Source organism: Olivibacter sp. XZL3, from assembly GCF_004368405.1.
Taxonomy (GTDB): domain Bacteria; phylum Bacteroidota; class Bacteroidia; order Sphingobacteriales; family Sphingobacteriaceae; genus Olivibacter.
This window is the reverse complement of the sequence record NZ_SBJH01000025.1, coordinates 1-57,671: the sequence shown is the minus strand read 5'-3', so window position 1 is coordinate 57,671 and position 57,671 is coordinate 1. Positions and strand designations below refer to the sequence as shown.

Sequence of the window (57,671 nt, the reverse complement as noted above, 5' to 3'; positions counted from 1 at the left end):
CTAACGGATGGTATGGACCCGGACAAACACAGATCAGTTCAAAGAAAAAAGGTTTACGCCTTAATATACATAGCCCATGGGGAGATCAGCAATTCAAGGGAAATTTCACCTACGGTGTGGATGTCTTGGGCGACATCACCAATCAGCCATTATTAGATGGAAGGATTTATATACCGGACATGAATATGACGAACTTCGCTCCTTTCCTGCAAGTCAAAGCAGATCTGTTTGATCACTTCATTTTTAAAGGAGGTCTACGCTATGAGAATGCCCGTGTGAAGGTAGCCGATTACCACACCTTACCAAAGGGGCCGGACGGTGAAGGTAGCATTGCTGTTGCCGGCGGTAACATTCATTACCGAAGCACGATGTTCAATGCCGGATTGCGATACACCAAATACGACGTATTTAATCCATTTGTGAGCTTTTCTCAGGCTTTCGGACTAAATGAACTGGGACGCATTTTGCGCTCAGCCAGTGAAAACACCATATCCTTGTTGCAGACAGACCCCATCATTACCAATAATTATGAAGCCGGTTTCAGCAGTCGGTTTTCTATATTTCATCTGACGGGTTCTTATTTCATCAGCACTTCTGAACTAGGAGCTAATCTCGTTGCTAATGAATACGGCACCTTAATACCTCAACGCGCACCTGAGCGAATTCATGGATATGAAGTAACTGCCGATGCCAGGTTAAACGACAAGCTATCTGTTGGCGGGACATATGCCTATGTGGAAGGAAAGGCAGAGCAAGAGGATGGCAGCAAGACATATCTGGGTTATTCGCGGATTTCTCCGGCTAAAGCAACAGGTTATATACATTATAATCCAACCCAAGCTTTAGAACTGCATCTCTTCTGGATATATACCGGTAATCGTGATCGTTTCGATGTACAGGAAAACGGCAGTTACCTGAGCGGACAAGGACCTGTAAAATCTGTTCACCTCTTTAATTTCAGCAGTGCCTACCAAGTAAGTCGGGCAATTAAACTTGGTTTAGGTGTAGAAAACTTATTTAACAAAGCGTATTACCCGTTTTACAGCCAGTACAGTGCTACAGACGACCAATACGTTATGGGAAATGGTGCGAAAGCTAGTCTGAACATCATTTATACTTTTTAACCTATAATGAAAAAGTGGATCGGCTGGATACACCGTTGGCTGGGATTATTTAGCGGAATAGTGATAATCATTATTAGCTTAAGCGGCGCCGTTTACGTTTTTGTAGATGAGCTTAAAGCTTTATGTTACCCCGAAAGGCTGTTTGTGCCTGTATCTGATCTTCCGGCACAACCGCTCGCTGTTTTAAAAAACACAGCCCAAAAGGCTGTAGGGAATAATATCCGTATCAGCCGATGCGATATCTATCCGTCGCCGAACCGCAGTTGGGTTTTCCGTGCGATGAAAACAAATCCCAATGGCATTGGCCATTGGGAGTATTATACGTATTATTATCGAATCTATGTGAACCCTTACAATGGAAAAGTCATCTATGTGGAGGACACGAGAAAAGAGTTTTTTCAACTTATCCTGAACCTCCATACCGATTTGCTGCTCGGACATAAAATAGGTAAGCCGCTAGTTGGTTTCAGTGTATTGATCTTTATCCTGCTCCTTTTAAGCGGCATGGTATTGTGGTGGCCGCGGAAAAACAAGAAGCATCTCTGGAAACAAGCATTAACCCTTAAATGGAATGCCCGATTTAAACGCCTCATTTATGACCTGCATAATGTGCTAGGCTTTTATATATTCCTCCCGGCACTTGTTATTGCGCTTACCGGAACGGTATTTGCCTTCAGCTGGATGGATAAGTCCGTATATGCTCTTTTCAGTGGAGGGCATGCCAGAACAGAACGGCGTCCGCCGTCGGATATTCGGCCTTTGCCATCGACAGATCAAGCGCTCAACAGGGCTTTTCAGGATGTAAAATGTCGGTTTCCAGATGCAGACATGCTCTCCATACGATTCGGAGACGGCCATGGTAATCCCTATGATTTCCAGATCCGCCTATGCCCCGGCCGAACCTACCATTTCCATTGGTTTTTCTATGATTCCTTTTATGGAACCTTACTTTACAGCTATAGTACAAATGATCTTAATCGGGCCGAGAAAGTCCGTGCGATTAATTTTGATCTGCATGTTGGTTCCTTTGCCGGACTTCCCGGCAAAATTCTGGCGCTTTGCATTTGCCTGGTGTGCGCTTCGCTGCCCATCACCGGTTTTATTCTCTGGCGTAAACGTAAATAGGCCAGAACAGGCTAAGGGTCTTTGCCGGACCGAATGGATCCGGTAATTCTACGTTGTTCGAGGATATAAGCCACCAGTTTGATACGGGTTATTTTGTCAACTCAGCTATTATTGAAAAGGAAATCGGTTCTACCACTTCCTTCATTCGAAAACACCTTTTGAGAAAGGGATTATCATACTCTTTTGAGACTGTAATGAGCCATCTGTCGAAATTAGATAAAATTAGAGATGCTAAGACCTTGGGATATAAAAGGTATACACGAACATTAGAAAAGAGAAACTTCCTAATTGGTTTATAGGAGAGTGCATTGTGAACCCCTACTCCTGAGGCAAGCTTTTTAAGAGCTCTTTTGCAGGGACTTTTTTAATTTCACCCTCTACTTCTACAACCAAACTTTTATCTTTAGCTGCTCTATCTTCCACTAATTGACGTACCGCTTTACGCATTCCCATGAGGATACGGTCGCTTAAGGGCATACCTTTTAATGTAGAAGGATCAATGTTTATCATAACGCTGCTTTTCTATCTTGTCCCAAAGTTCGCTATTATATACCTTTTTTCCAAATTCACCAGATTCGGCAATTAATTCAAAACGTACATCGATACAATTAAAAACCAGCCATTCATCACATTTTGGAATGTACAGATCTAGCAGATTAGCAATTCCTCGATAATACCTCCTAATAACCACGTCGTCAGGTATGTGATGTCCTCCTTCTTCGACCCTATTCTTTACTCGTTCAATAGCATGATTTGGCGATTTAAGCCAAAAAAACAAAAGGACAATGTTATACCCCCGTTGCTTGGCACCGTTGATTAGGGAAATATAACTACGGGTTGCTAACGTAGTCTCAAAAGCAAAATCTGCCTTTTCCTCTATCAATTCCCTAATGCGATTAAGCATAATTCGACCGGCCTCTAAAGCAACATTTTCCGGATTGAACGGTGAAATCCCCGCTGCTATCATATCGGCATTTACGAACTCCTTGCAGTTTAAAATCTCAGGTAAAACTGTGTAACTTGCCGTTGTTTTTCCTGCACCATTGCAACCTGCTATTATATAAAGATTCGGCATAAATCTATTCTATTTCTTCAATTTTCTTCTTACAGATCCTCTCCATTATGGCTTGCATTCTCGTTACCTTCGCGATGAGCTATTGTAACTCCTCGACAGTAGGTCTGGGTATCCCATTTCGCCTTTAGGCTTGTTTCATAAGTATATGATTTTACTTTTGTGATGATACAAAAGTAACAAAACCGAGGAGTTTTACTCCGAGCGCATGAACCTTTTTGAAAATGAACACAAGTGGGAGTGTCCATCGTCATGATCATGACTATCATTTTCGACGTGATCTTTCAAAATTCCTCTGGCGCCGGCCTTGGTATACACTTTTTCTGTCTGGTTGCAGCAAAGCTGTCTGCCCTGTGCACCGTATGTATGCTTGTGTTTCATTTGTCGTAATTTGTTTTAAACTTGTCCTACCGTTATCACAATATTGCTTAGAGCGGAATCGTGACAATTTACACTTAAATAAAAATCTATTGAACCGCTTGATGGGCTTTTTCATTAGCCCGTCATTAATGACTATGCGCATTACCTCCATCGAGTTTAGCCTGTAGAAATACGGCACCAGCCGTTGCAATCAGTTCTTTCTCATCGATGGCATCAATCGGGATTATCGCTGTGAAGCCCATGGAGCTGATACCTTTTTTGATTTTTTTCCGTTCGAAGCGGTAACGCATTTTCTGTGTACCGCCATGACCTACTTTACCAGTTTCGGCCAAAGTAAAAATATAAGTACTGCCTTCTTTATCAACGATGGAAGCATCAGGCACGGCCTTTACCTGGTTGGCACCGGTCTTCAACAGACCGGATACCCCCATCCCATCAAAGAAGCCTTCCCGGCTTCCGATAATGCGCGCATGCACCGCAATTGCCTTATTTTCTCCCTCAAAAGAACTGCCTACTCGATCCACGATGGCCCTCCCTTTCTTTGCGGCATCATTGGATAGGGCAAACTCAATTTCCTGACCTATTTTCACATTGCTGAGATCTTTTTCGTAAATGTATAAATCCAGGTCTACCTGCCTATTGTTCACAATATTGGCCAATGTAACTCCCGCGTCAGCGTTAGCGCCCAGCTCCGTATGAATGTGGGATATTGTGCCTGATACAGGAGCGGTAACAGCTATAGCCTCTTTTATACTTTCTGGAGTTAGACGCTCAGCATTAATGCCCGCCAAGGTGAGCTGCCGCTTTAAGGCTGCGATCTTTACCTGTTGCTGCTTGAACTGCGTCTGTACCGTTTGTAAGTTTTTTAAGGCTCCCGCATTTCCTTCGACCAATTCCCGCTGGCGGTCAAGATCAAGCTTTGTTAAAGCTATGGCGTTGATAAGGACCAGATACGCTTCCTGCATGGTGATAATCTGTGGATTGACGAGACTTACCAATACCTGACCTTTCTTTACGATATCTCCCGGCGCAACAAAAATATGCTGTACTCGGCCACCAAAAAGAGAAGTTACGGTAGCTTTGTCCTGATTGTGCACACGGATAAAACCGATGGCCTGTATACCATCTGACAGGCTTTTTTGCTCGATAGGGCCTAGCGCTGCTCCCAGAGCCTTAAACTGGCTCTGAAAGATCTCCAATGCATTCTCTTGTTTTCTGTAGTCAGCGCGTTCCTCTTCTCCCTTTTCTTCGGTTTGCTTCGGAGAGCCGGATGGATTGAATTGACAGGCTACGGCTAACAGAAAAAATAGCCAGTAGCCGAAGATTCGAACGATTTTCATGTTTTCTTTTTTATTTAATTTCCTATGTAGTAGTTAATTTCTGAAATTGCCTGATTAAGGCGTCTAAGCGTCTCTAGGTACTGTAGCCGCGTATTAAAGCCCTGCTCTACATTTTGGGTATAGGCTACATAATCCAACGCTCCCTTTCGATAGCCGAGCTGGGCAGACGCGATCAATTCGTTGGCCTCTCTGATACCTTCCGATTCATAAAAAGAGATGGCATCTGCAAGTTGCTGATAATAGCCTAGCTGCTGGCTAAAAGCTGTTTTGAGGTCATTGGAGACTCTCTCATAGGCGTAATCGGCGGCTGTTCTGTTTAAAACAGCCGCTTTAACCTGCGCCTTCCTGGCGGGCAGGTTGAGAATAGGAAAGGCAAGTCCTACTGAAACACCCGCTATGTGTGTGCTACTCCCATAACTTTTGTTGATAGCTTCCGGGTTCCACCTCTTAAGGATCATCTGCTGCTGATAGCCCAAGGTTATCTCCGGCAAAAAGCCCGACCGCTCCTTCTTGACCGAAGCCTCGGCTACTTCCTGCTGCTGGCGGGCCAAGGCGAGGAGCGGGTTATCCTGTAGGTAAGCGGAATCAGGTACTTTTATCAGTGGAAGCCTGAACCAGGGCTCCGATATGATCTTGAAAGTACCCCTCACGTTTAACAGACGTTTTAGTTCCTGTTCAGCTGCCGCCTCGGTAGCTTTCGCCTGCTGTCTCATCAATTGCAACTGGCGGTAACGGTTGGAGGCTGCCAACAACTCGGTTTTAGCGGTCTCCCCGGTTTTATACCGTAACTCCGCAATCTTTAAAAACTCGTTGAGGAGGCTGTCCTGCCATGCCCAGTGCCCCACCAACGCCATGGCATATTGCAGATTTGCATAGGCTGTACGTACATCTCTTATCAGATCGTTTCTAGTGAGATCGAGCTGCCTGCTTGCTACTCCCGTCTGTGATCTCAGAAGCCGTTTATTGGCTCTATAAACGCCCGGTAAGCTGAAGCTTTGCGAAATGCCTAGATTATTGTCGGGACTTGCTCCCTCAAGTGGCGACTGATCCGCCGTGATATTGATGTTGGCTGGATCAAATGCAGTACGCTCAAGGGCCCGCTGGCTAAGGACATTTACATTTGCCTCTTTCAAATTGGGATTGTTTTTCAATGCAATGGCAATGGCTTCGCTGACCGTAGAGAGTGGTGTATCAACCGTTTGACAATAAGACTTTGGTGAGTATACGGCTCCAAGTGCAATGACCGCAAGCACAGCTGTAAGTCTTCTCAATGAAGTCGAAGAGCCAGATCGCTTAAGACGGTTGAACATAAGATACAGTATGGGTAGAACAAAAAGGGTCAAAAAGGTAGCGGATACCAATCCCCCGATTACGACCGTAGCTAAAGGTTTCTGGACTTCTGCTCCAGAGCCTGTAGAAAGGGCCATGGGAAGAAATCCGAGCGAGGCTACAGTTGCGGTCATCAACACGGGACGTAGCCGCATCTCCGCACCCATAAGAATGCGACGGAGCAGATTTATATGCCCGGTTTTCTTCAATTGGTTAAAGGTACTGATCAACACGATCCCGTTCAGCACGGCCACACCGAACAGTGCGATGAAACCTACACCCGCTGAAATACTGAAAGGCATGCCACGCAATTCCAAGGCGAGCATACCGCCGACTGCAGACATTGGAATTGCAGTAAAGATCAATAGCGCCTCCTTCACTGATCCGAATGTGAAGAAAAGCAGGGCAAAAATGGATGCGAGCGCTACCGGCACGGCTATCAATAACCTAGAGCTTGCTTCTTGAAGGTTTTCAAACTGGCCGCCAAAAATATAAAAGTAGCCTTCAGGCAATTTGAGCTCACTATCCAAGCGACTTTTGATATCATCTACAACGTGCTGTACATCCCTTCCTGACACGTTAAATCCAACCACAATGCGCCTTTTGGCATCATCGCGACTAATCTGCGCCGGACCCTCCTTGAACTCGATGGTTGCAACTTGGGAAAGGGCAACCTGACCTCCTCCCGCAATAGGTACATAGAGATTCCGGACATCGTTTATGCTTTGTTTTGCAGCACTGTCCAAACGTACTACCAAATCAAACCTTCGTTCGTTTTCATATATCAACCCGGCAGACGTGCCACCAAAGGCTGTACTCAGTGTTGCGTTCAGGTCTTTGATTGTCGCCCCGTACCGTGCAATCCGGCCATAGTCGTAAGTAACGGTAATCTGCGGCAATCCCGAAGTACGCTCCGGAAGGACACCAGAGGTCCCATTTACAGCGCCTACGATCTGAGCGACCTGCTTTGAATAGGCTTCCAGCGAATCCAAATCTTCACCGAATATTTTCACAGCGACGTCCTGACGGATTCCGGTCATAAGTTCGTTAAAGCGCATTTGTATAGGTTGATTCACTTCAATGTACACTCCCGGGAGCGCTTCAAGTGCCTTTTCCATATCTGCGGCAAGCTGCTCATAACTTCGCCCACTGGTCCATTCGTCTGGATCTTTTAGAATAACCATCATATCGGAGGCTTCGGGTGGCATAGGGTCGGTGGGCACTTCTGCTGAACCCGTTTTTCCCACGACCATTTTAACCTCATCAAACTTCCGAATGATCTTGGCTGCTATCATGGATGTTTCAATACTCTGCGATAAAGATGCGCCCTGGGGGAGCACACACTGAAATGCAAAATCACCTTCCTTTAATTGTGGGATGAACTCAGCGCCCATCTTTGAAAACATATAGGCGCTCGTAACAGAAATCAATATTGTTACGCCAAGCACGCAATAACGTAAACGAAGGGCTTTTTTTAGCAACGGCATATAGATATGCTGTATTTTCTCCATCATACGATCCGAAAAGGACTTTTTCGAGATCGGCTTTTTCGATAGGAAAAATGCACACATCATAGGGATATAGGTCATCGAGAGGATCAGCGCTCCGAGAATAGCAAAGCTTACAGTCTGCGCCATTGGGCGAAACATTTTGCCTTCAATCCCGCTGAGCGTCAGGATCGGAATATATACCATCATAATTATAATTTCTCCAAAGGCTGCGCTGTTTCGGATTTTGGCAGCAGATTCATAAACCTCCTTGTCCATTTCATCCTGCGTCATGCGCAGCACCGATCGTCTGAGACCTAAGTGATGCATGGTAGCTTCCACGACAATAACGGCTCCATCGACAATTAGACCGAAATCGATCGCACCGAGGCTCATCAGGTTTGCACTTACGCCAAAGACGCGCATTAAAGACAGTGCGAAGAGCATAGAGAGGGGAATAGCCGAGGCAACGATCAGCCCTGCTCTTAAATTCCCCAGAAATAGCACCAGTACGAAAATCACAATTACCGCACCCTCTATCAAATTGGTCTTAACGGTGTTGATCGCGCGTCCGATAAGGTCTGTACGGTCTAGGTACGCTTCGATCAGCACATCTTCTGGCAGTGCTTTCTGGATCATGGCCATCTTTTCTTTCACGGATTTAACAACTTCTGCACTGTTCGATCCCTTGAGCATCATCACCACGCCTCCCACTACTTCTCTTTCGCCATTATAGGTAAGGGCTCCATAACGCACAGCGCCTCCGAATTGTGGGGTTGCCACGTTCTTAATAAGAATGGGTATTCCTTGAGCATCTTTACGAATGACGATATTACCCACATCTTCTAAGCTTGTAGCCAGTCCCAGCGAACGTATATAGTAGGCATTCGGCTTTTTGTCGATATAGGCGCCGCCTGCATTTTCATTGTTCTGCTCCAGCGCTTTCATAATATCACTGATCGTGATGTTGTAGGATTGTAAACGATCAGGTCGAACGGCAACCTCATACTGCTTCAATATTCCACCAAACCCATTCACTTCTGCCACACCGGGTGTACCATAAAGCTGTCGTGCTACAATCCAGTCCTGCATAGTACGCAGTTCGGCGAGCGTATATTTGTTTTCAGCTCCCGGTTTGGGGCGTAGGATATACTGATAGATCTCACCCAGACCGGTACTGATAGGTCCCATCGTCGGTTCGCCTATGCCAGGAGGAATTTGGCTTACAGCTTCCTGTAAACGTTCGAAAACCTGCTGCCTAGCCCAGTAAATGTTCGTATTCTCTTCAAAAACTACTGTGATGACCGACAGGCCAAACCTGCTGATACTTCGGATTTCGACAAGTTCGGGAACCGTAGCTACCGCCAGTTCTATAGGAAAGGTAACTAAACGTTCAACCTCTGGAGCTGCCAAACTTGGTGATGTGGTGATGATCTGTACCTGATTGTTGGTAATATCAGGCAGGGCATCGATGGGAAGTTTACTAGTTGACCACACACCCCATACGATGATGGCAATGGTGAATACACCAATTACCAATTTATTCTTTATACTAAAAAATATGATACGATTTAACATAATGCTACACTTAATCCAAGAAAAAACATGGATAGCGTAGTTATATTACCTATAGATAAGCAGCTACACTATCCGCTCAATGACGATAGTGTAATAAGTTGAGGGGGCTGCCATATGCCGGAGGCAGCAGATTGAGGCTGTCCTACTTGAAAAGGAACGGCCTGCAATTCGGTATCTGCAGGATATATTATTAGGCGCAACCGGCTTGTAAGTATCTTAACATGTGTGTTTGGAGCACATTGCGAGGAGTGAGAATGATCACATGGAAAGCTATGATGCTCCTCTTCCCGAGAGGAGTCATGTTTTTCGTTCCCCGTTACATGTTCAATAAAGAAATTTACAGGAGAGATGTCGCCATGGCGCTCCAGATGGTGTTGGTAATGCAGGCTAAAAGACGCGGCAAATAGAATCATGTCCTTGGGGACTAACATCCATATGAGCATGTAAATAAGACAAAGCCGCGCTAGCATATTATTTTATCCAATTGAATACAAAGATAAATTGAATTAAATAGAAAAACAAGAAATACGGGACCGGAACACTCTCCCCCAGCTTGCGACGAAATACCCAAAACAGGGAACAAAGGGTATAGAAAGGGTAAACGATGGGTAAAACAAGGCTAAACCTTACTGGCATCATCTACTTTTTCAGCCACCATATTGACCGTATTCTGATTCGGTGTGAGCTTTTTCCGCAACCATTTGCGAACCGGCTCGTCATACGATTTCAATGCGGCATAGGCCAAAACGATGCTACCTATTAAAATGAGTAATGTATAAGGCCAGGCCTGTACAATGGTTACGCCTTTATGATCGCTGATCCAAGCAACGTAAAAATAAACCAGCGGGTAATGTACGAGGTAAAGCGGATAGGATATATCACCTAGGAATTTGCATATTTTCCTCTCCCTTTCAGTTTGTACCACGCCACTGGCGCCAAGGTATACGATAAGCGGGAAAACGATGATAATGCAAACAGATTCATAGATCCCGTTCATCCAAACATGCGCAGCGCCGCCAATGCGCGGCATATAAAGTACGATAGCTACTAAAAGGCTGCACCATAAAAAGGCATTTTTGATTCGAGTGGGCTTCGCTATACGCGAAAGTAACAGACCGGCAAAGAAAGGGTACATGGTACGCGTTAGCCCAACGCGTACTTGTTCTACATTCAGTGTCCAGCCGCCGCTGACGTCACCCTTTGTAATTGCCATATGTGCAAGTGCAATAGCAGCAACGCCTACTAAGATACCCAGCGCCGTTCGGGAAAATTTCCTGATCCAGATAGCATACAGGATGTTGGCAAGGTATTCAAAGAACAATGACCATCCGACGCTGTTCAGCGGATGCATCTCTTCCCAGCCGCGTATATCAAGCGATAGTGGGACGGGCAGGATCGTATAACCGATCAGCATTACCAACAGCATTTTCCAGACAGGAACGGTATGAATGAGCGGCCATATCGTAGAATCCGTAAAATAAAAGCCTATAGCGCCGAGGGTCATCCCCAAAATCACCATCGGTTGAAGCCGTTCGATACGGCGTTTTAAAAAATTGCCAGCCGTCATTTTTTTCCAACGGTTGTCGTAAGCATAGCCAATCACGAAACCTGATAATAAAAAGAAAAAGTCGACAGCAAGGTAACCGTGATTGACGAGGTTATCTAAATTACCGGTTGATAATGGCTCGGCCAGGTGAAATGTGACAACGATTATAGCTGCTACACCCCGAAGGCCGTCTAATATAAGGTAGTGTGGCTTGGTAGCCGGCTCACTATTGGGAACAGTTCTCATGTAATGGCTTGCAAAAAATGCAATTTGCAAAAAATAGCTAACATTCGATATTCGATTGTATTTTAATTCCGGGTTAACAAAATCCCAAAACTCGAATTTTCATCCCTGAAAAACGCATGTGATCAACCCTTTTCTGACAAGCCGATGTGAAAGACCTTGTTTTTTTGTACTTTAGCTCTGGCTAAAATTTCACAACAGACCAAAAACACATAAACCTATCATACCAGAAAGGTGGCATTCAAGGCAAGCGAATTAGAGTATAATAGAAAAAATAAAAAATATGAACACAAAATTTGAAGCTGGAATTAACATCGCAATAAAAATACCCAAAAACAAGTACGAAAAAACGGTATCTTTTTACAAAGACATACTGAAATTGCAAGTGGAAGAAAAGCCTATCGATCATCCAACCGTTTCCAGAACACATGAAGTCAAATTCGGTAATAATGTTATATGGCTTGATTGTGTAGACAACTACACGCATTCAGAAACCTGGTTACAGCTAACCGTACCAAATGTTGAGGAAGCGACGGACTATTTACGATCAAAAGGCGTGGAACCCTGCGATGAAATAGAGGAACTTCCGAATAATATGCATTGGATTCAAGACCCGGCAGGAACGGTTTTCAATCTTCAAGAGAGAGAAACGACATAAGTTTCAATTTGCGGCTTTTGTTCTCTGTTTTAGCGGCTATTAATCGCACAAACCGTCGGTACTGCATGAAGGACCTTCGGAGACATCGAGCTTAACCACGGGATGTTCGGCCCGCCATTCGGCGAAGGATTTATCCAGTATCTCACGGAAGGCAGTGACCGGCTGGGCCCCTGATATAGCGTACTTGCGGTCGAACACAAAAAACGGAACACCGCGAACACCAAGCTGCCGCGCTTCCTGAATATCCCGTTCCACCTCGGCTGTATACTCCTCGCTGTGAAGCATAGCTGTCACCTCCGTGTTGTCCAGGCCTGCTTCCACACCGATCTGTGTGAGTACAGTCGGATCAGCGATATCTTTCCCCTCATTGAAATGTGCCTGAAACAGTTTTTCTTTAACAATTTGTCCCAATTGATGCGCTTGTGCCAGATGGATCAATCGGTGTGCGTCAAAGGAATTGGCTACAACTGCCTGGTCAAAATTCAATTGTAAACCGGCCTGTGATGCCATATCGGCCACATTGCCGGTCATTTCCCGAGCTTGGTCCTCGCTGAGCCCCTTGCTGGCAGCCAGGTATTGGTAAACCGTACCAAGCTTAGCTCCCTTTGGAATAGTGGGATCTAGCTGGAAACTTTTCCATACCAATTTTATATCTGCTGCATGAGCGAAATCCTTGAGGGCCATCTCAAAATGGCGTTTGCCAATATAACAGAAAGGGCACATGATGTCTGACCAAACTTCTACTTTCATAACTACAAAGATAAACGAAATATCAAGTGATTTCCATAAGATTTCATATTGTGACTTTTGGCTCTTCGCAGGAAAAAGCTCATTCAGAAAAATTTACAGGAGAAATACTTTGAGGCACAAAGATTTATTATTTATCTTTACAATCAAGATAATTAACAATCAAGACACATGCTGGATATAGAAGAAATCAGAAAAATAAGGAAGCTAAGCCAGCAATTCGCCTATACTTCTATTCAGCTGCATGAAGCGATTGGCAGAAAAGCAGGCATATCTGGGACCGACCATAAATACTTGGGATTTTTACTTCAGCGCGGGCAAATGACAGCCGGCGAATTTGCTAATATAACGGGTTTGACCACCGGTGCCGTCACAAGCTTAATAGACCGTTTTGAGCAGAAGAAATTGGTAAAACGGAAGCCTGATAAAACCGACCGTAGAAAAGTGATCATCGTGCCGGATACAGAAAAAATAATGATACTGTTAAAACCTCTTTACGAAGATTTTCAAGGCAACACCGAACAACTGTTTGCTACATTTTCATCAGAAGAATTAAAAGTTTTAGAAAGGTATTTTTTAAATGCAATGGAAATAATGGGCAATAAAATAAAAACGATAAATCAAAAACAGTAAGGCAATGCGCACAACGGACATAGTAAACGAAACCAAAGCACCTGTTCAGCATGCTTTTTCCCAAACATTCTTTCACGGAACCAAGGAGGATTTAAAAATTGGGGATTTTATAGAAACCGGTTTTAATTCAAATTTTGTAAACAGGAAACTAAAACATATTTACCTTTCCGCCACCTTAAACGCGGCTATCTGGGGAGCCGAACTTGCCTCAGGCGATGGACGTGAAAGAATATACTTGGTAGAAGCCACAGGTCCACTAGAAGACGACCCCAATGTAACCGATAAAAGATTCCCGGGTAATCCCACCATGTCCTATCGCTCCGAGCATCCATTCAAAGTTGTTGGGGAGGTCACCGTATGGCAAAGGCACTCATCAGAAGAGATCAAAGCAATGAAAGACGGGTTGGAAAGGTTGAAACAGCAAGGGATTATGGTGATAGAGGAGTAATTAAGTAACGCAGTGGAACTACAGATACAACTTTAAAATAATTGGGAGCGGATTTACTATAATTCTTAGTATATTCGTGATAAATAAGAATAGCCCAACTTAAGAAAACAGCTCTAAACCATGTTTGAAGGTAGTCTCCCGTTTCAATTAGTACAGATCAGAAAAAACAAATACGGTTATAACGAAAGCCATTTGAGGGAATTTATCTTTAAATTCCACAGGCATAATAATAGGTGTTGTATAAAATATGTGGTATCAATTAAGGAATATGAATATTCTTTGCTTACGCTCGATTATTATCCGAAAATTAACTTAACCCCTAAAAGGCATTCAAGGGACGACATCCAAGACCTTCGGTACCGACTGCTGACAAGGCAAAATTCATTTGGGTACATCGGTGGAACAATTATGGACATTATGATCCGAGCACAAAAGATTACCGGTTCCCATACTTGGGGATTGCTAGCAGCCAATCTTGTTTATGAAACTCAAAATGACAACAATAGAAGGTATCAGGTCTATACAAAAGTGTTAAGCCGATCATTTTTAAAAGATTATACCATATTCGGTAACAGAAAAAATAGTGTTATATTTGTATTACCTAGAAACAGGGAAAACGAAAGGACTTTTATCGTTAAACAGTATGAAAACATCTTTGCTGAAACGAATTGATTGGAGAAAGACCAAAAAGACAGGAACGCAGAGTAAATCGCTTTCGACTTCTAATAAAACGGTTAACCGAAACACGGATAGTAGCCGTTTCGTTGATATGCACCAGCATCTAGAAAAAATTGAACCTGTTTTTATCCCAGGCTATAAGCTAAGGGGGTAATACTATTTATGATTGAAGATCATTATCTAGTCGTTCATATCCTCGGTTTTCATTTACGAAAGCCTCCTAAGTCATTAACGAGAATAACGAACGTATTGAATTTTCTTTTTATACCGTCAGGTCTCTTCCTTTTTTAAAGAAGAAAACCGCATGACTTTCTCCGTTTCAACTTCCATTCAAAACACCTGATCAACTATAAATAATGGCTGGTGTGAAAATAGCCTATTCAGCAACGTAGCTTTTACTGCAACTATTATACACTTGCTTGATATCACTCACTTCCCGGAAATCTTCAAAAACAACCTTTTTGCCGTCGCAAGTATAACCATCAGCTGGTGCTAAAACACTGCAATGGGGACACATGATCATGGGAAAATAAACGACTTCACTTTTATATACACCCTTGTACAGGTTAACCTCCATAAAGTCCTCTTGTGTGCATTTCAGTTCTTCTTCATACAATTCTTTCATACGTACTGCACAGTCGGCCGCCTCTGTCTGCCTGTCATCTTTGTCGCAGCTGTTGAGCACAGCGGTGAGCACGAAAAGTATAAGTAATTTTCTCATAATGATTTTTAGGTTTTCAACTTAAAACGTATGAAGACTTCTATCCGCTACAGTGAAATGGCCGATCTTAGCCATTTCGTCGACCTTCCCTCCTCTCTTTCTAACTGAATTTCTTAACGCTCACCCTGAATGATCTGAATTTGATGGAGGTTAGCGCTTGGCAGCTATCCGTTTGCGGATACGGCTTAGCGAAGGTGCCTTAACGCCAACGTAAGAAGCAATGTAGTATTGAGGAATTCGCTGAACTAAATCGGGATAATTGGAAAGAAATTTCAAGTAACGATTATCAGGCGTGTCAGTGTAAAGTGAAACGATCTGCTTCATCACATTCACAAACACCTGTTCTATTGCGGTGCGACCGAATTTCTCGCCACCAGCTACTTCACGATAGAATTGCTGAATGCCTTCCGCGCTGATCCGGTAAACGACGGTATCTTCAAGTGCCTGTATATTCACATTAGATGGCGTTTGGGGCAAAAAGCTCATGTAATCGCAAACAAATTCACCATTTTTATTGAAATAATGCGTTTGCTCAGTTCCGTCATTATTGATATAATACCGCACTAAACCGCTCTCAATAAATATAATATAACGGCAAATTTCCCCTTCAGACAAAAGCCGCTCCCCTTTTTTAAAAGTCTTCCTGTGAAATAAGCTTTCAATGATGGCAATATCCCTTTCTGAAATTGAAATCTGTTCTTTTATCGTGTGAATCAGCAGGTCCATGACGACAAAGTTAACCTTTTAGCAGGTTAATTTTGCGTCATTTCATAAAGGTACATTTAAATTGACGATGGCTTACAAGGCCTTATTTACCACATACGATTGCTGCAACACTGAGTAAAAACATAGCGGCGGTTAAAAGCGCAGCCCGATAATTGATCACACTCTCCCAGCGGTTTTGTAGCGCCCGGATATCGGAAGGCACGATTTTACCAACAGCAGCATCCGACATCTTTTTATTTATAGGTTTTGCAATGGAGATATATAAATAAAGATGGGCTAACTGCATTAACAGAGCTGCGCCCGACAAATAGGCCGTATAGCCGTGCCTAAAGTTTAAAAGTAAACAAAAGGCGGTAGCCAATACGCTCGCCATGCCGATAACCGGCATGCGTTTGTCTGCAACCAAATGCGTATGCCCCATTAGGTCGGCAATAGAGCCGTCTTTGCTCAGAGCGGTGGCTTTCCTGACAATTAATGCATGAAACACATCTGTACCGTATATAACACCCGCAGTTAAAACCGCCGTAACAAGCAGCGCCTGACTAATTACTATCATATTCATATCGTTTGGTATTTACCTGGATTAGTAAGTCCATAAAACAATAAAACACTGGTGATGATCATTACAGCAGCGGTTATACCGTGAATCAATAGATGAGAAATATCGCTGCTACCATTGTAAGACAGGATAACCAGGAAATCAAAAACCGGAACGACGATTGTAGCGGTAAACACCCAGGCTGCTGCCTTACGCATCTTCATCCAAAGCAAGGGTAAAAGGACAAGGCCGGAAAAAATGTCTCGAATGCCTTTGATTTTTCCATAAGCCGCATCATGCGCATTTTTAAAGGGAATGCCATATCCTGATGCGCCGACCTCCGGGTAGATAATAAAACGGATTCCAATGTAAATAATACCTAAGGCTAACATCAGCACGCTCCAAAATGATATCGATCTTATTCCCCAAGAGTTCTGTTCGATTTGTGTTTTCATATTTTCTTTCTTTGATATGGCAAAGGTCTGATGTAAAAAACAGCGAATCATTAACCTCGGTTAATAAATGAGCTGATAATAACGTGGTTTACATTCGGAGATTGAAGTGCGATAGCTATGGAGCTTTAAAAATATATACACAGTTAACGAAAATAGCCATGGACTTGCCTGGAGTGCAGTTTCGGATAATTGAAAATATTTTATACCATTGTATATTCATTATAAACCAATGCATGAAAAAGATCTTATCACTGTTCGTTTTACTTATCTCATCGGCTCAGCTATTAAATGCGCAAGCTAAGACTGATAAACTGATCATTAAGGGTGATAGCGTATGGATGTTGACTTACTTCCGTCAACGTTATCCAACTCGCATCGAAATCAACGCGAAAGGAGAAACAATAGAGGTGCCCCTACCCAATCCCATGCTGGATGCAAAGCTTCATATTGCCTTGTCAAATGATGGGCGCCACTGGACGGCCATCAACGACAATAAACCGATCTGGGATCAGTTTATGCGCGATCAATACATTCACCGCGGTGCCGACGGTCTATGGCGATTAATTGCAACGGGTGGCGGTGGAGGTTCTGAAAGGCGAAAACAATTTGGACCGAGCGTGACTTACGCTACCTCTAAAGATTTAATTACCTGGAAGCTGGAAAAGTACATACACCTTATGAAAGATGTGAAAGATGAATCGGGCCAATTGGTGAGAAACATCTGGGCTCCTGAATTCTACTACGATGAAACCACAAAGGAATACACCATTTTCTGGTCGTCGTCGTTTAAAGATGCGGGATGGAAGGAAAGCAGACTTTGGTACTGCAAAACGAAAGACTGGGAAAATTTCAGCGCAGCAAAGGTGATGTTTACGCCACCGTATTCCGTGATTGACGGCACCTTAACCAAACACAATGGAACGTACTATCTTTTCCATAAGGAAGAGGAATTTGGTGCAAAAACAGGCGAACGAAGAGGTATTCGTGTTGCTCTATCCAAAAACATCGAAGGGCCTTATGAAATTTTCGAAGGCCCCTTGAACAAAGGGCAAATTGCGCCCACCATTACTGAAGGGCCAAGCGTAATGAGGGATCCTATCCGTAAGGGATGGTTGCTGTTGTATGATTATCCCATGGTAGATCAATATGGAATATCATCTTCTTCTGATCTGTTACACTGGAACATAGAGAAGAACGTTTCCATGCCGGACGATGCAAGACACGGTAGCCTATCAAAACTGTCGGCCGCCGAAGCGAAGGCCTTACTGGCCGCTTTTCCTAATGCACATTAAGTCAGTTGGCTTAAGATACTATTTATTAAAAGATCGTATAATCAGGGTTCGAATAAGCGTGCCCAAAATTGAAACGATTTGAAAACCTAATACAACTTGGCTAAAGGACTTTATGACAGTTCCAAAGACTGTAATTCATCAGCCAGCTTATGCATACCCTCTTCGATTTTCTTAAGCTGCGGCAGCCTTGGCTTTTTAAGGCCCGAGGAATAATGTTGTAATTGTTTTTGATTGATACCCGTAATCTTTTCCAGCGCCGCATTAGTAAAAATGCCTTTATAATAATTCAAAAAGCTTTCCGCATCGAAATGATAAACAATATTGTATTCACCCTTGAGAATACTAGGGACGTTTTTCGGCTCGTTATATAGCTTTAACAGCCGAATACTCTCTAATATAGATTGTTTGGCTTCTTCAACGGTATTTCCCCCTCCATAAATTCCCTTCACGTTCTCCGCATAGGCACTGAACATATCTGCACTTTTTTCTATGGTAATCTTAAGCGTTTTCATGTGCTTCTTCCTTTAATCTCCAGTTAACTGCAAAAATCTGGGAACTATTTCAGCCCCAGATCTTTGATGATTTTCTTGCGAAGGCCTTCTCCCATTTCCTTGGACCCATGAAAAGGGACGGGATATCTTCTACCGTCCTTCTCATAAATATAGTGACTTCCGTCAGTCCGGATATGCTTCCAACCATTACGCTTTAGAAACCGATGGAATTCACTAGACTTTATACATTCAAGCATTATGGTGCAACAAATTTCAGCCTACAATATGTTAGCACCACACATCCCGAATCCATCAACACAAAAGTAGCAATTTTACTACTATTTTGAAAGAGGAATAGGTAAAAAGATGTAAAAAGAAAACTGTTTTAACCAGGTTGCGAACGATCCGTTTGAAACAAATAAACCCTTCCCGAAACGCTTGCCCTATTGTTTTAACACAAATAATGCGGGATATTACGGTTTCGGAAAAGCTTTTGAAGTTTCTCACACCGCAGGATAAGTCAAACACATTGGAAAATGAAAGGCCTAACGATTTTGCAAAAAAGTCAAGAATATCGTAGGTTTGAGGAAATTGCTGAAATAGGACTGATTCTATCGAAGCGGCAACACCTTAGATACCGCTCTTTTATTTAACTTAGCTCTTTCGTTAAAAAAGCTAAATCATACATGAAACACATTATATTTCTTGCGCTTTTCTTATTGACTTCAATACTCGTCTCGGCAAAAGACCTCTATTCAAGGGCCTATGGAGACCGGCGCAATCCCGCCATTATATTCGTCCACGGCGGTCCGAGCGGAAATTCAACACTTTTTGAATCGACCACTGCTCAAAAGCTTGCTGACAAGGGATTCTATGTTATTGTGTATGATCGTCGCGGTGAGGGAAGATCAATCGATCCTTCGGCCGCTTTCACTTATACCGAGGCTTTTAATGATCTAAACGGAATCTTACAGTTATATAAAATCAATAAAGCGACTCTTATAGGACATAGTTTCGGAGGCTTAGTAGCCACCTTATTTACTGAGCGATTCCCCGAAAGGGTGAATGCTCTTATACTCGCCGGCGCGCTTGTTTCCCAGCAGGAAACATACGACCATATTTTATCGTCTCTTAAGCGCAGAAATAAAAATAATAGACACAATTCATTACTAAAGAAAATATCTAAAATTGAGCAATTAGACAAAAATTCGGCCGATTATAGAAAAGCATGTTATGAGCTCGCCAGCCTGAACCATTATTTCGAAATGCCCTTCCCGACCGAACAATCAAAAGAATTACGAGACAACTACGCATCAAGTGTATTTTATAAGCAAAACATCAGAAATGAAAATGCGCCCGCCCTCTTCTATAAAAACGAAACTTTGCGAAATATAAACACCAAAAACACATTAGCCAAATTAAAGACACAAACGAGCATATTTGCTATTTACGGAAAGCAGGATGGGATCTTTTCTCCGAAACAATTACAGGACATCAAGAATATCGTAACACCAAATAACTTTGCCCTTATTGATAACTGCTCGCATTACCTCTTTGTCGACCAACAGACCGAGTTTATTGATAGGCTGACGAACTGGATACAACTTTGTTCGATGGGAATCCAACAAAGATTATCTAAGTAAGAACTTCCGCTGGGGAAAAAAGTACAATTTTAATCTACTTTTTGCCATTCTTACGCCTGTTGCATCATCGTAATTTGTTTTATCGAAACAACAATTAAAAATAGAAATGATGCAACGCAATGCAAGCGCCGTTTGGAACGGCAACATTAAAGAAGGAAACAGTCATATTACCACACAAAGCACCGTTCTTAACAAGACACCCTATTCGTTCATCAGCGATTTGCGGAGGACCAACAATGAAAAAATAATCCGGTCGGAATTGCTTTTGACGGCTAAAATTCCCGGGATTTCAGAGAAACAATTCCAGGAAATCGCGCACGGTGCAGAAAAAACCTATCCTGTTAGCGGTACTTTCAACTTCGAAATCACTTTAAGCGCCAGCCTTCAACATCAGTCGTAATGAAAAGTACATTAAGCAGGTATTTTATAGCTGCAACGATATGTTTATCTTTAGTCTTAAATTCCAAAGTTATGGCACAGCAAATCAGTATTCCCGCAACACAGGATCCCAACATTTCAAAGGAGACGCGTGACTTTTTGAACACATTAAACAGCGGCGACGGCAAACCATTAGAAACCTTATCGCCTGAAGATGCAAGGATGGTTTTAGTGGAAGCGCAACAATCAGTCAACTTCGATTATTCCGATATCGAGGAGTCTGAAAGGACAATTACGGAAGACGGTCAGGAAATTACCCTCCACATTGTAAAACCTAAAGGAGCTAAAGAAGGGCTACCGGTTTTTATGTTTTTCCACGGTGGCGGCTGGGTGTTGGGCGACTATCCGACACATAAACGACTGGTAAGGGACTTGGTAGTGAACAGCGGCGCGGCGGCTGTTTTTCCAGACTATACGCCATCTCCGGAAGCTCGCTTTCCTACGGCCATTAACCAAGCCTATGCGGCAACCAAATGGGTAGCGGAGCATGGCCAAGAAATTGGTGTGAATGGTTCGAAATTGGCGGTAGTGGGAAACAGCGTTGGCGCTAATATGGCTGCGGTAATAGCACTCATGGCAAAAGACAAAAACGGTCCGGAATTAACACAGCAAATTTTACTTTGGCCGGTAACCGATGCCGATTTCAGTCGTGAATCTTACTCCAAATACGCGCAGGAAAGATTCCTCACCACGCCGCTGATGAAATGGATGTGGGATCATTATCTACCGGACGCCAACGAGCGTAAAAATAAATACGCCTCACCATTTCAGGCTTCTTTAGATGAATTGAAAGGGTTGCCGCCAGCATTGATACAGGTGGCAGAAAATGATATCCTACATGACGAAGGCGTTGCCTATGCGCGCAAATTAGACGAAGCCGGGGTTCATACGACCATTACCGAATACAAGGGCTTTATTCACGATTATGGCATGTTAAACCCATTAGCACATATTCCGGCTGTGCAGATTTCAATACAGCAAGCCGCGATTGTTTTGAAAAATGCTTTATTTTAAATTACATACTCATAAAAAAGAGCTCCGACAGATCACCAAAAGCCGGAGCTTCTTTTTTTATTGAAGCCAAGCTCGCTTTTACAGTCGACACTGTTCTCAGGATTGCCTTAAAATGTAAATTACACTGCCGTATATCCCCCGTCAACATTGAAATAACTGCCATTGATGAAGGTGGCCGCATCGGTGCTCAAGAACAGCACCAGATTGGCGACCTCTTCGGAGGTACCCAAACGGCCAATCGGATGAGCCTTTTCCAGCGCTTTTTTCTTATCATCGCCAAGCATATCCAACAGTGGCGTATCGATATAGCCCGGACCCACCGCATTGACACGGACGTTCTGGGAAGCGTATTCCACCCCAAAGTTGCGGGTCAGGCCCAAAACCCCATGCTTGGAGGCCGCATAGCCAACCGAGCCGGGTACGGCTGTAATGCTATGGATGGATGCCATGTTAATGATAGCCCCGCCCCCATTTTTCAGCATCTGCATGGTGGCATATTTACAACCATAAAACACTCCGTTAAGATTGATATCAATGATCTTTTTCCATCCATCGATACTCATTTCGGCTGCAGGATTCGCCTCCCCTCCGATACCGGCGTTATTGCAGGCGATGTCCAAACGACCATATTTTTCAACCGTTTTTGCTACCAGGTTTTCCACTTCTTCGGGACGCGCCGTATCGGCATGTACATAATAGGCATCTCCTCCTTGACCAACAATCTCGTCCACCACGGCCTGCCCATGGGCATCATTAACATCAGACACCACTACTTTTGCTCCCTCTTTAGCGTACAATAAGGCAACGGCCTTGCCGATTCCAGATCCTGCGCCGGTTACAAAGGCGACTTTATTTTTCAATACACTCATAATGACTAGTTTTTATTTTACTATTCTGTCTATATGCTTAACTAACCAAAGTTAAGGCCAAAACTGATATGGGATGGTGACTATGGTCATTTTTATAAATGTTTGACAACATGTTGGAGTACGTTGAAATTTTTGTGATTTTTTCTGTAAATTTAATTTGATATATGTTAACTTTACGATGTAAGAGTTGCGCTGACCAATAGGAACTCTTCGGCTTTATCAATAAAAAAAACCAATTATGCCTCTTATTGAATTAACCACTAACATGCAAGCGGAAATTGACATCTGCTTTGATCTTTCGAGAAGTATTGATTTACACTGCATCTCCACTGCCGGCACCGAAGAGAAGGCTATAGGGGGCGTTACCTGTGGGCTGATCGGCCTCGGCGAAACGGTTACCTGGCAAGCTACTCATTTCGGAATACGGCAGCGGCTGACTTCAAAGATTACAGCTTATGAGCGGCCGTTCCATTTTAGAGACGAACAGGTGCAGGGACCATTTGCTTACATCAGGCACGACCATTTTTTTAAAACCGTCGGTAATTCTACCCTTGTTACCGATCATTTTGATTACGATGTTCCTTACGGTATTTTCGGCAGGTCGTTCGATCGGCTACTGCTCAACAACTACCTTCGTAGGCTCTTAGAGGAGCGAAACCGCATCGTGAAGGATTATGCGGAATGTGGAAGATTTATGGAGCTCTTAGGTACCGGATAAAAATCGTTCAGTCCTTCTTAAACGTTAAGGCTAGCAGACAAAACTAGCAGACAAAATAAGCAGCGTAGTTGTGCTTCTCGGTAATAACCCATATGACAGGTAACATCCCTGCGGTTCTTTAGCTTAGCAATCAGCGACTGGCTAAGATTGACCGGCTTTCTGAAAGAAGTCAAAAGGCTACAATCATGACGTTTTTATTACAGTTTGCGGCGCAACAATTTGCTATACTTAACTATTAAATGAAAGTCGCATTTTGGACACAAAGTCATCGGATTTGGACACTTTTCTGTCGTTCAACATCCCGAACTTTGGAACACATTAAATGATAAATCTATATGAGCACTATCAAACAGGTAAAATTGGGAGAGCAAGGACTTGTAGTTCCGGCTATTGGTCTTGGCTGTATGGGGATGACCGTAGGCTTTGGCACCAATATCTACGGGGATGCCGATGAAAACGAAGCCATAGCCACCATTCATCGGTCGTTGGAACTGGGCGGCAATTTTTTAGATACGGCAGAGGCCTATGGCCCGCTCCTGAATGAACGACTGATTGCGAAAGCGGTTAAAGGCAACAGGGAGAAATACATTATTGCCACCAAATTTGGTTTTGAAGTGGGTGATGATGAACGGTATACGGGCAAACTAAATGGCAGCAAAAGCTATGTGAAAAAGGCGGCAGAGCGCTCCTTAAAGAATTTGGGAACAGATTATATCGATTTGTATTACCTGCATCGCTTAGATACGGAAACCCCTGTTGAGGAAACTGTAGCAGCAATGGCAGAACTGATAAAGGAAGGAAAGGTACGCTATATCGGACTATCGGAGGTGGGATCTGAGACTATCCGAAAAGCGCACGCTGTACATCCACTTACGGCGGTACAAAGCGAGTACTCCCTTTTCGAAAGGCAGATTGAACAATTAGGAATTTTAGATACCCTAAACGAATTGGGCATCGGCCTGGTGGCTTATTCGCCTGTGGGTAGAGGCTTTCTAAGCGGGCAGATACAAAAGCCTGAAGACTTCCCGGAGGGCGATTTTAGGAGATCTTTACCGAAATACCAGGGAGATCAATTTTATAAAAACATTGAGTTGGTAAACCAGATCAGGAAGGTTGCAGAAGAAAAGGGTATCACCGCCGCACAATTGGCTATCGCGTGGGTAATTGCGAAGGGGCATGTGCCGATTCCTGGCACAAAGCGGGTAAAATACGTGGAAGAAAATATCGCTGCTACCCAGGTCACACTTACAGCAGAAGATCTAGGACGGCTGGAAGCCATCATACCTCTAGAAGCTGAAACGGGCGCCAGATACGACGAGGCTGGAATGCGCGGCGTCAACCTGTAAGCCCGGCAACAAGGGAGAGACGCGAAGTCTTGCCCTTGTTTTTTTATATGACGGGATACTAAGTTACCTGTTTTTTTATCGCATCCTTGTCTATCAACGACAGAACCTCACTGATTTTCCCATCAATCAATCTATAAAAAACATGTTCCGAAAACGACACTTTCTTTCCATTCACGTTAACTCCCAAAAACTCGCCGGAAGGTGTACAATTAAATTTTATTCGGCACGCAATCGTGTCGGCATTAACAACTAATAAATCGACATCATAATAAAGGTCTGGTATAGTTAGTTAAGCCCCATAAGGATGTTGCCAAGGTTCCCTGTAAGGTCTTCTCAACAGCCTTGTTGCTTCTGGGTCGTCCAAACATATCTTTTTTTGCGGATCATACACCAGTGGCCGATTCAACTGCATGGATAGATTGGCCAGTATGCAACTGGCCGTTGATATATGTCCCTCTTCAATATCTGCAACAGGCAGCTGGTCATTTTCGATGGCCGATAAAAGATCCAGCAGGTGGCGCCGGGTTGCCGGGGCTGTATGCAGTTCGATCTTGGGCTCGTTTAAATCTTCGGGAAACTCTTCTTTCTCGTAAACAACGTCTTTTGCAATACGATCGCCTTTACCGACTGGAATAAACTCATACTTCATGACGCTTCCCTTAAGGGTTCCTTTATCCCCATAGATTATAAATGCCCAAGGATATTCCGGATCAGCCGGGTTGCCCCAAGTGCGATGTTGCCATACACAGTTCAACTCATCGTATTCAAAAATAGCCGTCTGCGTATCGGCAATGGTCGACTTCCCTCCTTTTTGAACGTAAATTCCTCCGGTCGAGCTAATGCGTTTGGGCCAGTTGAGTTGTAATAACCAGCGTACCGCGTCAAACATATGCACGCACATATCGCCCATAATCCCATTCCCATATTCCATAAAGGTTCGCCACCAACTGCCGTGCGGTAAGCCGTCGTACGGACGTAAAGGCGCGGGGCCGGTCCACATTTCATAATCAAGAAAGTCGGGAACAGGCTCCAATGGTGGATTACCGTTCTTCCTCATGTGATAATAGCAACACATCTCTACATGTGACACTTTGCCTAGCAAGCCTTTGTCGATTACCCGCTCTTTCGCATCAATCAGATGAGGGGTACTTCTTCGTTGTGTACCTACCTGCACTTTTTTATTGTATTTCCGTGCTGCGCTGAGGACTGCTTCGCCTTCCAGTACATCGAGGCTAACAGGCTTTTGCAAGTAAAGATGCGCCCCTGACGCCATTGCGTCAATGGCTTGACGCGCGTGCCAATGATCCGGCGTGCCGATGAGCACGAGATCCAATTTATGATCTGCCAGCATCTTTCTGTAATCCTTGTATAAAGCCGGAACCTTTTTCGAGATTTGTCGCTCGCTGATCAATTTTCCTGCTTCCTCGAGATGCTTGCTATCCACATCGCAGACGGCCACCACGTCGACATCCCTGACCTGAATAAGTCTGAACAGGTCGCTCTTCCCATACCAGCCTGTTCCAATTAAACCAACCCGCATGTTGTTGGCTGTATCTGTAAATGTTAATCCCTTCGCTTGTAATGCGGATAAAGTTAACACAGCGCTCGTACCTTGAATGAATTTTCTACGGTTCAGATTGAAGTCTGCCATAATTTATCGGTTTATAATTTTTTATTAGGAAACAAAAAAAATGAATATAATGTTTATTTCCTTATTTCACATCAACGAAGTAAAAGATTTCCATTTGTAGTTCCCTGCGCTTATATTTGTTTATGCCGAAGCACTAAATAATGAAACGAATTATAAACATCTTAGCATCCTGCCTATTAGTATTGTGTCTCAACAACTGCTTGTTGGCTCAGTCAGAAACCACTTATCAAAATCCCTTGTCGGTTACTTTTGGCGACCCTTATGTACTACATGTAAAAGGCGACAAATATTATATGTACGGCACCGGTGGTGCTGCGAAAAACGGATTTGCCGCTTATTCCTCGACCGACCTGGTAAACTGGAAGGATGAGGGCCAAGTGTTTTATGCAAGCAATCCGAACGGCTGGAGCGACTCTACCGCTGCTTGGGACGGCGCATACTGGGCGCCGGAAGTATACGCACATAATGGCCGCTTTTACCTGTTCTACTCTGCGCAATGGAAAGAAAACCCAACCGAGGAAGTGGAGAATTTCCGCATTGGCGTAGCCGTGGCAGACAGTCCTACAGGCCCATTCACGGACTTAAGCAATCAACCGATTTTTGATCCTGGCTATCCGATTATAGACGCGAATGTACTTTTTGATAAAAACGGCAAAATTTACCTCTACTATTCCCGTTGTTGCTACAAGCATCCTGTGGAAAGTGAAGTAGCAACCTGGGCGAAGCAAAAAGGATGGTTTGATACTATCGAAGAAAGTTGGGTGTATGGGGTAGAGCTAAAATCGGATTTCAGTGGCGTGATAGGCGAACCTGTTTTGCTATTAAGACCTCCTGTGAAAATGGATGATAAGCAGGCCGAATGGGAAAGTCGATCGGTTACGTCGAAGGAGGTTAACCGTCGATGGACGGAAGGTTCTTTTATCTTCAAGAAAGGAAGCACTTACTATATGATGTATTCTGCTAATTATTTCGGTGGTAAGAATTATGCAGTGGGATATGCAACTTCTGAAAGCCCACTCGGTCCGTTCACCAAAGCGGCTAACAACCCTGTATTACAGAAAAATGTAGAGAGCGGTGGCGTTGTGACCGGAACAGGACATAATAGTGTTACTTACTCGCCAAACGGGAAGGAGATGTTCTGTGTTTATCACGCCCGCACATTATCAACCGGCGAAGAGCGCGTCGTTTTTATTGACCGAATGAAGATATTAGACGACGGCAAGCTGGTTGTAGACGGACCTACCACTACACCGCAGGCGGCACCTAAAAGCAAATAGCAGCAATAACTATTATACGGCTGCTGTCAAAAAATATCATCCATGGTCATTTAACCAAAATAATAAGATGCAGTATGGGCTTATTCCGATCTCAGGCTCTTGACGGGATTCATCCATGCAGCCTTCACCGACTGGAAGCCCAAGGTAAGTAAGGCAACGCCGAATGCTTAGTCTGTATAAACAATAAAGCCTATTTCATCATTCACAGGTGTTCGGATCTGAAGACCGACTGCCTGAAAACGGGCACCAGCGTTGAATTAATAGCCCATGGAAGGCGTGCCGCCTTCCTATTAAGCCCAAGCTCCGCTAGAATGCAAATTCCTCCACCATTTTCTGCGCCTTTGGCAATGCATGATCTTTAAATTGCTGCATATTGAGTCCTTCAACGCGGAACACTTCGATGTCTGTAATCCCGATAAAGCCCAATATGAAGCGCAGGTATTTTTCGGTGAAGTCGGCATCTTTCATTACGCCTTCTGAATAAATTCCCCCCGAGGAGATGGCCAGATAAGCTTTTTTATTTTTAACCAATCCCTCCACTCCGCTGTCCGAGTAGGTAAAGGTAATGCCAGCCCGCGTAATATGATCTATCCAAGCTTTGAGGGTTGAAGGTATGGAAAAGTTGTACATCGGTACCTCGATGACGATACGATCCGCTTCCAATAGTTCTGCAATGGCCTCGTCCGAATGGCGGACGGCCTCCAGCTGTTCAGGACTACGATGTTCCTCGGGTGTAAAAAAAGACGTGAGGTGCACTTCTTCGAGATGTGGGAAAGGCGATTTAGCGAGGTGATGGTCCCTTACCGTTGCCTCTGGATATTGGGCAAGTAACTTTTCGATGATTGAATTACCCAGTTTGTTACTAAAGGATTCACTCCCTCTTGAACTTGAGATAAGATGCAGTATTTTCATTAGTATAATCTATTTGTTCATGCAAATTTTAAAAATATTACTATACCTTTGTTATCTGTTACAAAAAGGATAGTAGTTACAAAAAGGATACTTGAGATGGAACATACCGTAGAGAGCTGTGCAAAAGCAAAGTTAGCGATCAGGGATACGTTAGATGTTGTCGGCGGCAAATGGAAACTGGTCCTGCTATCCGTTTTACGAAGTGGAAAAAAGGGCTTTAACGAATTGTCGAGAGAAGCTGGGACATCTCCAAGAATTCTATCTAAAGAGCTACAGGAACTGGAAATGCATGGATTAGTAAGCCGTACCGTGTGTGATACCAAGCCGGTAACGGTGCAATATGAACTGACCGATTATAGTAAGACGCTTGATAAAGTGTTGGCGGAGATGGAAGCCTGGGGACATCAACACAGGAAAAAAATTGTTTCCGCGTCATAGTTCACTGGCACTCGCGCACCTCCTAAACCAATTTGAGGAGTATTTTGAGTCATTAGGAGTGATAAGACTGCTTAGCAGGCATCCCGTATCACTCCAATTCTTCCAGCTGTTCGATATTGAAATCGTCGTCAATTACCTCGCCATTGGGCTTGACTAAAACGAACCTTGGCAGATCGGAAAGATACAAGGTGTTGATCAAATCTTGCTGCGCTTCATTTCGCATTCTATAATTATGTTTGAAATCAAAACTTTTGACGTTCTCTTTCCACTTGGAAAATTGGCTTTCCATCGAAATCGGTAAAATATCAATCCCTTTTTCCGCCAAGTCAGGTGCTGCCTTTTCCAACTGCTTCACTGCCGAAGCTGAAGCTTGATCGGCACTATTCCAGAAGGACAACAGTAAATACTTACGGTCTTTAAACGAGTCCCATGGAATTTCTGAAAGCCGAACGTCTGTTGCAACCACCTCTTTCTCGAGATCTAGTTGTTTAACCTTCGTTTGAAGCAGCGCTAGCCGTTTCGCAAAATCGAGGCCGTATTTACTCCGTTTTACCGGATCTGGCGCTTGCTCTAAAACGTTTTGATATTCTTTTGCATACTGACGCTCTTTGCCAGCCCTTGATAGCAGGTAAAACGAACTGATCAACGGCTTTTGCTTACCGATAAAATCTTCCGTAATCGAACCCGGAGTCTTAGCAAGCTGTTTCTTACCCGCTACTTTCGTTACCCCTGCACCACCTATGGCATACTGCTGCACTTGACCTTCATCTTCCGCCTCGAGGGTCGCAAGTGCGGTGTGCCAATCGTTTAGCAGGGCCTGCTCTTCCCCGCCACCTTGAATAGAAAAAGCAACCTTACTGATTGAACCCGCATGATTAAAGGGCTTTTGCACAAGCTCTAGCGTTGTAGAGGGTACTGCCAGAACGGGAACAACGGCTTCCCAAGCCAGTCCGCTTGTGCCGCGCTTGGTGGACTTACCCTCAATTTTTATAAAGTAAACCTCATGGAGGTTGGCCGTGTCGAGCTGAAGTTTAAATTTCCCATTTTCGGCCGCCATGGAGGTTATCGAATCCTTTTCATTGTCCTTAAACAAGGAAACTTTATTCATCTCCGGATTGGCGGTCTCGCTTATCACGACCAGGGCACCTTTTTCAGGCGTGTAAGTGTAGTCTTGCTTGTTGGCGCTTCCTTGCTCGTCCTGCTGCTGTTTTCGATGTTGACATGCCGTTGCTAACAGGAAACAAATCAAGATCAGAAGGGGCTTTGTTATCGAAATTTTCATCTGTGTATATAATTTGCTTTTGGTGATGAGCCCTGCCTACCGCAGGCAGGTATCAGATTTATTCACCCCTGTGTGGTTGAAATAAATCATGATGGTTTCATATGCTAATATACTATTATGATATTATATTATTTGTCCGCTTTTTCAACAAATCCATACTTAACGACCTCATTATGCTGCATACCAGAAATTTATTAACAGCGAATCATGACAATGGAGCCGCAAGAAAACATGCAACAGTTTAAGGTATTGCGGTCGAGGAGCCTGTAGCATTAAAATACCGTTAGAATTGCTACTGAATGCACGATGCATACTGTTAATGTTTTAATTTTGCTCACCCTAGGTACAAGGGAGACGATAGGCAATGGTTACTTTAAACGTTTTCAGAAGAACGACATGGACAAGGTATTTTTGGTACTTCATGACCATCCATTTGCTTAATTTATCGGTGGATGCGCCTGACCTGACTCCCTCCTACATAGCAGAGGATCTGACGATCAACGATCAGGAAAGTGTGGTGGAACTTATTACGGAAACCGTCTTGGGTTTTGAAGACGCCTTTCCGGAGTATGATGACGAGGATGGGAATGAGATCCGTGAACAGACGGGAAAATTGTCGTTGATATGCCCTATGCAGGTAGTTGGCACGTCCCTGCTCGACAAGTTCCGCACAATTGCCGGGTATGGCGACTATTCTTTTATCTATGTGCCGCCCGCTCCACTTGAGTACCTGTCGCCCCCTCCGGAATGCTGACCTAGCACTGGCCGCGATGGTCGCGTTATCCACATCTTTTTTAGCAATACACAGTAATTTTATGCATTTAGGACAAGCAATCGCTGTAGCGGCGTTTCTTTGTGGTTTTCACATAGAAGTTTATGCGCAGCAAACTGAAGCAGATAGCTTATATATCGAAGAAATAGAAAAATCGGCCGAACCGGTGAAGGTTTTGCATGCCGAGCCGCTGTACATTGATCTTATCAGGGATCTGGGCGCTCGCAAAGGAGAAGACGAATGGAATATCGGTTTTGGTCTTACCGACAAAAACAACCACGACGAGTACCTTGCGCTGGTTGAATATGAATGGGCACCTATAAATCGCCTCGGTCTGGAAGTGGAGCTTCCCTTTACGATATATCCTTCAAAGGCGCCGAATGACGGACACTCGGGCACCAAGCTGAACAGTATAAAGTTGGCAGCTCAATATTCGTTCTTTGTTTCAGAGAAGCTCAAGACATCAATGGCCATCGGATATATACAGGAATTCGAACTGGTACCTTTTGCGCAATACGGAAATAAGTCCTTATTCTTCGGCAACGTATATAATCCGTTTTTTATCGCTGCAAAACGCTGGGGAAGTAATTTTCACAGTTTACTATATACCGGACCTGCATTCGCACACGCGTTCGATACAGGTGATATAGAAATGAACTGGCAGATAAACACAAGCTTCCATTACATGATCCCGTCGACACGCAATTTCATCGGCGTTGAATTGAACAAAGAACTTTATAGGGACCAGTTTGACATGGTCATCAGACCGCAGATGCGTGTAGGCGTGGCCGACAACCTGCTCGTGGGTATTGTAACGGGTATTCCGGTCAATAAATCAACCGAACGGCTCAGTACCTTTCTTCGGTTAATCTACGAGCCGGGCCACAAACATAGCAAAGGCGGCTGAAGCGAAGCTGCCAAACTGTTCATTCAGAAAGATAGTCTGTAAGAATGTCGGGGATAGCATAGGTAACTGCCCGCATTGTTACAGACTCTTTTTTACGCACACGTGTGCGTAAAATACGCAATCGATTGCCTTCCAAAACTATTTGTTTTTCTATGGTTGCTTCAATATAATTGCACCGCAACGACCAATTTTTAACCGCAATAAACTCAGGATAAAATCGCTGGCGCTCGTTAATAAAAAAACGATTGCTACGCTATGGAGTTAACATGTACCACTAAATTATGAAGAAATTATGAGAGCGAATTAGACTTATCTAGCGGACGGACCTTATCCGAATTGATCAAAATCATTAGAGTTATTAACAAAAAACTTAAACTATGCTATATGATTAGTAGTAGACTCCCCTTGCTATTGCCTAATGGAAGGCTCATTATCGTGAACTTTTTGACCTTGTTTCTTATTCATCTGTTTCTTGCCGGAAACGCCTTTTTTCTCCCTGCCCAAGCGCGCGAACGAGCATCTAGGCCCTTTCGCCAAACACGCGTGCACGGAACCGTTACCGATGAGCGCGGAACACCCTTGGAAGGCGTCACCATATCAGTAAAAGGCACAAGCATTGCAGCTAAAACAAATGCAGCAGGAATGTATCAGTTAAATGCTCCGAACAATGCACTTTTAGTATTCAGTAATTTAGGATATGAGACCCAGGAAATGAACTTCAATGGCGAAGAAGAGCTGAATGTCATCTTAAAAGACATGATCAGCGACTTAGAAGAGGTAGTCATTGTGGGATACGGAACGCAAAAAAAGGTAAACCTCACCGGTGCGGTTAGTGCGGTCAATGCACGGGAATTGACCAATATTGCGCCCGCAAATCTGTCGAATACCTTAGCGGGCCGTGCCCCCGGCGTAAACGTCACCAATACATCGGGACTCTCGGGCGCGACTTCGCAAATCCGAATAAGAGGTAGCTTTGGCGAACCCCTTTACGTCATCGACGGCATCGTGCGGGATAAAACCGCATTTGACGCACTGGAAGCATCGGAGGTGGATCAGATGAGCTTCTTGAAAGATGCGGCAACGGCATCTATTTATGGATCAAGAGCAGGTAATGGCGTTGTGCTGGTTACAACCCGAAAAGGCATTGAGCAAAAGCCGACTTTCAACTTCCAATCAAACTATACCACCGCTCAACCTACTATGCCTCTGTTATCAGACCTTACGACGGCTACCGATGAATTGATTTACCAAAATCGGGTGGCCGAATTTAACGGCACGCCTTTGCCGAACGGGCCGGAAGAATTCGAATATTTCAAAGATAGAAGCTACAACGTACACGACCTGATATGGCGAAATCCAACGAGTCACCGACAAGCCTTGAGCGTAAGCGGGGGTTCCGACAAAATAACCTATTACTCCTTACTCAGTTACCGGGGCGAAAATGGATCTTACAAAACGGTCGACCACGGTAAATTCAATTTGCGCAGCAATGTTTCGGCAAAAATCAGCGAAAGTATATCCATCGATTTAAATCTTTCTGCCTATCAGCAAAATCTGGATCGCTTCTACTGGCCTTTTACCGGAGACGACGATTTTGACGTATCGGATCTGTACCGCGTAACCTTTAACTGGCCTAAAACCTATCCATTTTATGTAGAAGCGGATGGGACACCGGCGAATTACGTGACACCCTACCCCATTCAAACGCCGATGGGTAGCTGGCAAGCTTGGAGCGTAATCGACCAGGTGGTCGGCGATCGCTATATTAATACCAGACAACGTCAGTTCAATCCAATATTGGCTGTTAACATTAAACTCGACAAATTCATTCCCGGGCTCTCTACCAAAGTGGTTGGAAGTTACCTCGGAGAGGATTATATGCGGAAGAAATACTTAACGTTCCAGCAGAATTATGTGTTTAACCAAGCCGATCCCGATGGCAACCGCTTTTTGCCCGGCGCGCCTGATCCAAACAAGACCAACACCTTCACCTTCAGTCAAAATCAACCTTTCATGAGTTATGAAATCACGACCGACTGGAGCTATCAGTTCAACTGGTTTGCCAACTACGCGAGAACTTTCAACAAACACAGTGTAGACGCCCTGTTTGTATTTGAACAAGCCGAAAATGGCGGCTATGCGGCCTATGCGCGCGCTGAAAACCCATTAACATCCCTGGATCAGATGTTTGCCTATCCAACCGACCGGGAATTCCGCGAAGCGAACGGATGGGAGGAACTCGGCGCGAGACAGTCGTATATCGGAAGGGTGAACTATAATTTTGACAGTCGGTACATCGTGGAATTTTCTTTTCGTTATGACGGAAATACCCTTTTTCCGGAGAACAAAAGATGGGGATTCTTTCCCTCCGTATCGGCGGCATGGCGCATTTCGGAAGAATCCTTCTTTAAAAAGTTCACCAATGCCTTTAATGAACTTAAGATCCGGGGCTCTTATGGTACCACTGGTAACGACTTAGATGTTAACAACGAGCGGATAAATCCCTTTTCTTATGTTGAAAAGTACGTTAATTCAGGGGGTTATATGTTTGGCGACCGCTATTACGGCGCGATTGCACCGGGCGCGACGCCTAATCCGAACTTGACCTGGGCTACTTCCACAAGCTATAACATCGGCTTGGATGCGGCGGCCTTTAATAACCGATTAAGCGGAACATTAGATGTGTTTTTGCGAAAAGAGACCGACATCCTAGGTTCCCGTTTGGTGACCTTACCTGATAACTATGGACAAGCGCTCGCGCCTGAAAATTATGCAGCAAGATCGTGGCGCGGCGGTGAAATCACCTTGCAGTGGAACGATAATGCGGCAAACAATGAGGTGAATTACTCCCTGATGGCCAACATGGGCTATGCAAAAGACCGCTGGGATATTTATGATGAAAGCGCCGCCTATGGCCCCGGCGGTTACCGGCATTTTGAGTCGCGCATTGGCCAACCGGCAGAACGGATTATCGGCTTAAAGGCTTTGGGAATCGTAAGAACGCAAGAACAACTGGACGAACTGCTCGCACAGGGATTCAAGCAGTTTGGTCGTGACCCTTATCTAGGCGGCCTTTATTTTGAGGATGTAAGGGGCGACGGCTATGCACCTGGTCCTGACGGCAAGATTGACGGCAACGACAATCAGCTGCTCTCGACCAATGCCGCGCCCCGGATTAATTACGGTTTCGGCTTCAATGTGTCATACAAAAGCTTTTCACTCCAAGCCCATTTTCAGGGCGTGCTAAATTATGACCGTATTATAAGCAATCAGGAAGGGCCGGGTATGAGACAGCACGGCGGTACCGTGAGGCCTTATTATCCGATTTGGGCATCAGATGAAGTATGGACGCCAGAAAATGTCGATGGTAAATACCCAAGACCTATTGGCCAGAACTGGTATGAGTCGGGAACAGAGGCCTCTTCTTTTTGGATACGTAATGGCGCCTACCTCCGCTTAAGAACGCTCAACTTGGGATACAACCTACCGAAATCGTGGGTGTCTGCCTTAAAGCTTGATAATGCGCAGCTGTATTTTAACGGCACCAACCTATTTGTATGGTCGGAGATGAAGGAATTTCAGGATCCGGAGCAAAAAAATTACGACTCTTACCCTATCATGAAAACCTTCACCTTTGGACTGGACCTAAGATTTTAACGGAGTGTTTACGATAAAAATATGCTAATGAAAAAGAAGATATGTTTTATTCTGTGCTTTATAGGAGTTCTAGCAACTTCTTGTAAGAAAGTGCTCGATATTGAGGACATCAACAATTACGACCCCGAGCAAGTTTGGAACGACCCCAATCTTGCGAATGCCTATATGGCGAATATTTATCCGATGTTCGGCAACTGGGACCCGGGTGCCGACTCGGACAGCGAACAGTTAATCGGCATCAGTTTTTATCCCGACCGGATAACAATTTCGAATGGGGAATTTAAATCTTGGAACTATGAAAACGTCCGATTGATCAATCAGGCCATCCGGGATGTCAATGCGGGAACTTTAGACCAAGCAACAAAAGATAATATAACCGGCCAAGCTTTGTTCATGCGTGCTTATTCTTATTTTTGGATGGTTATATACCATGGTGGCGTGCCATATATCACGGAACCGCAAGACCGCTATGAAGACGACCTGTATGTTCCCAGAAACACAACTGCGGAGTGCTTCGATTTTATCGTCCGAGATTTGGACGAAGCGATCGCTAAACTTCAGGAACGAATCGCTACATCGTCGACCGAATACGGAAAAATAGACGGCAGTTTTGCATTAGCTTTTAAAGCAAAAGTGCTTCTTTATAAAGCCTCCCCGCAATTTAATCCGTCCAACCCATGGACCAATCCGTACTGGGAAGCGGCCTACCAAGAAAACAAAAAGGCCTATAGCGACTTACAAGCACGAGGATACCGACTGACAGAAGATTACGCCAATATCGCTTTGGAGGAAAAAGGGCCGGAAGTGGTCTTTGCCGTAGTGAATTCTTATCCGAACAAAGTCGCTTCGTGGGATTACGGCGTGCGCCCCGGATCAGAAAGTCGTGGTCCGGCCTACGCATGTCCTACTTGGGAATTCATCAAAGAGTTCCCTATGAAAGATGGTAAGCTTTACAATGATCCTACCAGTGCTTACTATAAGAGCGATTCCGAATTCCTGCAACGCTATTGGGAAAACCGAGATCCGCGTTTTGATAAATCCATCGTTTGGAACGGAAAACCTTATGCGGTGTCGGGCAAAACGGGAAAAAGGCAATACACTTCATTGGGTATCGCTCATGAATTGGACGATTTTGGTGTGAACCCGAAAGCGGGAGTAAACTCTACCAATCTCAATCGGTACAGTGGCTTTTTCATCGAGAAGAATAGTCTGTTGAATCTCACGCAAGCGGAAGTACAGCAATATGATGTCGATTTTGTGTTGATGCGTTTTGCTGAAGTGATGTTGAATTACGCAGAAACGGCAAACGAAACCGGCAGGATAGATGAGGCCCTGGATATTTTAAAAAGAATCCGTCAGCGGGCGGGCATTGAAGCCGGTGCAGACGGGAACTACGGGATTAACGCCTCCTCTAAAGACGAAATGCGTGAAGCCATTCTAGCCGAACGCAATATTGAATTTTGTTTCGAGGGGCATCGTTTCTGGGACCTGCGTAGATTACGGATGCTTAACCGCTTAGATGGCACGACAAAACACGGCGTGGAAGCCATTGCGGTAAATGGAGACGGAACCGATATGGCGATGGGACAAGCGCGCACGCTTGCCGATCAGTATGCGCTGATGGAAGATGACTTTAAATACAGCCTTCTACAGGTCCCACTTTCGGGCGTGAAAGTGAATTCGCTACCGGAAACTTATTACTTCTTCCCGATTCAGGAAAGTGTAATCGATAAAAATCCAAAAATTGAACAAAATAACAATTGGGGAGGCAGCTTTAATCCTACCCTCGAATAATAATTCGGTTTTTTTAACGCGCTTAATCAGTAAAGTTCCGGTGGCAGAACTTTACTGATTATTCGCTATAACGCGTTACATTGTTACCGCAAACCGACCCATAGTTTACGAAAACCTTCCATCCCTGTAATTGTTTGACTCTAAAAAGCTTAAAAGCCTATCACCGTCATATCCAATATAGATAAGCGTATGGAAGACTCAGAAAAACTAAATCGTATTGTCGAAGCCCGGATGAGATTGAAGGCGCGTTTTGAGGAGAAAATGAAGGGCACCCCCTCGATGTCCGACCAAGTCCCGAGGGGTTCGGGTAAACCGAACCGGCATGGCATGCCCACAATCCCCATAGGGCAAACCGTGACGACCAAATGGCCGGTATTAGATTTGGGCTATCAGCCTAACATCACAACCGATCGTTGGCGCTTAAAAATCGACGGAGCTGTAGAGCACCCACTTGTTTTAACGTGGGATGAATTCATGGCGCTTCCCCAAACGCAAGACATCTCCGATTTTCACTGCGTTACTACCTGGTCAAAACTGAATATGCGCTGGCGCGGTGTCAGCCTACTGGATCTGGCCGGACTCGTGCAACCAAAGGCGCATGCGACGCATATCCTTTGTTACGGTTATGACACCTACACGACCAACCTTTCCTTGGAAGAAGCGCTGAAACCGGATGTACTGCTTGCGCACACCTTTGAGGATAAGCCCCTGCCGAAAGAACATGGAGGCCCCTGCCGGATGATTACACCGCAGCTTTACGCATGGAAGGGAGCGAAGTGGATAAAAAGAATAGAGTTTCTAACCCACGATCAGCCGGGATTTTGGGAAGAAAGAGGTTATTCCAATACGGCCTATCCTTGGCGTAACGACCGATACAGCTCTTGATCAATATAAATTAAGCCTAAATACACGCCACTTGGGATGACTGAATTAAGTGGGGAATGCCTATTTTTACCGTATGTCTGATTTAATTAAACCTTGGATCCTTTTAGAAGAGGAAGATATCTCGCCAAGCGCCTGGTACCCCCTGCGAAAACACAAGGTACAGCTACCTAATGGATTGGTAGTTGACGATTATTTTTTATCGCCCTTGGGAGATGTGGTGCAGGTATTAGCCATTACACCCGATAATCACGTAGTGCTTACCCGCCAGTATAAGCATGGCATTGGCGAGATTCTGCTGGAGCTCCCCGGTGGCATGCAACAAAAGGATAAAACGTTGTTGCAGTCGGCCGTAGCCGAGCTGGAGGAAGAATGTGGCATCAAGGCCGCCGAGGAGGATTTGAAATATATTTGCAAATTCGCCATCAATCCAACAAAACTAAGGCAGACAACCTACGGCTATATCCTGTTTAACGCTCAATTTAATTCGACACAGCGATTCGATATTACTGAAAATATCGAAGTCATTACATTACCTGCGCCCGAGGTTCTCCGGCTTGTTGATGAAGGGACGATTTGGGTAACGGATTCCATGAATCTCATACTCATGGCGGCCAGGCAATATCCCGACATTTTTGGTCGGTAACACGGCATAGTCGTTAAAAGCTTATGTTAGGGTTTAGCCCGCCAAATTGTCAATTCTTCTCGTATCATCTCCATTGGCGACCGCAAGTTTGATCAACTGCGTTAGAAACTGTTGCATATCGGCCTTAAATTCTTTTCGCAGGCATCCTACACCAAAACAGGAAGTCTGTCCTCCTATTCTATATTGAAAAGCCATATACGTAATGCCGCCCAATATAATAGGAAATAGAAATTCCATCGGAAAGGACACCTTGGATAAACCAGATGACCCGGAGGCTTTCAACATTTTCAGCATGCGTTGCTCTCTGGCTGCCACCATCTGGGCGATCACGGTATCGGTCCTTAAAAATTCCGCAATGGCAAACTCTCTGGACAAGGGATCTTTCATTAATGCATCGAAATGTTGGGTAATAATGTGTGCTAGCAGGTCGAACTGGATAGCGCCATTCTCTTGCGTGGCCAATGCCACGATCTTTGGCAGATTGGTAACGAAGTAATCATGTCGATCATATAGCGCCCTTTTTACGCCATCCAAGTTACCGAAATGATTATATATCGTCCACCGCGTGAGTTTCGCTTTGTCCGCAAGATTAGTCATTTTTAAGGCATGCAGCCCTCCTTCTCTTATAATATTGGCAGCAGCTTCTAAAATAACTGCTCTATTGCGCTGTGAATGCTTGCTTTCTAAATCCATCGTAAGCCCCGTTCTGTATAGGCGTACACGAATTTGATGTATTTTTTGCTCCGTTGACAATAAATTTCACGAACGGGCCTGTGGCCCCTATCAACTGGCTGCTGCTATCAACTTCTGACCGACAGCAGGGATAAAATGGTTTAGGAATTTTGAACTCAGGTTAAGGCCCGTTCCATGTCGAATGATATTCCAACCTTTTGCATCTAATTCTTCCATTGAAAAGAAATGGATAAGCGACGTGTCTTTTTGATGGTATCTTCTCTTAGAGATAAATACTTGCCGTATTCGCTACGGGTAGACATAGTTCTGAAAGCGTAATAGAGTGACACTTGCTTAAGGTTCCTTTTCCAAACAAGACTACATAGCCGCTGGAATACCTTCGATCATGTTTCAGATTGAACAACGTATTGTACAATTCGAAATATTTAAGCCAAATGTAAGGACGCTCACCGTTCTTAACGAAGTTTTAGACGGCTAAATGTACTTGCGCAGGCAATTTGGCATTCTACTACTACACTTTCTTTGATTCTGTTGAAACCAACACCATAAAACACTCGTAAACAACCTATTAATAAAAAAATAAAATCACTGAGTTTGGAACAATCACCCCCTTATGATTTCAGACAGATCTGAAAGCGCACTTTTGCCTCCACAAATGGAGCGTTTTTGTTGAATAAACTTACCAGCGCTCAATACCGCCCCTTAACCATCGCCCGCCGAAAGTCCCACGGTCTGACCACAGCCTCATCAGCAACTTTGATTTTCAAATATTGAGCGCTCAGGCAAATTGATATAACAAGATCAGCAGTTGGTGAAATAAAAATGCAGATGAAATTCTTTTGGTAGAAACTTGCTAAGAATTAATAGCAAAAGGACATGAAAAATATTGACAAACAACTTCTTGAGAACTATTTGAACATTGAAGCAGAACGTGTCTGCAACGTCGATGCCAGACCGGAATTTAATCGGAATCTGGGTGACCAGGATGAGACTGTAAGCAGTATGACGTTTACGACTTCGAATTTTATTTGATAAGCGGTAGTCAGCGCTAATTAAACAGGAAACATGCGACGCCTAACCTGTGCTATTGTGGAGGATGAGCCGTTGGCAATACAGATGCTTGACGGCTATATTAGCAGAAGACCGGATCTGATACTCATCTCGGTAATAAATAATATACCTGATTTTCAGGCCATTACCAAAACTACTAGTCACGACATTGTTTTCCTCGACTTTAAAATACCGGGGTTTGACGGTGATATAGCTAAGATCTTAGACCGAATCTCTCCTACTTCACTAATAATCAGCACCTCGGCTTCGCCTATTTCATTTTTCAATGAATCGGAAAAAACGGAAGCGAGCAGTCAAGTTGTCGAATTGTTGAAGCCGTTTTCTTTTGAGCGATTTAGCGCGTGCATCGACTCCTTATTGCAAACAAACAATACTTATCTCTAGCACTATACTGTTATGTTAAGCCGTATAGAACATCTTGGTTTCTTTCTATTAAGAGCGCCGAGCTTGCCCTTACACGAAATTCAAAAGATCAATGCGATTGACAATGGTGCCGACTTAGGTCAAAGTCTGTATAACTTATTGATAGCGAATCCAGCGGTACTACAAGCCATCTCCTTCGCTAACAAAGAGCTGTACAACAGCTATCTTGAATGGCTAAAAGAAGGCCGCCAGCCGAATAAGAAGCTGCTACTGACCTTATATAAATATGTCGCTCGCATGGCATCCCGTCCTACCCCATTTGGAAGTTTTGCCGGAATATGTATGGGCACAGTAAATGATGGCCCCAATACATTAAGACTTAGCGACCGCTCGGAGACACATACCCGTTTGAGCATGGATTATCTCGTAGAAACCATCCATCTGCTACGGGGAAAGGAAGAATCCTTAAAGGGTATTACGTTTTACACGAACAACAGCATTAACACCATTGGCGGCTACTTCCGATATATTCGCTATGAAAATGTAGCGGGCAAAAAAAGGTTTTTTCAGATTAGGCTTAAGAAAAATCCATTACTGGAGGTTTTATATGAATATGCAAAGGAAGGGAGGCCTTATGATGAGCTTATCGCTTTTTTAGTCGATTTTGATATTGAAAGGGAGCGGGTGACCGCCTATTTATCGCGCTTGGTAGATAATCAATTTCTGGTTTGGGAACTGGAGCCGCCGGTTGTGGGGGAAGATCAACTTGCTGCGTTGAACCATAAGTTAAAGGAAATGGCGGGCGACAGCAAAGAACTGCAAACAGTACGGGAAAGGTTATCATCCAACTTGGGAGAAATGCCCATCGAAGAACGGAATACCCATCCGGTATTGTTACAAGCCGATAAAAAGTTTATCCCCGAAAAAGTACAGCTTAAACAGTCGGCCGTGCAGTTAATAGCAGATGAGCTATGTGAGCTACACCCATTATTTCAGGCGTCGATACCGCGAGACCTACAAGTTTTTGCGGAAAAATTTAAAAGGCGCTACGACATGATGGACGTACCGCTTCTGGAAGTATTGGATGGCGATGTCGGTATCGGTTACGGCGATCTGGAAGACCAGTATAAAAAAGAGCATCCCTTGATAAGCGATTTGCATATTCGCAAAGACAAAAAGACGGCAAGCGCAACACTGGAAGACCAAGCGGTTGTTAACGGGCTATTAGGGAATGCCAAACATATAGACCTGGAAAAAATACATACGGCTTTTGATCATAAGAATCAAGAAACTACCGTAGCCCCTACGTTTTACACCATCGGCAACCTACTGGCAAATTGCGCCGAAGACTTGGATAAAGGTAATTTTCAATTTAATGTGCTGGCATGTAGTGGCTCGTCGGCAATTAACTTAATGTCGCGCTTCGCTTATATGGACGAGGCGCTCAAGGAAAACCTGAAACGCTGCGCACGCTATGAAGAAAGTTGCTTCGAAGAAGCTGTTCTGGCAGACATTGTGCACATGCCTGAAGGCAAATTGGGGAATATCCTGCAACGTCCTTCTTTATACAGCTATGAAATTCCCATACTGGGCGCTACGCGGAAAGACGATGAACAGCAGATTCTGCTATCAGATCTCAGCATTTCCGTCCGCAACAACCAGATACTTTTGTTTTCAAGGAAGCTTAATAAACGAGTTATACCGCGCCTGAGCTGTGCACATAATTTTCAACAGGGCATTTCGATTTATCGTTTCTTATCCGATCTGCAATACCAGGACACGCCCTTTTCTATTCATTGGAAATGGGACAAGTATAAAGAGACACCCTTTTTACCGCGGGTAATTTATAAGCACCTCATCCTATCGCGTGCACGTTGGTATGTCAGGAAATGTGCAAAGGCGCATCAAGAGGGCAAGGCCTTGATTAAGCGTTTACAAGTGGATTTGACTTTGCCGAACGAGGTACTGATCGCCGAAGGCGATAACGAACTGTATATCAATCTACAGACGCCATGGGGTATACAACTTCTTTTGGACAAATTGGCTTTAGGCGATGTAACACTTTATGAGTCTGTAGCCCAACAAAGCCCCATTGTCGCGAATACTCAAGGCCAGTCCTTTGTAAATGAGCTGATCCTTCCGTTTAAATCCATCGTAACCGCCGACAGTGCCTTATACGCAAAACCGGCCTTGGAAAAAACAGTAAAACGGCGTTTCTTGCCGGGAAGTGAGTGGATCTACCTCAAGCTTTATTGTGCGCAAAAAAGTGCCGATGAGCTATTGACGAATAATATAGCCGAATTGGTAGAACAGCTTACAAATGAGGGCCTCATCGATAAATGGTTTTTTGTGCGCTATCATGATCCGGACTTCCATATCCGACTGCGTTTTCTGGCCGCAAAGAAAAACAAGCAGACAATTAACAAGATTCAGCAGATTATACGGGTAGCGTTGGAATACCTAACGATCGACAACAAAGTGTGGACGGTGCAACATGACACCTATACGCGCGAGATTGAGCGTTATGGATCGGACAATATGGAGCTCTGTGAATCCGTCTTTGCTATTGATTCCACCGCCGTACTCTGCTTTTTACAGCGACCAAACAAAGAAGACGCCACCACCCCCTGGTTATTCGGACTGAAAGCCACCGATCAACTTCTTGAGCTCTTTGGCTTCAGTTTATCGGAGCGCTTTGAGTTAACCGAATCATGGAGCCTGGCCTTATCGAAAGAGTTTGATCTCGACAAGAAGCAGCAAAAACAGATTAATCTGAATTATCGACATAGCTCCGCCGCCATAGCGCAGGTACTTAAAAACGACGTACCACAAACAGCAGAACCGCTGTTTAAGGATATTTTCGACAAACGGTATTGCAAACTCTTTTCGCTACTTGCAACGCGGAGACTGCGGAAGTCGGACAAAAGCAAACTGATTGGAAGCCTAAGCCATATGTTTCTTAACAAGCTTTTCTTTTCTGATCAGCGAGCCAATGAAATGGTAGTTTATTTCTATTTAGCGAAGCATTATCGATCTACATTAGCCAGAATTGGAAAAGCGCCCCGCTTAGAAAAAACTTCGCTAGTGGTGCACTAATTTTTTATATACCTCGTCCCGATAAGTCGTACCTATCGGAATATCTTTAATACTGCCCTTCATAATAACCTTGTCGGGATCCACCGCCCGCACAAATGCTTTATTGACAATGTAGGATTTATGGGTCCTGATAAAAATATCCAAAGGCAGATCATTCGTGATTTTCTTCAGTGAGTAGACAATGAGGAACTCCCGCTCGATGGTGGATATCCGGATGTATTCTTTATCGCCTTCAATATATTGTATCTCTTCATAAGGCACGAGGTAATTTCTATAGTTCTCTTTAATCGTAAAGGTACCTACTTCTACTTTCTCTGCTGCCTCCCGTTTGGAGAGGTGCGTCTGCGCTCTAGACAGGGCCTTAAAGAGCCTTTCGAATGAATAGGGTTTCAAAATATAGTCAAAAACCTCCAGCTCAAAGCTCTCCAGCGCATAATCAGGCCTGCCGGTAATGAAGATAAAGAGCGGCCTTTTAGATAAGGATTTCAGGAAATCCACTCCATTAACACCGGGCATATTGATATCCGAAATCACGATATCAACCTCGTGTTTACTCAGAAATACGATGGCCTCCATGGCATTTTCGAAGCTGGCTTCCAGATGGACAAAGGGTATTTGCGTGATATGTTGGCTAATGCCTTTTCTTGCCAAAGGCTCATCTTCAATTAAAATACATTGCACCATATCTCAACTAAATTTCAAATTTATTTCCAAATGTACGGAATATAGATTTCCGTGGCTTCCATATTCCAAGCGATATTTGTCTTTGTAATGTAGCTCAAGCCTCCGTAAAACATTCGTCATCCCAACGCCTCCTATGTGCGCTGCATCGCTGACTTTATCGGTGTTCGATGGCGTTTCTATCCGGTTTTGCACGTCGAGCATGATAAAATCATTGTTCAGCTGGATATTGACAGATACAAAATTGTTATTCGGACTTCGGTCCGGACCATGTTTAAAAGCATTTTCCACAAAGGGTATAAGCATTAAGGGACTTATTTTGTACGGTTCTTTCACCTCCACAATGTTTGCTTCGATACGCACGCCTTCCCCATACCTGATACGCATAAGCGCCATAAAATCTTCGATAAATTCGAGCTCCTTCTGAAGAGGGATAAAATGGCTTTGCGATTCGTACAGCGTATATCGCATCAGGGTTGAGAGCCTCAAGACCATATCACGCCCGTTGTCGTAGTCGATATCCAGTAACTGATAGATATTGTGAAGTGTATTAAACAAGAAATGAGGATTGATCTGTGATTTAAGAAAATTGAGCTCAAGCTCCAAATTGTCTCTTTCTAATCGGGTTTTGGTAAGCACCTGTTCTAACATAATTTTTACAAATTTTGGTCCGACAGGTAGCGAAATGAGGAAAATAAAATCGAGCGCAAATATGTACACGTTTTTAATGATGCCGAAGGGTCCATCCATCAATACGAGCTCGAGGTATTTGCCAAAGCGCGGACCATAGTTTTTAAAAACAGTCTGAAATATCACGCATGCTGCATAGGTGCTTAACGCCCATAAAACGTATAGCACGGCAATCCACAACAGCACATACAGAAGGCCTCGCGGGTTTGCAAACACGTTTACTACCTTTTGGGAAGATAAAGAGTAAAAGGCACTCATAACAACCAGCAACTCTTTCGCCACAAAAATCCATACATGCTCAGCATTGCCGACTAGCCGATAATAATTAAAATAGTAGATCGCTGTAATTAAACACCAAAAACAGCAATGATAAGTAAAGCGTAATCCTGGCCTCGGGCTAGCTGTTTCATTTGGCAGTAGAATTCGTAGCATCTCGTGGAATCTCATCTGTGATCGATCGGTAAGTGCCGTAAAAATAGCTTTTATTTTCGGTAACGAATCACTTTTGAAGAACCGACAAGTTCGAGCGCGATGGATAGGGCTTTTAGTTTTTTGCTTCAAACAAACCCTATCGATATTTTACTTTAATGCAACAAACTTTAGTGGTCTGCAACAAGCAGCCGCATTTATACAAAATCGCTTTTGAAATGGGAGGTAAAGGGCGTTCTTAATTTCCGAAGGTTCGAAATAGGTGTGTCCAACTCACACACTTTTTTTTCTCAAAAACATCCATAACATATAAAGCAGGAATGAAACGATGCCTAACATCAAATCTATAAGCAAGTTGGTCGGCATCACGCCGATGGTTGTACCTCTTCCCTGCGAAGAAACAAGACCTTGCACCTCTAGATAAGAGAAGGGCTGACCGAATTGCAAACCGCCCTGTTGTAACCAAGTGGAAAAGTCGGGCCCCAAAAGTAAAATAACAATTAGTCCCATCAAGATAAACGATATTCGATTTCTCATGTTTGCCTGTTTTTATTTAGAAAATTATCACTTCCGCGAATTCTTTTCGCTACGCAGCACTACGAAACAGCATTTTTTTAGACCTTAGATTTTCCTGTAGTAGCATATGGCTTCTGTTGATAATATGTTTTTTCTTTATGCTACTATAAAAATAGTAAGTTCGGCGACGGCTTTAAAAAAATTTACACAGAAACCGCTCTACCTTACACGAAACGTGATTTTTTTGATAAGCGCCAATAAGAAGTTAATTTTTACATATAGCAACTTCGCTGTCGATTGCGCTCGTCGGAAGCCCTTAAAAATTTTGTGTATGGCTAAAAAACAATATCTTTATTGACCTTAATGACTATTGAATACCATATTTATGAAAAAGAAACTTTTTTTAGGCCTAGCCTGTAGTTTGTTGTTGGCTATAGCCGAGCCTTTCTGTGCGCAGGCACAGGTCGCACCGATTCATAGCAATGCGGTGCAAGGTGGCGAGCTCATTGGACGCTGGGATATCACTGTCGACGAAAACGGCAAACCGGCACCGTCGTGGTTGGAAGTTGAACTGTCGGGTTTTAAAACATTGGTGGGACGCTTCGTCGGGACCGGAGGGAGTGCGCGGCCAGTTGCGAAGATTAATTTTGAGAACGGCAAATTCAGTTTTTCCATTCCTCCGCAATGGGAACGGGAGGAGCGTGACCTCGTTTTGGAAGGGACCATATCGGGCGATCGTATAAAAGGTTCGATTACAACCAGTGCCGGCATAAAACAATCATTTACCGGTGTTAAGGCCCCATATCTCGTAAGGACAAGTGCGCCTAAGTGGGACAAACCGATCGAATTATTTAACGGAAAAGATTTAACCGGCTGGAAGGCCTTGGGAAATGAGAACCAGTGGCTGGTAAAAGACGGCGTCTTAACAAGTCCACATTCCGGTGCCAACCTAGTATCCGAAAAAGAGTTTAACGATTTTAAGTTGCACGTAGAGTTTCGGTATAGCGAAGGCAGCAACAGCGGTGTGTACCTGAGAGGACGATACGAAGTGCAGATTATCGATAATCCTAAAACGGACCATCCTAATAGCCACCTATTTGGCGGTGTGTATGGTTTTTTAGTCCCAAGTGAAATGGCGGTAAAAGGCCCGGGCGAATGGCAGATCTATGACATTACGTTGGTGGGAAGAATGGTTACCATTGTGGCTAATGGGAAAACGATTATTTCCAACCAAGAGATCCCGGGCATCACCGGAGGCGCACTCAATAGCAATGAGGGTGAGCCGGGGCCGATCTACATCCAGGGAGACCACGGCCCTGTTGAATTTAGAAAAATTGTTATTACGCCTGCCAAATAGTTTCTCTCCATAAAAAACAAAATAGCCAGCGTTTTGCTTTGCTGGCTATTTGTTCCTTCTGATGTTCGCGCACCGGTTCCATTCTAATGTACTACTGTTTTGCAATCGGCACGGTTACCTCCGTCTAAGCCTGTTTGTATTTTCTTAAAAAGGAAGCTTTAGAATCATGATAAGACGTTACGCCACCAACCAAGTGAAGAAACTTAATATAATACCAAGCTAAATCTACCTGGTGTTTTAAAAAACCAGAGCGTGCGCTGCTTGGATATAAGTGATGATTGTTATGCCATTCTCCGGCCACAAAGCCCGGCCAGAGTTGATTGATCGAGAGATCTTTTTCATTTAAGTCGTAACCCTTCTTACGCTTGTCTTTTCCTTTTCCGTGTCCTTCATAGTTAAAGGTGCGTACGCCAACGGCCCAAAATGCTGCCGCTCCAAAGAGCGCACAGGCTAGTGCATGACCACCGACTATAAAGAACAGCGCGTACCACACCAGCCAATTTACTAAACATGCGAAGATGGCATTACGCGGATGTACGATAGAACCCCATTTTTGATATTTTTCGTAACAATTCGCTTTTACGCCTGTGTGGGCCATCAACCGTATCGTTTGTTTATACTCTTCGGCACTAAGATTTTTCGCGATGGGCTGGTGGTTGACATCAGCCAGGAAGCAATACAGAAAACCTCCGCTGGCGTTATAGGGATCGCCGGGCTTATCAGATTTGGCATGATGCACGTGATGGGAAATCGCGTAAATTTCTTCTGGAATCATGCTAATGGTAAGATTCTGTGTAAGTACCCGCCAAAACCGATTCTTAAACCGATAGGCTTTATGGGTACAATACCGATGGTGCCAAATCGTTCCATGCGTTCCCATAATGATCATACTGTATACGAAGGCAGCAATCAATAAAGGAATACTGAAATATTGAAATAAGAAAAGGAATAAGAGCGGAATAAGTAATACGACTCGAGTCCAGCTGAACAAGGGTAACCAGTTTTTTTTGGACTGAAATATATTCATTCGTTTTAAAAATTCACGGAGCATTTGCTTCACGGTAGGCTTATTGAAGGCTCCGTTTTGATCTGACCAACCGTACGATGGCGGATCTAACACTTTATCTAGTAATATCATATAATTGGGGTAAGGTACATCAATTAATCGGCAAAACGCCCGTTGAGCTTAAAGCTTAACATAACTTAACATTTAGCGAGTTAATTTATGGGGTCACCTTGGTAAAACGAATGATTTTAAACCACTTAAGCAGCACGATGATCGGATAAACCGGATCTATTTCATGCCAGCGCGTTCCAAAATTTACCGACGAAGGATTCTTATGATGATTATTGTGGTAGGATTCTCCTAGCATGAGTACATCAATCACAAACAGATTCTTAGAGGTGTTTCGCAGTCGAAAATTTATATAGCCATATTTATGAGCGAACCAATTAATAATTGCCCCGTGAAATGCACCCATTGTGACCACGATCGGTAAAAGTAAAAACCACCAGTACGAGTTAGCAAATAAGACAAAGAAAGAAACATAAGCGGCTACCCATAAAAGCCGTGATAGGCCCGAACCGGCCCAACGGTCGAATGCTTTCCATTCGGGCAAATTTTTGAGAAAACGAGGTTCAACAGCCTTTGTATTTTTAACGACAGCTGCATAGAAGCCGCGTGTACGCCACATCATAGTGAAAATGTTAGTAGAGAATTGGGGAGAATGCGGGTCTTGCTCCGTATCCGTATAGGCATGGTGCATACGGTGCATGACAGCATAGGCTCGCGGGCTCATATAAGAAGATCCCTGTGTGAGATACGAAAAAACAAAGAAGAAACGTTCCCAGAATTTACTCATCGTGAAAGATCCGTGTGCTGCATACCGATGTTGAAAGAAAGTTTGTGAGAATAAGGACAAATACCATAGTCCAGTAAAAAAAAGAAGAATAACCATAAAATTAATTTGTGTAACAACCTCAAATAAAGAATGCAGAAAAATTTTTGAAGCCCACTTTAATTGTAGAAAAAGGAAAGTGGCAACCTGAAGAATGCTTACTGTATCTCTAAAACGTAAAGGTAGCTTTTTCGGTTGACAATAACAAGTAAAAGTAAGCACCATACAGATCATAGTGGACAAATAAAGCGGATTTAATTAATTGGTTTTCAATTAATTTATTACCTTTACTACATATCTCCAACGAATTAAGGGTCACTTGGTAGATATGGAACTACTAGGTAGGCCCGAGGCTATAGATTATGCCCCTCTTAAGAAGCAGAGCGTCTTTAAGGATAAATAGTTTTGAATCCGCGCGAATGATGACACTGCTTCATTGTATGTACACAAAGACGGAAGAAAGTAATTACACAATAAGGATACTATTATGTAGGTGTTCTCATACGCAGACGCGTATTTCTATTGGGAGGCACTTTACATAAAAGTCCTTTATGCAAACACCAAAAACGACTAATGAGACAATTAAAAATTTCGGATTCGATTACTAACCGTAATAACCGTTCCCTGAGTCTGTATTTAAGCGAAGTAAGCAAATTTGAATTGATAAACGCCGATGAGGAGGTCGCCCTTGCAGAAAAAATCAGGGAAGGAGATCGAGGCGCTTTAGAGCGGCTGACCAAGGCGAATTTAAGGTTCGTTATTTCGGTGGCAAAACAATATCAACACCAAGGCATGGTGCTCGAAGATTTAATTAATGAGGGAAATGCCGGTTTGGTGAAGGCAGCTAAACGCTTTGATGAAACCAAAGGCTTTAAATTTATTTCTTATGCCGTATGGTGGATTCGCCAGAGCATTATATCCGCGATCTCCGTCCAGTCTAGAGCGGTGCGGCTCCCTGGAAATCAGATCAGCAATTTAATCAAATTGCGTAGATTGCAAGCAGAGATGGAGCAGCGTTTAGAGCGAGAGCCAAGCGTGGAAGAATTAGCTGTGGAATTAGGCACGTCGGTCGATAAAGTAATCACTTCCGTCGTCAATGCTGAGCGGCAAGTGTCAATCGACGCTCCATCGGTCTTTTCCGAGGAAGAGCGTCTGTCGGACAGTCTAGCAAGCAACGATCCCGCTACGGATCAGCAATTAATCCAAGATTCCCTTTTTATTCGGATCGATCAAGTACTAAAACGCCTTTCAGGCAGAGAACGACAAATCCTTACTATGTTCTATGGATTAAACAACCACGAGCCGCAGACGCTAGATGAGATCGCTTATCGCCTAAAGCTCACTCCGGAGCGGATCAGGCAATTGAAAGCGAAAACACTTTTACAAATTAAAAATTCTTCATCAGGGCGCGACTTGTTGCTACATCTTTAGTTAAGTACCTCTTTACGGCTTCGATAAAATTTCGTATATTTGTACAAAACCTCAATACTCTGTCTCCGGTCTCCTTTTTCATGGGTCTCCTTTTTCATTGTAAACAGGGTCTATTTCATTTCATAATCATTAAACAACAATACATGGGTAGAAGTCAAGAAACATTCAGAAAAAAAGAAAATATTAAAAAACGTGAGCAAAAGAAGAAAGAAAAGGAGCTAAGAAAGGAGAACAGAAATAGCCAATCCGACAAAGGGAAATCATTGGAAGATATGCTGGCGTATGTGGATGAAAATGGAAACTTGACAACCGAAAAGCCCGTAGAACTTAAAAAGCAGAAATTCAACGTAGAAGAAATTCAAATCAGTACACCTAAAATGGTGGAGGAAGACGATATACAGCAAGGAAAGGTAAAATACTACAATGAGCAACGCGGATGGGGTTTTCTTAATAATGCCCACGGAGAGCGCGTGTTTTTTCTTATTGCCGAAGCGCCCGAATCAATCAAAGTAGATGATGCCGTTACTTTTAAGACGCGGAAAGGTCCCCGGGGATTACAAGCTTATGAAATTCAATTGGTGTAACAGCGATGGTTGGCGTTCTAACGTCGATTTGTTTTAAGCTTATACAAACAAAATCATTTTTTTAGGGTTAATACCCGACAGTTATATTGCATTAATACTATGCTCAGCCTTGCCGTCGTGACGATCGCAAGGTTTTTTTATGCCTGACGCCGCGGAATCAGCAAAAAACCACGATTGCATTTTGTTAAAATATGTTAATTGTTTGAAAAAGTGCCTTCGCAAGGCGATATTTGTACCATCATAATTTAGGTTTATAATTGGTTAGTAAAAGCCTTCAATCTCCCCGGTTGAAGGCTTTTCTTTTTTCTGCTTTTATCGCTTAGGTTCAGCCGATCACTTTATAGCAATCGCACCTTTTTCACTCATATTTTCCGGCAGTGCTCCTACTGCCATATTTCGCTACACATTCTTTACCGCTTTTACAATGCGTATAAGAGCTGGAGACGTCAAGCTTATAATGATGGCAGCGATAATGTAATTAAGATAAGGTTTCAGGACGGGTACTTTGCCAACTAGGTAGCCGCAAAATGAAAACCCGACCACGTAAAGCACTGATCCGAGTGAAGCAAAAGCCAAAAAACGATAAAACTGCAGTTTGGTAACCCCTGCGACGATCGGTACAAAAGTACGAACGACCGGAAAAAAGAGGGCCACGGAAATGGCTATTGCACCATGTTTTTGAAAAAAGCGTTGGGCAGCCGACACATACTCCTGTTTAAAGAATCGGGAATCTCTCCGTTTCTGTAAGTAAGGCGCCATGCTTTTACCAACTACATATCCCGTTATGTTTCCTGCTATAGCTGCGATTGTCAGCAACACACAAAGTGTTACCAGATCGTAGTGATATCGCCCTGCGGCAATCAGTACACCGGCGGTGAACATGAACCCACCGCTGGGCAAAAAAAAGAGAAATACTAAACCGATTTGTCCATAAACCGAAAAAATCAAGAACAATAGACCTCCCTGGTTCAGTAAGGTTTCGCTATCCAACATACCGCAAACTTACATAATTCGAATTTAACCCAGAATACGCATTAGCTCATGAACTGCAATGAAATGCTCCTTTACATCCATTTCAATAGCTCATTCGCCATACCCCGGTATGTCTCATTCCCTATTTCATGCCTGTTTTTTCTGAGCGTGTTCGTTTTCAGAGGCCAGAAAGAACCTTCTGTACGAAACTCGTAATTCGTTTGCATACCTGCATGAAGGTTTTGGATCATTTCCTTTCGTTTTAATTCCTAACGCGTAATCTGGGTTTAAAATACCCGGTATCGCCTCCGAAACGCTTATAAAACAAAGACAGCCCACCGAAATTATCCGGTGAGCTGCCCACTTTTTAATGACGCTAATGCTATAACGGGTTCTGCACCACTAAACCATTGGTATTATTGATTTCGTCCTGTGGAATTAAGAACTGCCACCTTTTATCTCCTGCCGGAACCTCCATCAGATTATTGGCATTGGTAGCACTGTGGTTACCTCCTTCCCTATCCAAAGGCGAATTCGTTCTTTTCAAATCATAGAAGCGGAAGCCTTCACCCCACAATTCGACACGACGCTGCACCATAATTTCGTCTATCAAGGCCTCGCCGGTATTGTTGCTGCGCTTATAAGAAGGGTCGCGATTTACGGCAAAGCTGTATAAAACATCTACTGCTGCTGCCTCGTTGCCACTTCTCGCCAAAGCTTCGGCCTCGATCAGGTACATTTCCGCTGCGCGCATATAAGGCACATCGCCTATACTCAAGCTTTCGTCAGCCACTACGAACTTACGACTCATATAACGATACCTTGACCCATTTTCCGGCACACGAAACTCTTCTGTATTTTCTCCAGTTGGATCCCACCATTTTTTACGGATGTCTGTATCGGAAATCCTATTGTATAACACAGAGAATACCGATTTAGGACTCGTACGGATTACTGTAGAATTATAGTTGGACGACATATAAGCAAAAAAGGAATAAAAATAATTCGTTTGATCAGACTGAATACGGGATGCCCACATCCATTCCTGATTATCGTAATTATTGAAACCTTCCAACATAGCCGCGTTAGTCATTAGATTAAAACCAGCGCGCGCTTCGCGGGCATTGGAGGCAGCCAATTCCCAATTCCCTTGGGTCAGCGCTACCCTCGCCTTGATCCCTTTAGCCACATGGCTATCGAGATGCGATTTATTTGCCCTTGTGTAGCCTTCTAATAAAGGAATTGCCGCATCGAGATCCGCATTGATCTGAGTATATACTTCCTCAACGGTATTTCTCGGTTTCATTTCCTGACTAGGTTCTAACACCAAAGGAACACCTAAACCATCGTTCGCTGCGCCGGCAACATAACGCTCCCCGAAAAGCTGAACCATCTGGTAATACGACCAAGCTCGGTAAACCAAGGCCTGCCCTCTCAATATAGCTTTATCTTCTTCCGGACCTTCCGCCTGATCTACATTTGCTAAAATCATGTTAGCGTTTCCAATGATCACGTAATAGAACTGGTAGTTGTAATAAAGCATCCGCTCCGTCGGGTTACGGTGTCCGATCCATTGGTATTCATTGCGTAACCAAGAGCTAGATGTGTTATTGAATACCATATCGTCTCCGATGATATCCATATAAAGCATATTTCCACTTTGTCCACCTTGCGCCTGTACTCCGAAAATTTGGGAGTACATGATACGGTGAATACCATTCAATGCTGCCCATACATTCGTAGTGGTACTGAAAGCCTCGTCTGCAGACACCTGGTTCGTCGGCCTCGTCTCCAAATAATCCTTGCTGCAACCGCTCATCGCCATTAGCAAAGCAAGCATTACGATACTGTTACTAAAAAACTTCTTCATTTTATTATCTTATTTGCGCAAAAGCGCGTTCATTTATCCTATTTGCTCGTTTCCGTATCCAGGTTAAAAAGTTAAATTTACACCTACTGAAACTACCCGGTTTAAGTTATACGTATTGTCAACCGTTCCATTAAACGCGCCTACCGTATTCATCCCTTTCCTTTTTGTCCACAGGGCTAAATTTTCCGCACTGCAATACACGTTTGCGTTTTGCGCTTTCAAAGGCGTCAACCATTTTTTTGGCAGCGAGTAACTTAACGACACCGTATTCAATTGGAAATAGGAAGCGTCTGTTAAAAAGCGATCGCTTGCACCGGAGTAATTGGTTACTTGACCGTTATCCAGTCTAGGCACATCGGTAATATCGCCTGGATTTTGCCAGCGTTTCAAGGCATCCACATGCATCGCTGTCCCGTAAGTACCGCCATGCATCAAAGAGCGATAAGCGTTATCGTATACTTTGCCTCCCACTTGGTAGGTAAACTGTACGAATAGGGAAAAATCTTTATAGCTTAGATTATGGCTCATCGCACCGAAGAAATCCGGAATGGCCGAGTCTCCGGTATAGGTATAATTCGCCTCACCGATCTGGTTGGTAACGATATCGTCTCCGATCACACGTGTATTTGCCGTTTCCTGATTGGTATAATAAAGAGCTTGTCCATTCTCTGGATCTACGCCATAAAAACGTCTCATATAAAAATCATAAACCGAATGGCCTACGCTATAGGCTTTGGTGCCATCCTGGATCAAAGGCTGATCGTCCGGCATCTTCGTAATTTGATTTTTAAGCGTCGTCCAATTCAGGGTGGCCGAATATTTGAAATCGCTCGTGTTCACAATTTGTCCGCGTAATTCCAATTCGACACCGCGGTTATACAGGTTTCCTATGTTACGATTGATCTTGAAAAATCCATTGTCGCTGCCGGAATAGTTACCGCCATTAGCCATTTGTTGTGGCACTGCGAATATCAAGCCACTGGTTTCGCGATTAAAAAACTCGAAGCTACCGCCTAATCTTCCTTTAAACAAGCTAAAATCAAGTCCTAAGTCGAAATTCTTAGCTGTTTCCCATGTTAAGTCTTCATTAGCTAAGGTATTTTGTGTGAAACCCGCCTCACTTTGGTTATTGCGCCCTAGAAGGTATAGTGCTTGATAAGGGTAATAGCCGAAAGCATCGTCGCCCCGATCGTTACCCACCGTACCGTAGGATGCGCGGAACTTCAATTGATCTACCCACGACACGTCGAAGAAGTTCTCACGATCGATATTCCAGGCACCACTTAATGACCAGAAGTTTGCCCAACGAACACCCGGTGCAAATTTCGAGTTTCCGTCTCTACGTAAGCTTCCACTTAAAATGTATTTCCCGTCATAATCATAATTCACGCGAGAAAGGTAACTTTCTATCGTTGCATTATGTTCATAAGAGGTTAAACCCAAAACAGTAGCAAAGTTAGCTAATTCAGTAATTCCCTCTGCAATAACGCCACTTCTACTTCCGTTGAAGTTGTTGTATTTGTAGCTATAGTTCTCATGGCCCGCCAAGACGTTTAGGTTATGCTTGCCAAAGCTTTTGGTATATTCCAATAACTGGTTAAAGGTATAGCTGGTTGTACGATAGAAATATTGATAGCCACGGCCCGAAGGTGCACCATCACCGATTACAGGGTTATCATACAGACGGTTATGGTCATCCAACAAGTCGAAGCTGATATTCGTCGTTGCTTTTAATCCCGGTAAAATGAAAACCGTTCCATAAGCACGGGCGTTTATCTGACCTCTTGTTCTTTTTTGCGAATCCATTAAGTTCTCATAAACCGCATGTCTTCCTGCAGCGAAAGGACGTCTATCACCAAAATCGTACTGAGGTTGGCCGTTGGCATCTCTAACCAAGGCGCCGTTTTCATCGTGTAGATGCACCGGATAAATAGGCCCGATAAACCGCGAAATATAGAAGGGATTGATAAAACTGGTTCCTCCGTCTTCCGCGTTATCATACTGTGCATTCGAATAGTTACCGCTTATATTTAAACCGGTCTTAAAGAAATCCAACGGTTGCGTATTCACGCTTAATCGCCCAGTATAGCGTTTTAGGTTTGATTTGATCAAATAGCGCTGTTCATCGGTATAACCAAAAGATCCATAGTAATCTGAACTGGCCGAACCGCCACTATAGTTCAAATTATAGTTCTGGCGTTGTTTTCCGCCCTGTGTGGTTTGCTCATCCCAATTCAGATCATCCGGATATAGCAACCTGGCATTTGGGTTTAAATTTCCGTTCGCATCGACAACCTCATTATCAGGAACATTGAAAGGATTATAACCTAATTGACGGGCGATGCCTGTATAATCGCGATTGTTGTACTGGGTGGTTTGTCCGGCAGCAATACTCCCCGCGATGTCCAAAGGAATAGCAGAATTACCATAAGCCAAGGAGTTACGGTAGGTTTCCCACATTAGGGGATAATATTGTTCGGCTGAAACCCGATCGTATTCAGGTAGCCCTCTACTGATCCAGCCTTTACTAGCCTTTACACTGAGGTTTTTGCTGTCGAGCTTTCCTTTCTTAGTGGTAATCAGGACAACGCCATTGGCACCACGCGAACCATACATAGCTGTTGTGGCCGCATCTTTCAGCACTGAAATTGATTCGATATCTTCAGGGTTGATTCCAGACATATCACCATCGAATACGGCACCGTCTAGCACGATCAACGCTCCATTTTCCGCAGCAAGCGATCCAAATCCCCGGATACGGATCTCCGGACTTGCGCCGGGTGCACCGCCACTTGCCGTTGCTTGCACGCCAGGGGCTGACCCGGCGATGGAGTTAAGCGCGTTTGTTATGGGGCGCTTTTCGATTGACTCGGCACTGATTTTTCCGGACGACCCAGTGGCTAATGCTTTATTTACGCTACCATAAGCAACAACGACCACTTCATCCAGGGCGTTTTCTTCGGAGCTCAACTGTATTGCTACGGAACTTTGACCAGAAATGGCAACTTCCTTGGTACCATATCCCAAATAACTTGCGACAATAACACCACTTTTCGGAACGCCGGCCAAGCTAAAATTTCCGTTTTCATATACTCTAATTAATTACAAGTTTTTGGGCTACTTTTTTTCGGAGCCGGTTAAATTTCTTTCTCTTGGATCAAG

Annotated in this window: 55 protein-coding genes (1 of these 55 running past the window's edge); 26 read left to right on the top strand and 29 right to left on the bottom strand. The window is 43.9% G+C overall.

From position 1 onward, the window contains the following. Both EPX21_RS06695 and EPX21_RS06690 read left to right on the top strand, forming a co-directional pair. A protein-coding gene (locus EPX21_RS06695; protein WP_240768567.1) for a TonB-dependent receptor crosses the window boundary here: on the top strand, positions 1 to 1,124 show its 3' portion. It extends 1,447 nt beyond the left edge of the window; only the last 1,124 of its 2,571 coding nucleotides appear in the window; its start codon lies beyond the left edge, outside the window; the stop codon is at positions 1,122 to 1,124. A gap of 6 nt (positions 1,125 to 1,130) precedes the next feature. Then, positions 1,131 to 2,249, top strand: a complete 1,119-nt coding sequence (locus EPX21_RS06690; RefSeq protein WP_134088892.1) for a PepSY domain-containing protein — start codon at positions 1,131 to 1,133, stop codon at positions 2,247 to 2,249. A gap of 318 nt (positions 2,250 to 2,567) precedes the next feature. On the opposite strand, the gene EPX21_RS06685 is transcribed toward EPX21_RS06690, so the two are convergent. The 6 genes from EPX21_RS06685 to EPX21_RS06665 form a co-directional block, all read right to left on the bottom strand. Further along, entirely contained in the window at positions 2,568 to 2,759 is a 192-nt protein-coding gene (locus tag EPX21_RS06685) for a hypothetical protein (RefSeq protein ID WP_134088891.1), read from the bottom strand. Then, the gene (locus EPX21_RS06680) at positions 2,746 to 3,324 is read right to left on the bottom strand and encodes a zeta toxin family protein (protein ID WP_134088890.1); all 579 of its coding nucleotides are present in this window, start codon (positions 3,322 to 3,324) and stop codon (positions 2,746 to 2,748) included. The genes EPX21_RS06685 and EPX21_RS06680 overlap by 14 nt, the downstream gene beginning before the upstream one ends. Before the next feature lie 192 nt (positions 3,325 to 3,516). After that, positions 3,517 to 3,702, bottom strand: coding sequence for a hypothetical protein (locus tag EPX21_RS22625; protein ID WP_166670699.1), 186 nt, complete (start codon positions 3,700 to 3,702; stop codon positions 3,517 to 3,519). A gap of 125 nt (positions 3,703 to 3,827) precedes the next feature. Continuing rightward, on the bottom strand, positions 3,828 to 5,042 hold the full coding sequence (locus tag EPX21_RS06675) for an efflux RND transporter periplasmic adaptor subunit (RefSeq protein WP_134088889.1): 1,215 nt from the start codon (positions 5,040 to 5,042) through the stop codon (positions 3,828 to 3,830). Between the two features lie 14 nt (positions 5,043 to 5,056). Continuing rightward, positions 5,057 to 9,436 (bottom strand): CusA/CzcA family heavy metal efflux RND transporter, encoded by a 4,380-nt coding sequence (locus tag EPX21_RS06670; RefSeq protein ID WP_134088888.1) that lies wholly within the window; start codon positions 9,434 to 9,436, stop codon positions 5,057 to 5,059. A gap of 619 nt (positions 9,437 to 10,055) precedes the next feature. Then, entirely contained in the window at positions 10,056 to 11,228 is a 1,173-nt protein-coding gene (locus tag EPX21_RS06665; RefSeq protein ID WP_134088887.1) for an acyltransferase, read from the bottom strand. Positions 11,229 to 11,508: 280 nt separating this feature from the next. Here EPX21_RS06665 and EPX21_RS06660 point away from each other — a divergent pair, with 280 nt between their 5' ends. Then, a complete protein-coding gene (locus tag EPX21_RS06660; protein WP_134088886.1) occupies positions 11,509 to 11,883 on the top strand; it encodes a VOC family protein in 375 nt (124 codons plus the stop codon). Positions 11,884 to 11,922: 39 nt separating this feature from the next. Here EPX21_RS06660 and EPX21_RS06655 read toward each other — a convergent pair whose 3' ends face one another. Beyond that, positions 11,923 to 12,633 (bottom strand): DsbA family protein, encoded by a 711-nt coding sequence (locus tag EPX21_RS06655; protein ID WP_134088885.1) that lies wholly within the window; start codon positions 12,631 to 12,633, stop codon positions 11,923 to 11,925. Positions 12,634 to 12,801: 168 nt separating this feature from the next. Here EPX21_RS06655 and EPX21_RS06650 point away from each other — a divergent pair, with 168 nt between their 5' ends. From EPX21_RS06650 to EPX21_RS06640, 3 genes are all read left to right on the top strand, one after another. Next, positions 12,802 to 13,263: a MarR family winged helix-turn-helix transcriptional regulator gene (locus EPX21_RS06650; protein ID WP_206106021.1), complete on the top strand. Its 462-nt coding sequence runs from the start codon at positions 12,802 to 12,804 to the stop codon at positions 13,261 to 13,263. Positions 13,264 to 13,267: 4 nt separating this feature from the next. After that, a complete protein-coding gene (gene arr, locus EPX21_RS06645; RefSeq protein ID WP_134088884.1) occupies positions 13,268 to 13,711 on the top strand; it encodes an NAD(+)--rifampin ADP-ribosyltransferase in 444 nt (147 codons plus the stop codon). 249 nt (positions 13,712 to 13,960) lie between these two features. Beyond that, complete coding sequence (locus EPX21_RS06640; protein ID WP_134088883.1) at positions 13,961 to 14,383, top strand: hypothetical protein; 423 nt, start codon at positions 13,961 to 13,963, stop codon at positions 14,381 to 14,383. Between the two features lie 382 nt (positions 14,384 to 14,765). Here the strand turns inward: EPX21_RS06640 and EPX21_RS06635 are convergent, their stop codons facing one another. From EPX21_RS06635 to EPX21_RS06620, 4 genes are all read right to left on the bottom strand, one after another. Then, positions 14,766 to 15,110 carry a hypothetical protein gene (locus EPX21_RS06635; RefSeq protein WP_134088882.1) on the bottom strand — a complete coding sequence of 115 codons (345 nt, stop codon included), beginning with the start codon at positions 15,108 to 15,110 and terminating at the stop codon, positions 14,766 to 14,768. A 150-nt stretch (positions 15,111 to 15,260) separates the two neighbouring features. Further along, positions 15,261 to 15,836 (bottom strand): Crp/Fnr family transcriptional regulator, encoded by a 576-nt coding sequence (locus EPX21_RS06630; protein WP_134088881.1) that lies wholly within the window; start codon positions 15,834 to 15,836, stop codon positions 15,261 to 15,263. Between the two features lie 82 nt (positions 15,837 to 15,918). Then, entirely contained in the window at positions 15,919 to 16,398 is a 480-nt protein-coding gene (locus EPX21_RS06625) for a DUF1772 domain-containing protein (RefSeq protein WP_134088880.1), read from the bottom strand. Continuing rightward, positions 16,395 to 16,829, bottom strand: a complete 435-nt coding sequence (locus tag EPX21_RS06620) for a DUF4267 domain-containing protein (protein ID WP_166670698.1) — start codon at positions 16,827 to 16,829, stop codon at positions 16,395 to 16,397. The genes EPX21_RS06625 and EPX21_RS06620 overlap by 4 nt, the downstream gene beginning before the upstream one ends. 233 nt (positions 16,830 to 17,062) lie before the next feature. Between EPX21_RS06620 and EPX21_RS06615 the strand changes: the two genes are divergently transcribed. After that, entirely contained in the window at positions 17,063 to 18,121 is a 1,059-nt protein-coding gene (locus EPX21_RS06615) for a glycoside hydrolase family 43 protein (RefSeq protein ID WP_240768565.1), read from the top strand. A 110-nt stretch (positions 18,122 to 18,231) separates the two neighbouring features. Here EPX21_RS06615 and EPX21_RS06610 read toward each other — a convergent pair whose 3' ends face one another. Continuing rightward, positions 18,232 to 18,633 carry a type II toxin-antitoxin system HicB family antitoxin gene (locus EPX21_RS06610; RefSeq protein WP_134088878.1) on the bottom strand — a complete coding sequence of 134 codons (402 nt, stop codon included), beginning with the start codon at positions 18,631 to 18,633 and terminating at the stop codon, positions 18,232 to 18,234. A 44-nt stretch (positions 18,634 to 18,677) separates the two neighbouring features. Then, positions 18,678 to 18,869 (bottom strand): type II toxin-antitoxin system HicA family toxin, encoded by a 192-nt coding sequence (locus tag EPX21_RS06605; protein WP_134088877.1) that lies wholly within the window; start codon positions 18,867 to 18,869, stop codon positions 18,678 to 18,680. Positions 18,870 to 19,298: 429 nt separating this feature from the next. On the opposite strand from EPX21_RS06605, the gene EPX21_RS06600 reads away from it, so the two are divergent. The 3 genes from EPX21_RS06600 to EPX21_RS06590 all read left to right on the top strand — a co-directional run bounded on the left by EPX21_RS06600 (position 19,299) and on the right by EPX21_RS06590 (position 21,707). Beyond that, a complete protein-coding gene (locus EPX21_RS06600; RefSeq protein ID WP_134088876.1) occupies positions 19,299 to 20,255 on the top strand; it encodes an alpha/beta fold hydrolase in 957 nt (318 codons plus the stop codon). A 106-nt stretch (positions 20,256 to 20,361) separates the two neighbouring features. Beyond that, the gene (locus EPX21_RS06595; protein WP_240768563.1) at positions 20,362 to 20,655 is read left to right on the top strand and encodes a hypothetical protein; all 294 of its coding nucleotides are present in this window, start codon (positions 20,362 to 20,364) and stop codon (positions 20,653 to 20,655) included. A 71-nt stretch (positions 20,656 to 20,726) separates the two neighbouring features. Then, positions 20,727 to 21,707, top strand: a complete 981-nt coding sequence (locus tag EPX21_RS06590) for an alpha/beta hydrolase (RefSeq protein WP_134088875.1) — start codon at positions 20,727 to 20,729, stop codon at positions 21,705 to 21,707. A gap of 119 nt (positions 21,708 to 21,826) precedes the next feature. On the opposite strand, the gene EPX21_RS06585 is transcribed toward EPX21_RS06590, so the two are convergent. Next, positions 21,827 to 22,576, bottom strand: coding sequence for an SDR family NAD(P)-dependent oxidoreductase (locus EPX21_RS06585; RefSeq protein WP_134088874.1), 750 nt, complete (start codon positions 22,574 to 22,576; stop codon positions 21,827 to 21,829). A 238-nt stretch (positions 22,577 to 22,814) separates the two neighbouring features. Between EPX21_RS06585 and EPX21_RS06580 the strand changes: the two genes are divergently transcribed. Together EPX21_RS06580 and EPX21_RS06575 are read left to right on the top strand one after the other, a co-directional pair. Continuing rightward, positions 22,815 to 23,294: an SRPBCC family protein gene (locus EPX21_RS06580; protein ID WP_134088873.1), complete on the top strand. Its 480-nt coding sequence runs from the start codon at positions 22,815 to 22,817 to the stop codon at positions 23,292 to 23,294. A gap of 335 nt (positions 23,295 to 23,629) precedes the next feature. After that, complete coding sequence (locus EPX21_RS06575; RefSeq protein WP_134088872.1) at positions 23,630 to 24,640, top strand: aldo/keto reductase; 1,011 nt, start codon at positions 23,630 to 23,632, stop codon at positions 24,638 to 24,640. 58 nt (positions 24,641 to 24,698) lie between these two features. Here the strand turns inward: EPX21_RS06575 and EPX21_RS23420 are convergent, their stop codons facing one another. Then, entirely contained in the window at positions 24,699 to 24,923 is a 225-nt protein-coding gene (locus tag EPX21_RS23420; protein WP_134088895.1) for an ester cyclase, read from the bottom strand. Positions 24,924 to 24,929: 6 nt separating this feature from the next. Further along, on the bottom strand, positions 24,930 to 26,291 hold the full coding sequence (locus EPX21_RS06565; protein WP_134088871.1) for a Gfo/Idh/MocA family protein: 1,362 nt from the start codon (positions 26,289 to 26,291) through the stop codon (positions 24,930 to 24,932). 140 nt (positions 26,292 to 26,431) lie between these two features. Between EPX21_RS06565 and EPX21_RS06560 the strand changes: the two genes are divergently transcribed. Further along, the gene (locus tag EPX21_RS06560; protein WP_134088870.1) at positions 26,432 to 27,568 is read left to right on the top strand and encodes a glycoside hydrolase family 43 protein; all 1,137 of its coding nucleotides are present in this window, start codon (positions 26,432 to 26,434) and stop codon (positions 27,566 to 27,568) included. Positions 27,569 to 27,874: 306 nt separating this feature from the next. Here EPX21_RS06560 and EPX21_RS06555 read toward each other — a convergent pair whose 3' ends face one another. Then, positions 27,875 to 28,480 (bottom strand): FMN-dependent NADH-azoreductase, encoded by a 606-nt coding sequence (locus tag EPX21_RS06555; protein ID WP_134088869.1) that lies wholly within the window; start codon positions 28,478 to 28,480, stop codon positions 27,875 to 27,877. Positions 28,481 to 28,576: 96 nt separating this feature from the next. On the opposite strand from EPX21_RS06555, the gene EPX21_RS06550 reads away from it, so the two are divergent. Continuing rightward, positions 28,577 to 28,918: a helix-turn-helix domain-containing protein gene (locus EPX21_RS06550; protein ID WP_134088868.1), complete on the top strand. Its 342-nt coding sequence runs from the start codon at positions 28,577 to 28,579 to the stop codon at positions 28,916 to 28,918. Between the two features lie 88 nt (positions 28,919 to 29,006). On the opposite strand, the gene EPX21_RS06545 is transcribed toward EPX21_RS06550, so the two are convergent. Then, complete coding sequence (locus EPX21_RS06545) at positions 29,007 to 30,200, bottom strand: thioredoxin family protein (RefSeq protein WP_134088867.1); 1,194 nt, start codon at positions 30,198 to 30,200, stop codon at positions 29,007 to 29,009. A 364-nt stretch (positions 30,201 to 30,564) separates the two neighbouring features. Here EPX21_RS06545 and EPX21_RS06540 point away from each other — a divergent pair, with 364 nt between their 5' ends. The 6 genes from EPX21_RS06540 (at position 30,565) to EPX21_RS06515 (ending at position 38,858) form a co-directional block, all read left to right on the top strand. Further along, complete coding sequence (locus EPX21_RS06540) at positions 30,565 to 30,954, top strand: hypothetical protein (RefSeq protein WP_134088866.1); 390 nt, start codon at positions 30,565 to 30,567, stop codon at positions 30,952 to 30,954. Positions 30,955 to 31,015: 61 nt separating this feature from the next. Then, a complete protein-coding gene (locus EPX21_RS06535; protein WP_134088865.1) occupies positions 31,016 to 31,879 on the top strand; it encodes an HAEPLYID family protein in 864 nt (287 codons plus the stop codon). A gap of 384 nt (positions 31,880 to 32,263) precedes the next feature. Continuing rightward, positions 32,264 to 35,536 carry a TonB-dependent receptor gene (locus tag EPX21_RS06530; protein ID WP_134088864.1) on the top strand — a complete coding sequence of 1,091 codons (3,273 nt, stop codon included), beginning with the start codon at positions 32,264 to 32,266 and terminating at the stop codon, positions 35,534 to 35,536. 27 nt (positions 35,537 to 35,563) lie between these two features. After that, the gene (locus EPX21_RS06525; RefSeq protein WP_134088863.1) at positions 35,564 to 37,330 is read left to right on the top strand and encodes a RagB/SusD family nutrient uptake outer membrane protein; all 1,767 of its coding nucleotides are present in this window, start codon (positions 35,564 to 35,566) and stop codon (positions 37,328 to 37,330) included. A 189-nt stretch (positions 37,331 to 37,519) separates the two neighbouring features. Beyond that, on the top strand, positions 37,520 to 38,215 hold the full coding sequence (locus EPX21_RS06520; RefSeq protein WP_134088862.1) for a sulfite oxidase-like oxidoreductase: 696 nt from the start codon (positions 37,520 to 37,522) through the stop codon (positions 38,213 to 38,215). Between the two features lie 73 nt (positions 38,216 to 38,288). Then, positions 38,289 to 38,858, top strand: a complete 570-nt coding sequence (locus EPX21_RS06515; RefSeq protein ID WP_134088861.1) for an NUDIX hydrolase — start codon at positions 38,289 to 38,291, stop codon at positions 38,856 to 38,858. A 33-nt stretch (positions 38,859 to 38,891) separates the two neighbouring features. On the opposite strand, the gene EPX21_RS06510 is transcribed toward EPX21_RS06515, so the two are convergent. Further along, a complete protein-coding gene (locus EPX21_RS06510) occupies positions 38,892 to 39,551 on the bottom strand; it encodes a TetR/AcrR family transcriptional regulator (protein WP_134088860.1) in 660 nt (219 codons plus the stop codon). 90 nt (positions 39,552 to 39,641) lie between these two features. Next, a complete protein-coding gene (locus EPX21_RS23230) occupies positions 39,642 to 39,767 on the bottom strand; it encodes a hypothetical protein (protein ID WP_255502022.1) in 126 nt (41 codons plus the stop codon). A gap of 660 nt (positions 39,768 to 40,427) precedes the next feature. Here EPX21_RS23230 and EPX21_RS22620 point away from each other — a divergent pair. Genes EPX21_RS22620 through EPX21_RS06500 form a run of 3 tightly spaced genes read left to right on the top strand, consistent with a single transcriptional unit; the run spans position 40,428 to position 44,081 of the window. Beyond that, a complete protein-coding gene (locus EPX21_RS22620) occupies positions 40,428 to 40,583 on the top strand; it encodes a hypothetical protein (RefSeq protein ID WP_166670697.1) in 156 nt (51 codons plus the stop codon). Between the two features lie 33 nt (positions 40,584 to 40,616). After that, a complete protein-coding gene (locus EPX21_RS06505) occupies positions 40,617 to 41,006 on the top strand; it encodes a LytTR family DNA-binding domain-containing protein (RefSeq protein ID WP_134088859.1) in 390 nt (129 codons plus the stop codon). Positions 41,007 to 41,018: 12 nt separating this feature from the next. Further along, positions 41,019 to 44,081 carry a lantibiotic dehydratase gene (locus tag EPX21_RS06500; protein WP_134088858.1) on the top strand — a complete coding sequence of 1,021 codons (3,063 nt, stop codon included), beginning with the start codon at positions 41,019 to 41,021 and terminating at the stop codon, positions 44,079 to 44,081. Here EPX21_RS06500 and EPX21_RS06495 read toward each other — a convergent pair. The 3 genes from EPX21_RS06495 to EPX21_RS06485 form a co-directional block, all read right to left on the bottom strand. After that, positions 44,067 to 44,765: a LytTR family DNA-binding domain-containing protein gene (locus EPX21_RS06495; protein WP_134088857.1), complete on the bottom strand. Its 699-nt coding sequence runs from the start codon at positions 44,763 to 44,765 to the stop codon at positions 44,067 to 44,069. The genes EPX21_RS06500 and EPX21_RS06495 overlap by 15 nt on opposite strands. Positions 44,766 to 44,768: 3 nt before the next feature. Next, on the bottom strand, positions 44,769 to 45,884 hold the full coding sequence (locus EPX21_RS06490) for a sensor histidine kinase (RefSeq protein ID WP_166670696.1): 1,116 nt from the start codon (positions 45,882 to 45,884) through the stop codon (positions 44,769 to 44,771). A 270-nt stretch (positions 45,885 to 46,154) separates the two neighbouring features. Beyond that, on the bottom strand, positions 46,155 to 46,418 hold the full coding sequence (locus EPX21_RS06485; protein WP_134088855.1) for a hypothetical protein: 264 nt from the start codon (positions 46,416 to 46,418) through the stop codon (positions 46,155 to 46,157). Positions 46,419 to 46,782: 364 nt separating this feature from the next. Between EPX21_RS06485 and EPX21_RS06480 the strand changes: the two genes are divergently transcribed. Further along, entirely contained in the window at positions 46,783 to 47,754 is a 972-nt protein-coding gene (locus EPX21_RS06480; RefSeq protein WP_134088854.1) for a DUF1080 domain-containing protein, read from the top strand. A gap of 124 nt (positions 47,755 to 47,878) precedes the next feature. On the opposite strand, the gene EPX21_RS06475 is transcribed toward EPX21_RS06480, so the two are convergent. Next, on the bottom strand, positions 47,879 to 48,892 hold the full coding sequence (locus EPX21_RS06475) for a fatty acid desaturase (RefSeq protein ID WP_134088853.1): 1,014 nt from the start codon (positions 48,890 to 48,892) through the stop codon (positions 47,879 to 47,881). A gap of 85 nt (positions 48,893 to 48,977) precedes the next feature. After that, positions 48,978 to 49,712, bottom strand: a complete 735-nt coding sequence (locus tag EPX21_RS06470) for an acyl-CoA desaturase (protein WP_134088852.1) — start codon at positions 49,710 to 49,712, stop codon at positions 48,978 to 48,980. 513 nt (positions 49,713 to 50,225) lie between these two features. Between EPX21_RS06470 and EPX21_RS06465 the strand changes: the two genes are divergently transcribed. Both EPX21_RS06465 and EPX21_RS06460 read left to right on the top strand, forming a co-directional pair. Next, complete coding sequence (locus tag EPX21_RS06465) at positions 50,226 to 51,083, top strand: RNA polymerase sigma factor RpoD/SigA (RefSeq protein ID WP_134088851.1); 858 nt, start codon at positions 50,226 to 50,228, stop codon at positions 51,081 to 51,083. A gap of 143 nt (positions 51,084 to 51,226) precedes the next feature. Next, positions 51,227 to 51,667: a cold-shock protein gene (locus tag EPX21_RS06460; RefSeq protein ID WP_166670695.1), complete on the top strand. Its 441-nt coding sequence runs from the start codon at positions 51,227 to 51,229 to the stop codon at positions 51,665 to 51,667. Between the two features lie 399 nt (positions 51,668 to 52,066). On the opposite strand, the gene EPX21_RS06455 is transcribed toward EPX21_RS06460, so the two are convergent. The 4 genes from EPX21_RS06455 to EPX21_RS06445 form a co-directional block, all read right to left on the bottom strand. After that, entirely contained in the window at positions 52,067 to 52,660 is a 594-nt protein-coding gene (locus tag EPX21_RS06455; protein ID WP_134088849.1) for a DedA family protein, read from the bottom strand. A 71-nt stretch (positions 52,661 to 52,731) separates the two neighbouring features. Next, a complete protein-coding gene (locus EPX21_RS22615) occupies positions 52,732 to 52,890 on the bottom strand; it encodes a hypothetical protein (RefSeq protein WP_166670694.1) in 159 nt (52 codons plus the stop codon). Positions 52,891 to 53,021: 131 nt separating this feature from the next. Then, positions 53,022 to 54,509 carry a RagB/SusD family nutrient uptake outer membrane protein gene (locus EPX21_RS06450; RefSeq protein WP_134088848.1) on the bottom strand — a complete coding sequence of 496 codons (1,488 nt, stop codon included), beginning with the start codon at positions 54,507 to 54,509 and terminating at the stop codon, positions 53,022 to 53,024. A 63-nt stretch (positions 54,510 to 54,572) separates the two neighbouring features. After that, the gene (locus EPX21_RS06445; RefSeq protein ID WP_134088847.1) at positions 54,573 to 57,608 is read right to left on the bottom strand and encodes a SusC/RagA family TonB-linked outer membrane protein; all 3,036 of its coding nucleotides are present in this window, start codon (positions 57,606 to 57,608) and stop codon (positions 54,573 to 54,575) included. Between the last annotated feature and the right edge of the window lie 63 nt (positions 57,609 to 57,671).

Coding starts and splice junctions, on each gene's coding strand:
- EPX21_RS06490 (WP_166670696.1), bottom strand. CDS start 45,884: ATGCTACGAATTCTACTGCCAAATGAAACAGCTAGCCCGAGGCCAGGA.
- EPX21_RS06610 (WP_134088878.1), bottom strand. CDS start 18,633: ATGAAAACGCTTAAGATTACCATAGAAAAAAGTGCAGATATGTTCAGT.
- EPX21_RS06520 (WP_134088862.1), top strand. CDS start 37,520: ATGGAAGACTCAGAAAAACTAAATCGTATTGTCGAAGCCCGGATGAGA.
- EPX21_RS06625 (WP_134088880.1), bottom strand. CDS start 16,398: ATGAATATGATAGTAATTAGTCAGGCGCTGCTTGTTACGGCGGTTTTA.
- EPX21_RS06505 (WP_134088859.1), top strand. CDS start 40,617: ATGCGACGCCTAACCTGTGCTATTGTGGAGGATGAGCCGTTGGCAATA.
- EPX21_RS06540 (WP_134088866.1), top strand. CDS start 30,565: ATGGTTACTTTAAACGTTTTCAGAAGAACGACATGGACAAGGTATTTT.
- arr (WP_134088884.1), top strand. CDS start 13,268: ATGCGCACAACGGACATAGTAAACGAAACCAAAGCACCTGTTCAGCAT.
- EPX21_RS06455 (WP_134088849.1), bottom strand. CDS start 52,660: ATGTTGGATAGCGAAACCTTACTGAACCAGGGAGGTCTATTGTTCTTG.
- EPX21_RS06480 (WP_134088854.1), top strand. CDS start 46,783: ATGAAAAAGAAACTTTTTTTAGGCCTAGCCTGTAGTTTGTTGTTGGCT.
- EPX21_RS06665 (WP_134088887.1), bottom strand. CDS start 11,228: ATGAGAACTGTTCCCAATAGTGAGCCGGCTACCAAGCCACACTACCTT.
- EPX21_RS06650 (WP_206106021.1), top strand. CDS start 12,802: ATGCTGGATATAGAAGAAATCAGAAAAATAAGGAAGCTAAGCCAGCAA.
- EPX21_RS06630 (WP_134088881.1), bottom strand. CDS start 15,836: ATGGACCTGCTGATTCACACGATAAAAGAACAGATTTCAATTTCAGAA.
- EPX21_RS06670 (WP_134088888.1), bottom strand. CDS start 9,436: ATGTTAAATCGTATCATATTTTTTAGTATAAAGAATAAATTGGTAATT.
- EPX21_RS06660 (WP_134088886.1), top strand. CDS start 11,509: ATGAACACAAAATTTGAAGCTGGAATTAACATCGCAATAAAAATACCC.
- EPX21_RS06675 (WP_134088889.1), bottom strand. CDS start 5,042: ATGAAAATCGTTCGAATCTTCGGCTACTGGCTATTTTTTCTGTTAGCC.
- EPX21_RS06615 (WP_240768565.1), top strand. CDS start 17,063: ATGAAAAAGATCTTATCACTGTTCGTTTTACTTATCTCATCGGCTCAG.
- EPX21_RS06620 (WP_166670698.1), bottom strand. CDS start 16,829: ATGAAAACACAAATCGAACAGAACTCTTGGGGAATAAGATCGATATCA.
- EPX21_RS06555 (WP_134088869.1), bottom strand. CDS start 28,480: ATGAAAATACTGCATCTTATCTCAAGTTCAAGAGGGAGTGAATCCTTT.
- EPX21_RS06655 (WP_134088885.1), bottom strand. CDS start 12,633: ATGAAAGTAGAAGTTTGGTCAGACATCATGTGCCCTTTCTGTTATATT.
- EPX21_RS06595 (WP_240768563.1), top strand. CDS start 20,362: ATGATGCAACGCAATGCAAGCGCCGTTTGGAACGGCAACATTAAAGAA.
- EPX21_RS06450 (WP_134088848.1), bottom strand. CDS start 54,509: ATGAAGAAGTTTTTTAGTAACAGTATCGTAATGCTTGCTTTGCTAATG.
- EPX21_RS06525 (WP_134088863.1), top strand. CDS start 35,564: ATGAAAAAGAAGATATGTTTTATTCTGTGCTTTATAGGAGTTCTAGCA.
- EPX21_RS06565 (WP_134088871.1), bottom strand. CDS start 26,291: ATGGCAGACTTCAATCTGAACCGTAGAAAATTCATTCAAGGTACGAGC.
- EPX21_RS22620 (WP_166670697.1), top strand. CDS start 40,428: ATGAAAAATATTGACAAACAACTTCTTGAGAACTATTTGAACATTGAA.
- EPX21_RS06485 (WP_134088855.1), bottom strand. CDS start 46,418: ATGAGAAATCGAATATCGTTTATCTTGATGGGACTAATTGTTATTTTA.
- EPX21_RS06605 (WP_134088877.1), bottom strand. CDS start 18,869: ATGCTTGAATGTATAAAGTCTAGTGAATTCCATCGGTTTCTAAAGCGT.
- EPX21_RS06495 (WP_134088857.1), bottom strand. CDS start 44,765: ATGGTGCAATGTATTTTAATTGAAGATGAGCCTTTGGCAAGAAAAGGC.
- EPX21_RS22615 (WP_166670694.1), bottom strand. CDS start 52,890: ATGATCCAAAACCTTCATGCAGGTATGCAAACGAATTACGAGTTTCGT.
- EPX21_RS06690 (WP_134088892.1), top strand. CDS start 1,131: ATGAAAAAGTGGATCGGCTGGATACACCGTTGGCTGGGATTATTTAGC.
- EPX21_RS06475 (WP_134088853.1), bottom strand. CDS start 48,892: ATGATATTACTAGATAAAGTGTTAGATCCGCCATCGTACGGTTGGTCA.
- EPX21_RS06510 (WP_134088860.1), bottom strand. CDS start 39,551: ATGGATTTAGAAAGCAAGCATTCACAGCGCAATAGAGCAGTTATTTTA.
- EPX21_RS06580 (WP_134088873.1), top strand. CDS start 22,815: ATGCCTCTTATTGAATTAACCACTAACATGCAAGCGGAAATTGACATC.
- EPX21_RS06685 (WP_134088891.1), bottom strand. CDS start 2,759: ATGATAAACATTGATCCTTCTACATTAAAAGGTATGCCCTTAAGCGAC.
- EPX21_RS06585 (WP_134088874.1), bottom strand. CDS start 22,576: ATGAGTGTATTGAAAAATAAAGTCGCCTTTGTAACCGGCGCAGGATCT.
- EPX21_RS22625 (WP_166670699.1), bottom strand. CDS start 3,702: ATGAAACACAAGCATACATACGGTGCACAGGGCAGACAGCTTTGCTGC.
- EPX21_RS06680 (WP_134088890.1), bottom strand. CDS start 3,324: ATGCCGAATCTTTATATAATAGCAGGTTGCAATGGTGCAGGAAAAACA.
- EPX21_RS06575 (WP_134088872.1), top strand. CDS start 23,630: ATGAGCACTATCAAACAGGTAAAATTGGGAGAGCAAGGACTTGTAGTT.
- EPX21_RS06545 (WP_134088867.1), bottom strand. CDS start 30,200: ATGAAAATTTCGATAACAAAGCCCCTTCTGATCTTGATTTGTTTCCTG.
- EPX21_RS06515 (WP_134088861.1), top strand. CDS start 38,289: ATGTCTGATTTAATTAAACCTTGGATCCTTTTAGAAGAGGAAGATATC.
- EPX21_RS06590 (WP_134088875.1), top strand. CDS start 20,727: ATGGCACAGCAAATCAGTATTCCCGCAACACAGGATCCCAACATTTCA.
- EPX21_RS06600 (WP_134088876.1), top strand. CDS start 19,299: ATGAAACACATTATATTTCTTGCGCTTTTCTTATTGACTTCAATACTC.
- EPX21_RS06530 (WP_134088864.1), top strand. CDS start 32,264: ATGATTAGTAGTAGACTCCCCTTGCTATTGCCTAATGGAAGGCTCATT.
- EPX21_RS23230 (WP_255502022.1), bottom strand. CDS start 39,767: ATGGAAGAATTAGATGCAAAAGGTTGGAATATCATTCGACATGGAACG.
- EPX21_RS06465 (WP_134088851.1), top strand. CDS start 50,226: ATGAGACAATTAAAAATTTCGGATTCGATTACTAACCGTAATAACCGT.
- EPX21_RS06560 (WP_134088870.1), top strand. CDS start 26,432: ATGAAACGAATTATAAACATCTTAGCATCCTGCCTATTAGTATTGTGT.
- EPX21_RS06635 (WP_134088882.1), bottom strand. CDS start 15,110: ATGAGAAAATTACTTATACTTTTCGTGCTCACCGCTGTGCTCAACAGC.
- EPX21_RS06460 (WP_166670695.1), top strand. CDS start 51,227: ATGGGTAGAAGTCAAGAAACATTCAGAAAAAAAGAAAATATTAAAAAA.
- EPX21_RS06535 (WP_134088865.1), top strand. CDS start 31,016: ATGCATTTAGGACAAGCAATCGCTGTAGCGGCGTTTCTTTGTGGTTTT.
- EPX21_RS06470 (WP_134088852.1), bottom strand. CDS start 49,712: ATGGTTATTCTTCTTTTTTTTACTGGACTATGGTATTTGTCCTTATTC.
- EPX21_RS06550 (WP_134088868.1), top strand. CDS start 28,577: ATGGAACATACCGTAGAGAGCTGTGCAAAAGCAAAGTTAGCGATCAGG.
- EPX21_RS06500 (WP_134088858.1), top strand. CDS start 41,019: ATGTTAAGCCGTATAGAACATCTTGGTTTCTTTCTATTAAGAGCGCCG.